Consider the following 46,020-nt stretch of genomic DNA (forward strand, 5'->3'; position numbering starts at 1 on the left):
CACTTGGCGATTTTTTTCAGAGCTTTTTGTTTATCCATCGACAACCAGTAACGAAAGCAGAAAATTTATGAAGTCAGACATATTACCTTTTTTGACATAAAAACGAAATACAAGGTGGGACTGAAGATAATTTCAGCACATAAAAAGAAGCCTCGCATTAAGCGAGGCTGGCGTTTTAGTTCGTTGTAATCAGTATGAAGTCGTACTTGTGTCTAAGAAGCCATTCTTCATTAAGATTCGTTAGAATTACAACCCGAGCTGGTTGAGCAAGTCATCGGCATCATCGTTTGATCCCGACGATTTAGATTCTTTCTCAGCCAACTGTTTACGTGTTGCCTCTAAAATGTCGTCTGGGTTTTCGTCTTCAGCAACTTCAAACTCTTCCAGTTGGATGAACTCAGTTTTATCCATTGCTAGTTCGAGATAGAAAATATTGTTGTTTTCGGTGGAGAACGTCACTCTGCGCGCTTGAGGGCGGTCAAGGTTGGTATCAACTTGTAAGATAACTTGCTTATTCAGCGCCAGCATTTTTGGTTGGTTTTGTGTGATGTTCGTTTGCAGGTCTTTACGAATTTTATTAGTGAAGTCTCCGACCAGTTGATTCATGAGTTCACCCAGAACATCGCCTACCTCGTCAGAAGTATGAGATATTGCCAGTTCTTCTTCTGGCATGCCCATATTACGCATGTAGTTGGTGTAGATCTCCAGTGCGGCTTTTGCCGTAAAATTAATCACAACTAGCCCGGTAAATCCGCCATCAAACAGAACAAAACAGCCAAAATCTGGTTTGAGGCTAGTCTTGTGGATTTTTTGCACCATTGCTGAATAATTTACTTGAGAAGATGTCGCCGAAGTAAGTACGCCAGAAACAGACTGGCAAAGTTTGAGAAGGATATCTTCAGTGGTCACAATTTTATTTTTTTTCATTCTGAAAACTCATCTAGAAACGCGATTCGTTCCCCAATGTAAGGCATCAAGCGTGAAAAAATAAAGCATAAGTTTAATTATTGTATCGAGATTCTGATTTGCTCGTCTTTTTAAATGTTGTAAAGTGACGAAATTCAAAGAATATTACTTCACTAACTCTTTTGTGGTGTTTTTTTTCGCTTAGCGCCAATTTGTATGAGAAGTGAGCAAATAATTACACAACCCGCAGCTGATCGGATCAGCGTCGTAGGGGCAGGAAGCAAATGTTACCAAGATTACACTCGCAAACTGATGTCGATCCTCTTGTTCTTAGTTTTCTGAAAGAGCTTGAGCACGCCGGATTCACTGGTGATATCGAAAGCCAATATTCAAGTCGACTAGCGGTTGCCACTGACAACAGTGTTTACCAGCAACTTCCTCAGTCTGTCGTTCATCCCAAAACGACAGAAGATGTTTCTCTCCTCGGGAAACTGAGCAATAAAGAAAAGTACGAACGAATTACCTTTTCACCTCGTGGTGGCGGCACGGGGACCAATGGTCAGTCGCTAACCAAAGGTATTGTGGTGGATATGTCTCGCCACATGAACAAAGTGCTTGAGATTAATGAGAAAGAAGGCTGGGTTCGTGTACAAACTGGTGTAGTGAAAGACCAGTTAAATGACGCAGTTCGCCCTTATGGCTACTTCTTCTCTCCAGACTTATCTACCAGTAACCGTGCAACGATTGGCGGCATGGTCAACACCGATGCTTCTGGTCAAGGTTCTCTGAAATACGGAAAAACATCCGATCATGTTTTGTCGCTACAAGCGGTGTTTGCTGATGGCTCAGTTTTAGAATCAGACCTGTCCAACGGCTACCCAAAAGAAGACGAGTTTGCTGCCAAGGCGCTACGTGTAACGGAATTCGTATGTCGTGAAAAACGCCAGCAGATCGTAGATAAGTTTCCTCCTCTTAACCGCTTTTTAACGGGCTACGATTTAAAAAATGCCTTGAATGAAGACGGTGACCGTTTCGATATCACACGAGTACTTTGCGGCGCGGAAGGTTCATTGGCATTTATTACCGAAGCAAAGCTGAACCTGACGCCAATTCCGAAAGCGCGTACGTTGGTTAACGTTAAATACAACAGCTTTGATTCTGCACTGCGTAATGCACCGTTTATGGTAGAAGCGAAAGCGCTGTCTGTAGAAACCGTTGACTCAAAAGTGCTTAATCTCGCGAAGCAAGATATCGTTTGGCACACCGTGAGCGATTTACTTACCGATGTTCCAAATAAAGAGATGCTTGGCATCAATATGGTGGAATACGCAGGTCAGGACGAAGAGGAAGTTGCTGCTCAGGTTGCAGCGTTGACCGCCAAGCTCGATACCATGTTGGAAACAGAAGAAGCGGGCATTATCGGCTACCAAGTTTGTAACGATGTAGCGAGCATTGGGCGTATTTACAACATGCGTAAAAAAGCGGTGGGTTTGTTAGGCGCAGCAAAAGGTCGTGCTAAACCGGTCGCATTCGCTGAAGATACCTGTGTGCCACCAGAAAACCTGGCGGACTTTATTGTAGAGTTTCGAGAACTGTTAGACAGCAAGTCTCTGAATTACGGCATGTTTGGTCACGTCGATGCTGGGGTGCTTCACGTACGTCCTGCGTTGGATTTGTGTGACCCGCACCAAGAAGCATTGATGCACGAAGTGTCTGATGAAGTGGTCAAGCTGGTGGCGAAATACGGTGGTTTGATGTGGGGTGAACACGGCAAAGGTTTCCGTTCAGAATATGGCCCTGAGTTTTTCGGCGACGAGTTGTTTACTGAACTGAGACGTGTGAAAGCGGCATTCGATCCACACAACAAAATGAACCCGGGCAAAATCTGTACACCGCTGGATAGTGATGCAGAGCTTGTCAAAGTTACCGATACCAAACGTGGTTACTATGACCGTCAGATTGACGTTCAAGTACGTGACAGCTTTAAACAAGCGATGGAATGTAACGGTAACGGTTTGTGTTTTAACTATGATACCAGCTCGCCAATGTGTCCATCGATGAAAGTAACAGCCGATCGTCGTCATTCACCAAAAGGTCGTGCAGGTTTGGTTCGTGAGTGGTTGCGTCAGCTTACTGAGCAAGGCATTGATATTCTTGACTTAGAAAAACAAACACTAGAAAACAAAACATCAATCAAAACCATGATTGACCGCGTACGTCATTCTATCAATCGTCGTCACGAGTATGACTTCTCTCACGAAGTGTATGAAGCGATGAATGGTTGTTTGGCGTGTAAAGCGTGTGCGAGTCAGTGTCCGATTAAAGTCGATGTTCCGAGCTTTCGCTCGCGCTTTTTAAACATCTATCACTCTCGTTACCAACGTCCTGCAAAAGACTATCTGGTTGCGAACATTGAGACTATGCTGCCGATGATGGCGAAAGCGCCAGGTGTCGTAAATGGTGTTTTGAAGCAGTCGTGGGTGAAAAGTTTAACGGCATCTACGGTCGGGTATGTCGATGCGCCGTTGTTATCAGTACCCACCTTGAAACAACGAGTAGAGTCGCTGACAACGCCTTATGATCTGCAAGCGCTCAGTGGTTTGTCTTCGTCTGAAAAGAGCAAGCATGTTTTAATTGTTCAAGACCCATTCACTAGTTACTACGACGCTGATGTCGTTGAAGACTTCGTTAAGTTATTGAAAAAGCTGGGTATGAATCCGGTGCTTCTGCCGTTTAAGCCGAATGGTAAAGCACAACACATTAAAGGGTTTTTACGTCAGTTTAAGGACACAGCAGCCGACACAGCGAAGTTCTTGGCGATGGTAGCGGATCTGGATATTCCATTAGTTGGCGTCGATCCTGCTTTGGTGCTGTGTTATCGAGATGAATACGCTGAAGTGCTTGGCAGTAAGCGAGGTAATTTCGATGTACTAACAGCCCACGAATGGCTTTACCCAAGACTAGAAGCGTTTGAAAGCGGAGAGCATAAGGCGCAGGAACCTTGGTATCTGTTTGCGCACTGTACTGAAAAAACCAAAATGCCAAATGCGGAAAAAGAGTGGGGCGCTATTTTTGCTCACTTTGGTGCAGTTTTGAATACGGTACCTGTTGGTTGTTGTGGTATGGCGGGTACGTTTGGTCATGAGGTTGATAAGTTGTCGATGTCGAAAGACATTTACAATTTAAGCTGGAAGCCAAGCTTAGATAAGTTGGATAGCGAGAGATGTTTGATTACAGGCTATTCTTGCCGCAGCCAAGTGAAACGCTTTGAAGGAACGAAGCCCAAGCATCCCGTTCAGGCATTGTTAACTTTGTTGTAATCGGACTAAATCAAGCCCAGTTTTACTGGGCTTTTTAGAAACCGTACTTAGACCCTTTCAAAGGATATGAATCTTGAGAAAACTTGAACTCAAAGTCCCACCTGTTGCGGTGTTTTTGCTAGTCATACTTTTGATGTACGGACTTAAAGTTTTGACGCCGAGCATGAACATTCGAGTCCCCTTTGTTGAATTTGTAGTAGGTGTATTAACTTTGTTGTCTGGCTACATGGGCATTGCTGGCGTGTATGAATTTCGCAAAGTAAAAACCACAGTGAACCCAGTAAAACCTGAAGCGGCATCTTCTGTTGTAAGAACTGGTGTGTTTGCCTTTTCACGCAACCCTATGTACACGGCATTATTGCTTCTAATCATAGCAACTGGTTTGTGGTGGCAGCACTTGAGTGTGGTGCTTTGTGGCGTGATATTTGTCAGTTATATGAATCGGTTTCAAATCAAGCCTGAGGAACGCGTTTTAGAGCGATTGTTTGGTGAAGAGTATGTGGATTATAAAAACCATGTTCGTCGTTGGCTCTAAGCATTGCGTTTAGTTTTGTTTGGATGAGACATAAAAAGAAAGCCCAACGGTCGACGTTGGGCTTTCTTTTAGTAAACACGTTTTTTGTGCGCTTCTGATAGGGCAGTCGACTAGGCTGCCTTAACGAACTTTGCTAGGAATGCATCCTTACGTTCATTAAAGCGGCGTACAAGGTCGTCAACCGCTTCTTGGTCATATGGCTTCAAGCCACTTGCAACCATGCGCTTAATACCTTTACCAACGACTTCACCGTCTTCTTTGAACGCAAAGTTTAAGGTGACTACACCTCGTTTTCCTTCTACGTCGAATGTTGCGCCAGTGAAATCCACCTCTGGATGCGTAAGGTCTAAGCGTGAAAATTCGACTTCCATGCTTTCATAAATAACTAATGGACGCTGGCAGTTAATCATCATTTGCTTCTCTTCCATAAGAGGAACCATGATGTGGGGGAAGTTCATACCAGAAAATTGCACGTAATTTGTCACTACATGCTCAATAAATGCCGGATCGTGGTTAGTTTCACCTTCACGGGACATGTGTAAGTATTCTTTACCTGCCTCGTCAACAACAGCGCTTTCTTTGTCACACTTATTTTCAATATGAAGTGCTACACCATCGTTTACCATGCCAGAGAAGTTAAAACGCATCTTTTGGCTAACGCCTTCTTTACTAAGAAGCACAGCGAAAAGTAAATCCCCAGGGACACAAAAGCGTTTGTTGTCTTCATCATGAATTGGGTTGTAGTCACCTGCGACACGTTTTGCAAAGTGGCTTGCTTGTTCGCGAGTGAACTGAAACTGGTGATTAGTGTTTGAAAAATAAGGTGTTAGAAACATAATTTTTACGTAGTAACCAAAACTGTGTGGGATTATATGCGAATATCTGCGTAGCAATGGTCCATCCAGTGAAAACTTCACCGTATCCTAACAATAAGACACTATTTCGGCGGATAAACCGTTAAAAACGCATACTTTAGCAACGCTTTTATTTGTTAAAACAATAAACAACGACCTTTTCGCTCGCCTATCTTGTAAAGTATAGCCATCAAAGTAGACAGGTGTTCATAAATAGTGCCATCAATATGTTTAATCGTATATAAAAAGGCTCCACGCAGAACGTAGAGCCTTCAATTCATCATCTTTTTATTCGGTGAAATGCCAGTTATGCTTAATTATTGAACACTGGGTAACAAGCTCTCTGGCATGAGCGTGTTGTGGATAGCCAGCTTAAGCAGAGTGTTTGCCTGTTCAATGTCTGGAGCAAAGTAGCGATCTTTATCGTAGAACGATACTTTTTCACGCAACATTTGTTTCGCAATCTCAATACGCTCAGAGGACTTGTTTGGCGCTCTAAAGTCTAGGCCTTGTGCTGCTGAGAGGTACTCGACAGCCAGAATACCGCGAGTGTTTTCGCCCATTTCTTTCAATCTGCGAGCCGCGAATGTTGCCATTGACACGTGATCTTCTTGGTTTGCAGATGTTGGCAAGCTGTCTACTGACGCTGGGTGAGCGAGCGTTTTGTTTTCACTTGCTAACGCAGCAGAGGTCACCTGAGCGATCATGAAACCAGAGTTCACACCACCATTGTCGACTAAGAACGGTGGCAGTTTTGATAGCGCGCTATCGATAAGTAATGCCATACGACGTTCAGACAAGCTGCCGATCTCGGCAATCGCAAGTGCTAGGTTGTCGGCTGCCATTGCAACAGGCTCCGCGTGGAAGTTACCGCCAGAGATGATGTCACCATCTTCAGCAAACACCAACGGATTATCTGATACGGAGTTCGCTTCTACTTGTAGTACTTCCGCCGCATTGCGGATTTGCTGTAAACACGCACCCATCACTTGAGGCTGACAGCGCAAAGAATACGGGTCTTGTACTTTTTCACAGTTAGTGTGCGAATCACCTATTTCACTCGATGTGTCTAACAAATGACGGTATGCGAGTGCTGCGTCCATTTGGCTGCGATGACCACGTACACGGTGAATGCGCGGATCGAATGGACGTCGGCTGCCGAGAGCGGCTTCAACAGACATTGCACCACAAACGGTTGCTGACGCGAAAAGGTCTTCCGCGATAAACAGGCCTTCCAATGCGAACGCTGTGGATGCCTGAGTCCCATTTAGTAGCGCTAAGCCTTCTTTTGGCGCCAGAGTGATAGGCTCTAGACCTGCGATTTTTAAAGCTTCTTGCCCGGAAATGATATTACCGTTGTGGCGAGCTTGTCCTTCTCCCAGTAATACTGTGCTCATATGGGCTAGAGGAGCTAAGTCACCTGATGCGCCAACAGAGCCCTTTTTAGGTACGCAAGGGTAAACTTGTGCGTTGACTAGGTCGGTCAGCATATTAATGACTTTTAGGCGAATCCCAGAAAAGCCACGAGACAGACTATTGATTTTTAATACCATCATCAGACGAACCGTTTCATCTGACATAAACTCACCGATACCTGCCGCATGAGAGAGAACGATACTGCGTTGCAGTGTTTCTAAATCTTCTGGTGCTATTCGTGTGTTAGCCAATAGCCCAAAACCAGTGTTAATTCCGTAAACCGTTCGATCTTCCGCGATGACTCGGTCTACGACCTGTGTGCTTTCTTCAATGGCCGGAATGGCTTCAGGATCCAAAGTAAGGTTGACTGGTGAACGGCTCACTTGGCGTAGTTCGTTTAAGCTAATATGACCTGGCTTTAGCGTTAAATTTAACATCTCTTTCATCCTTACTTGAGCTTCTTCAGTTCTTCGTTGAGCATTGGCAAATCTAGCCCTTGCTCTGCTGCACATTGTTTAGCGATATCGTATCCCGCATCAGCATGACGCATCACGCCTGTTGCTGGGTCGTTATGCAGCACGCGGGCAATACGTTCTGAGGCATCTTCACTGCCGTCACAGCAGATAACCATACCTGAGTGTTGCGAGAAGCCCATACCTACGCCACCACCGTGGTGTAGTGAAACCCAAGTTGCGCCGCCCGCCGTGTTGAGTAGCGCGTTTAATAATGGCCAGTCTGATACGGCGTCAGAACCGTCCATCATACCTTCGGTTTCACGGTTCGGGCTTGCTACAGAGCCAGAGTCTAAGTGGTCTCGACCAATGACAACGGGCGCCTTAAGTTCGCCATTTTTCACCATTTCGTTGAATGCTTGACCAAGACGCTCACGATCTTTAAGACCAACCCAGCAAATACGCGCAGGTAAACCTTGGAACTGGATGCGTTCGCGAGCCATATCTAGCCAGTTATGTAAGTGCGGATTATCTGGAATTAGCTCTTTTACTTTTTGGTCGGTTTTATAAATGTCCTCAGGATCGCCAGAGAGAGCAGCCCAACGGAAAGGACCGATACCTTCACAGAATAGAGGACGAATGTAGGCTGGAACGAAGCCAGGGAAATCAAATGCGTTTTCTATGCCTTCTTCCAAGGCCATCTGGCGGATGTTGTTGCCATAGTCGAGTGTTGCGGCGCCGCGATTTTGCAGCTCTAACATCGCTTGAACTTGCACAGCCATGGATTTTTTCGCGGCTTTTACGACCATTGCTTCATCTTGCAAACGCATTTCTGCTGCGTGAGACATGCTCCAGCCTTGTGGTAAATAGCCATTGAGCGGGTCGTGTGCAGACGTTTGGTCTGTTACGACATCAGGCGTGATATTACGTTCTACCAGCTCAGAGAAAACGTCTGCTGCATTACCTAGTAGGCCAACCGATATTGGTGTGTCTGACTCTTTAATGATAGCTAGCGCTTCATCTAAAGAAGTCGCTTTCTTATCGACATAGCCTGTACGTAGGCGGTAATCGATACGTGATTCATCACACTCTACTGCAATCATGGAGAAGCCCGCCATTGTACCAGCGAGAGGTTGAGCACCACCCATGCCACCGAGACCACCTGTTAGAATCCAACGGCCCTTTGCTTCACCGTCAAAGTGTTTTTTTGCAACAGATACGAACGTTTCGTATGTGCCTTGTACGATACCTTGCGATCCAATGTATATCCAGCTGCCAGCGGTCATTTGGCCGTACATCATCAAGCCTTGTTTATCTAGCTCGTTGAAGTGTTCCCAGTTTGCCCAATGCGGAACAAGGTTTGAGTTTGCGATAAGCACGCGTGGGGCATTTTTATGAGTAGGGAAAACACCAACAGGCTTGCCTGATTGAACTAAAAGCGTTTGGTCATCTTCGAGTCTTTCAAGTACTTCAACAATCTTGTCGTAACATTCCCAGTTTCGCGCTGCTCGGCCAATGCCGCCATATACAACCAGTGAATGTGGATGTTCTGCAACATCAGGATCAAGGTTGTTCATCAGCATACGAAGAGGGGCTTCGGTTAGCCAAGATTTTGCGCGCAGTTTATCTCCGTGAGGTGCACGAATTGTTCTGCTTGTATCAAGTCGTGGATCTTGTCCCTGGCGCTGTGTCATTTCAGACTCCTTTAGTTTCTCGTGATGACCAAGTACTTGCTTGGTCGTAATAATCAGTGGCATCTGGGATGCATTATGGTTTGTGCTGTTTTTCCGCCATCGCGTTGGCGATATCCCAACACAAACGGGCAGCTAATCGTGCAGTTTGACTATCGACGTCATAATTTGGGTTGTATTCGGCGATATCAGCCAGCATTAGCTTATTTTTGTAATGAAGAATTCGCTCTAAAAAGGGTGCAATAGTGTCGTAACTCACTCCCCGAGCTGCTGGTGCGCTGACTCCAGGTGCGGTTGCGGCAGGAAATACATCTAGATCAATGGTCAAATAGAGGTAGTCACAGTCGTCAATAAAATGCTGAAGCTGAGTTAAGTGATAACTGTGGTTTAAGTAGCAGAGCTGATTGTCCTCTACATACCAAACATTTAACGCATCTGCTTTTTCAAATAGCGCTTTAGTGTTGCTACTACGGCTTACACCAATACAAGCGTAATGAAAGTCCCAATCGTTACGTTGACAAAAATGATGAATTTGGTTGAAGGGTGTACCAGAGCTTGGTCTTATGTCGGCGAGGTTACTCTCAAATGCGCGCAAATCGAAATGCGCATCGAAATTGATAATGCCGATTTTAGGTTTCTTCTCTGGATAGTGCTCTTTAAAATACCCCGCTAAGCCGGAAAAGGAGGCCCACGCAATCTCATGCCCACCACCCAGCACGATGACTGGCGTATGGGGCAGTGCGCTTGAAATGGTTGCTGCACATAGAGCTTGGCTCTCTTCCAGTAAGTCGTCTTCACACACCACAGTACCTAAGTCATATAGTGGGGCGTCTTGGTGCCATGCTAAATTAGCGAGTGCTCGTCGGATTAAGTCTGGCGCTTTTTTCGCGCCAATGCGTCCTTTGTTTCGCGCAACGCCAGCGTCGGTAGCAAAACCGAGTAATGAGACGCCATGCGCAACGGCACTCAACTCATCTGCTTTTTGGCGTTGAACAACGTGATGAATTCGCTGACCAAGCTTGCCGTCCTCGGCATCATGACGGCCTTGCCAATGAAATAGGGGAGAGTGTAGGTCGAATTGAGACATATTATTGGCCTCCGTGTGAAATGTATTCACCATTTACTATACGACCTACCAGACGTTTTGCTCCGACTTGATAGCTTAAATCCGCAGGGCTTTCGATATCCCATATAGAGAAGTCCGCATCAAACCCTACTTTGATTTCGCCACGTGAGTTTTGATAACCCAGAGCTTTGGCTGCATGTTGCGTTACACCACGCAGTGCTTCTTGCGGTGTAAGGCGAAATAGCGTGCACGCCATATTCAGCATGAGTGTGAGATCAGAAAATGGTGATGTACCTGGGTTGACGTCCGTAGCAATTGCCATCGGCACGTTATGCTCTCTCAACAACTCAATCGGTGGTAACTGAGTTTCTCTTAGAAAATAAAAAGCGCCAGGCAATAGAGTGGCGACGGTGTTTGATCGAGCAAGTGCTTTAACACCTTGCTCATCTAAAAACTCGATGTGATCCGCTGACAGACCGTTGTATTGCGCAGTGAGGGCTGTACCACCGAGATTAGAAAGTTGCTCAGTATGCCCTTTAACCTTTAAGCCGTGGCGTTTTGCAGCTACAAACACTTTTTCTGTTTGTTCAAGATTGAAACCAATCGATTCACAAAAAATATCGACACTCGTAGCTAATTCTTCCTTTGCGACAACAGGGATTATGTCCTGACAAATGTGCTCAATATAATCATCTGCACGACCTTGAAACTCTGGCGGAATAGCGTGAGCGGCGAGAAGTGTAGTCGTGATTTTAACTTTGCGCTCTTGCTCTAGCATTTTGGCGGCACGGAGCATTTTTATTTCATCATTCAGTGTCAATCCATAGCCAGATTTCACCTCGACAGAAGTGACGCCACTCGCGAGTAACCCATCTAAACGTGGTAACGCTAACTCAACTAGTTGTGCTTCGGTTGCAGAGCGTGTCGCATGTACCGTTGAGAGAATCCCGCCGCCTTGTTTGGAAATTTCTTGATATGGCACGCCGTTTAAGCGCATTTCAAATTCGTTGGCACGATTGCCCGCGTAAATAAGATGAGTGTGGCAGTCGATCAAACCTGGCAGAACTAACTGGCCTTGAAGATCGATACTCTGAGGGTAATGTTGGGCAGACAACAGAGACTCGGTTTGCGGTGCGTCTTCACCAATGGCACAGGTACTGATCGCAACGATTTTTCCAGATTGAATACCAATGCGCGCTGGAGGCGTTGGAAGGTATCCGCATTCTCCCGATTGCATGGTAACTAGACGTGCGTTTTCAATCAGCAAATCCATGTTTGTGTCCCTGTGTTTATTTGTATCATTAAATGTATATACAAATAAATAGAGCAAAATAAGAACACTGACAAGATTGATGTTGCTAAAATGTGATCAAAACGTAGATCTAGAGGATAAATCTTGTCCTTAAATGAGCACTTTTGAGCTCAGCTTATATTTGTTACCAGGGTGATAAAGTAGGGCGGTACTGACTAACTTATCTTGGCTCCACGTTCTGCGATTCAAGAGAAGGCAAGGTTCATTGGCTTGCATTTTTAAGTCTTGCTTAATACGGCTTTCAGGCACAATTGCCTCTACAGTATGTTCTATCGCGCTGAGTGGGCAATTATCTGACAGGTATTGATTTGGAGTGATTTGTGTGAAGTCTTGATTTAAATAACTCGGCGCATATTGGCTATTCACCCAGCGGAGCTCCAATTGAATCGGCGTTTGGTCTTCATAGTGAATAATTTCACTGTAAAACACTGTCGTGCCTAACATAACGCCGAGTTTTGTCGCAATGTTGTCATCTGCTTTTATAGCAATCTGTTTGAGCACTTTACTGCCATACTTTCGCCCTCTATCGCTGACTTCTTCGGCAATGTTTCGAATGTCTAGCAGGGGAGATTCTGACTTTTCACCAGGATCACACACGAACGTGCCTAAGCGTGGGCGACGTTGTAATCGGCCCTCATTTACTAAATCCCGAATTGCTTTGTTCACTGTCATTCTACTGACACCAAATTGCTCGGTAAGCTCAATCTCGGTGGCGATGCGATGACCAACTACCCACTCTCCGGCATCAATTTTATCCAGGATAAATTGTTTAATTTGAATGTAGAGTGGTGCAGACATAATCATTTTCCTTTATTTGACTATACAAATACTGCTTAATTTAGGTACAAATTGCAAACATTTCTCGACGAATGTACCGCTTAGTGACCGAGCAATCCTATTGCAGAGCTGAATGACTCTTGCTGCTGAGCATTATTTGGATTGATGATTGAATTCAAACATTTTCTTGTGGTCTATTGCTTGCACAGCAGAAAACAATTGTGTAAACAAACGATTATTAGAAGAAAAATCGCTAAAAAAGGAAAAGTATGTTTAAAAAATTGAAAGCATCACTGGGGATCGGCTCTGCAAAAGTAGATACCACTTTGGACGAAATGAGCGTGTTTCAAGGAGCGACGCTGAAAGGGCATGTTCATATCAAAGGCGGAGACGTCGAACAACAAATTGATGCTATTACGATTAAATTGAACACGGAAATGAAAGTCGAAGTGGATGATAGCGTAAGTTACCAAACCTTCACTATTGATCAATTGAAAGCAGTTGACCCTTTTGTGATTCAACCTAATGAAGAAAAGCAGGTTCCGTTTGAGCTAAAACTGCATGATGAAACGCCAATTACTGCGGTTAGCGCACTTAAGAATCAATGTCATGTTTGGGTCGAGACGACGTTAGATATTGATTTTGCGATTGACCCGCGTGACCGTGACTATATTGAAGTGAAACCACTACCAGTAGCATCTCGGGTTATTCAAGCGATCGAGCAAGCTGGCTTCACTATGGTTAAAGCCGATGTTGAAAAAGGCTTTTTGCGCGGTGGCTCGTTTGCCTCTCGCTCTGGTATTTATCAAGAGCTAGAGTTCCGTAACAGCGGCTTTATCTCATCAAAAGAAATTGAGCTCTCTTTTATTCTGGAAGGGCAGGTCATGCATTGTTTGGCAGAGATTGACCGTTCGCTCAGCTTGGCTGGTGACCAATATCGCTCGTTTACGTTGCCGATCAATGCAACCGATGCTCAAGTCGCTGCCGCAGTTACACCAACGCTAAATCTATAGCTCTCATCAACTTGATGAAAATATGTACCGATATCCTATTGTGAAAGCGATATCGGTACTGTTATCCATGTTTCTTGCGTTCTCTACGGCTAAAAACTCAAGCGCTGAATTTTCCATTAGATATCGATAGCCCAATACCAGTTCATTAGAGGCATCAGCAAACTCTGTGGGCCCTTCTGTTGAGCCTTGATACCAATGATATTCCAACATCAGGTGATGGTTATCTTCTAAGGCATAACGGTACCCACCCGCAATGGCAATCGTATTATGTCGATAGGGCAGATCGAGCAAGGCACGGTCATCCGAGCGAAAAGTCATGCCAATCATCGAATAAAATGCATGAGCATCACTTAAGTAGCTGTAGTTTAATTGGAAGCCTTGCTCGAAACTGCTACCTTGAAAAGTGCCGTGAGCCACATCGTTAAAATACAAACTGCCGCCAATCGATAGGCCGTGATGTTCATTTTGGAACACTTGATACTGTAAGTAAGTAGATAGGTTATTGGCCAGTGTTTGTCCTTCGAAATCATCTTCAAGCACATCATATTGCGGCATTGAAATGTAAAAACGATCTCTGTCTACTTTATCCCGCCCATTTTGTCCGATACCGAAAAGTTTATGGAAGCTTTTCGTCAGTCCATCTAAATGGTTGTCAGCGGCAAAGACCCATCGATAGTTGAGCTCCCACTGCCAACGGTTGCTGACTTGCCATTTGCTGCCTAATTCGATTTGATTGTGGTAATAATCCAGTGCGTATTCATCAGTATGAGCCCAAACACTTGCCACGGTTCCCGAACCATAGGCTTCGACAAAACCAGAGGGCAGACTGTGCCCTGAACGTAGTATGTTGGTGTGACTAACCACTTGCATTGGGGATTGTGCGTAAGAACGCAGCGGGCCATACAAGTCATTTGATGCGAAGGCTTGCAAAGAACATATCGAGGTGCTTAGAAGCACCATAAAGCGCGATTTGAAATAGACCATGATGAATACCTACATGCAAACTACTCTATAAAACAACTATATACCTAAATCGCACGTTGAGCTCTCGCCCAGCGTGTTAGGCTTTGTATCGGTTCACACGTAATAGGCGATATTGTAATTTGTTGTGTAAGTTCATTGAGGGGCAATTCCGTTGGTCCCTTAAAAGCATGATCAGATTGTCGTGACGGGTCTGCGGTTAAGTTCTTATGACAAAACAAAATCGCGCTTTGCATTCTAAATGTGAGCTAGGTACAATCCCATTTTCGATAACGGTCCGGTATTCGTGTTACCGAGAGGCCTTTATTGACTCTCAACTATTTTCAACAAATAGCTTCTAATTTGAATAACATGTGTTGCTTGGTGTGCAACACCACTGTAAAGGACATAGCATGCCTATTATTACTCTTCCTGACGGCAGTCAGCGTCAATTTGACAACCCAGTTTCTACTATGGAAGTTGCGCAATCGATCGGTCCTGGTCTTGCAAAAGCAACTATCGCTGGTCGTGTAAACGGTAACCGCGTTGATGCGTGTGATCTAATTGAAGAAGACGCAAGCCTTGAAATCATCACAGTTAAAGATGAAGTAGACGGTCTAGAAATCGTTCGTCACTCTTGTGCTCACCTTCTTGGTCACGCTCTTAAGCAGCTTTACCCTCAAGCTAAAATGGCGATCGGTCCAACCATCGACAATGGCTTCTACTACGATATCGACCTAGACGAATCTCTAACGCAAGAAGATCTTGAAAAGATTGAAAAGCGTATGAAAGAGCTAGCGAAAACCAAGTACGAAGTGGTTAAGAAAAAAGTAAGCTGGCAGGAAGCGCGTGATACGTTTGAATCACGTGGCGAACCATACAAAGTGGAAATCCTAGACGAAAACGTATCTCGTGATGATCGTCCAGGCCTTTACCACCATGAAGAATACATCGACATGTGTCGTGGTCCTCACGTTCCTAACATGAGCTTCTGTCAACACTTCACTTTGCTGAATGTTGCAGGTGCCTACTGGCGTGGTAACAGCGACAACAAAATGCTTCAACGTATCTACGGTACGGCTTTCCACGACAAGAAAGCACTGAAAGCGCACCTAACTCGCCTAGAAGAAGCGGCGAAGCGTGATCACCGTAAGATTGGTAAGCAACTAGACCTATTCCACATGCAGCAAGAAGCACCGGGTATGGTGTTCTGGCATCACAATGGTTGGTCTATCTTCCGTGATCTAGAAGTATTCATCCGCGCTAAGCTAGATGAGTACGGTTACCAAGAAGTGAAAGGTCCACTTATGATGGACCGTGTTCTTTGGGAACGCTCTGGGCACTGGGACAAATACGCTGATGCAATGTTCACAACTTCTTCTGAGAACCGTGAATACGCGATTAAGCCAATGAACTGTCCAGGTCACGTACAGATCTTCAACCAAGGTCTAAAATCGTACCGCGACCTACCGCTACGTATGGCTGAGTTTGGCTCATGTCACCGTAACGAACCATCTGGTGCACTACACGGTATTATGCGTGTACGTGGCTTTACTCAGGATGACGCTCACATTTTCTGTACTGAGAGCCAAATTCAAGAAGAAGTAACAAACTGTATCAAGATGGTGTACGATACGTACCAAACATTTGGTTTCGACAACATCGTAGTGAAACTGTCTACTCGTCCAGAGAAACGTGTAGGTTCAGATGAAATCTGGGATCAATCTGAAGAAGCATTGAAGCAGTCTCTTGAATCGATGGATATCCCATACGAAATTCAAGAAGGCGAGGGTGCGTTCTACGGTCCTAAGATTGAATTCACACTATACGATTGTCTAGACCGTGCGTGGCAGTGTGGTACTGTCCAGCTAGACTTCAACCTACCAGGTCGCTTAGGTGCAACTTATGTAGGTGAAAACAATGAACGTCTTGTACCGGTAATGATTCACCGTGCGATTCTAGGTTCACTAGAGCGCTTCATCGGTATCCTTATCGAAGAATATGCTGGTTTCTTCCCAACTTGGTTGGCGCCAGAACAAGCAGTTCTTATGAACATTACTGATAAACAGTCAGGTTATGTTCAAGAAATAGTACAAAAACTACAAAAAAGTGGAATTAGAGCTAAAGCGGACTTGAGAAATGAGAAGATTGGCTTTAAAATCCGCGAACATACTTTGAAGCGTGTACCGTATATGCTTGTTGTTGGTGACCAAGAAATGGAAGCTGGCGAAATTGCAGTGCGTACTCGTAAAGGTAAAGATCTTGGTAAATTTAAAGTGGATGATTTTATTGCATACATCCAAGACGAGATCTCTAGCCGTAAGCTCAATCTGGAGGAATAAGCTATTAAAGGCGGAAGACGTGGCCAACAGCCGGTAAAACAAAACCCGCACCGTATCAACGGTGAAATTCGTGGTATTCGTGAAGTTCGACTAACAGGCGCTGACGGTGAATCAGTTGGTGTTGTATCGATTCAAGAAGCCATTGCAGCTGCTGAAGAAGCTGGTATGGATCTCGTTGAGATCAGTCCTAACGCCGAGCCACCTGTTTGTCGTGTGATGGACTATGGTAAGTTCCTCTTCGAGAAGAGCAAAACTGCTAAAGAGCAGAAGAAGAAGCAAAAGCAGGTCCAGATCAAGGAAGTAAAATTCCGTCCTGGAACTGATATTGGAGACTATCAGGTAAAACTACGCAACCTGACGCGTTTCCTTGAAGAAGGCAACAAAGTGAAAGTAACAATTCGCTTCCGTGGCCGAGAGATGGCACACCAAGACATCGGTGTTGACGTTCTAAATCGTCTTAAGGAAGATACTGCAGAAATTGCTGTAGTTGAATCTTTCCCTAAGAAGATTGAAGGTCGCCAGATGATCATGGTGCTAGCCCCTAAAAAGAAGTAATTAACGGCTCATCAAGTAATTAAAACCTAGCCGCTTTCCTTTATATAAAGGCATATGGCTGGGTTTTGTTCGCCCTAATTACGTTGTTTATTAAACCTACTCAATGCGGAGTTATTCATCATGCCTAAGATGAAAACCAACAAAGGTGCTGCTAAGCGTTTTAAGAAAACTGCTGGTGGTATTAAGTACAAGCACGCTACAAAACGTCACATCCTGACTAAGCGTACTACTAAGAACAAGCGTCAACTACGTCCGAATGCAATCCTTCCAAAATGTGAAGTGGCTGCAGTAATCCGTATGTTGCCATACGCTTAATTCTTTTTAGTTATCAATCGTTTAGTTTAGGAGAAGCATAATGCCTCGCGTAAAACGTGGTGTACAAGCTCGTGCACGTCATAAGAAAGTTCTAAAACAAGCTAAAGGTTACTACGGTGCGCGTTCACGCGTTTACCGCGTAGCTTTCCAAGCAGTTACTAAAGCTGGTCAATACGCTTACCGTGACCGTCGCGCTAAGAAACGTCAATTCCGTCAACTATGGATTGCACGTATCAATGCGGCATCTCGTCAAAATGGTCTATCTTACAGCCGTTTCATCAACGGTCTTAAGAAAGCATCTATCGAGATCGACCGTAAGATCCTTGCGGACATCGCAGTATTCGACAAAGCTGCATTTGCAGTTCTAGTTGAAAAAGCGAAAGCTGCTCTTTAATTAGCAGTTTAGGATTAAGAGAAGGAGAGCATTAGCTCTCCTTTTTTATTGCTAAAATTTATACCCAAATGACTTTTAGCTTGGCTATTTAGAGTATTGTTTATCAGTCTTCTCAATTTATTGGTTAGCATCTTATGTTAGTTATAAGGTAGCTTGGGTATAAATTTTTACGTTTATAAGGGATTAAAAATGATCTACACAACGACCGAAAGCATTCCTGGCAAGCAGATCTCTGAAATCAGAGGGGTTGTAACTGGTAATGTTGTTCAATCAAAGCATATTGGCCGTGACCTCATGGCGGGTATTAAGAGCATTGTTGGCGGCGAAATTCGTGGTTACACGGAAATGATGACCGACGCGCGTGATATTGCTATACAGCGCATGGTGGCGGACGCTGAATCTAAAGGTGCCGATGCAATTGTAGGGATTCGATTTACCACAAGCTCAATCGTAGATGGTTCTTCGGAAATTTTGGCATTTGGTACTGCAGTGAAACTAGCGGACTAGTCTACTTGAATAGCATTGCAAAAATGCTAATAGAGAGCGGTGAATTATTATGCATTTACCGTTCTGTTCCTTTTAGGTTAATTATTCTAGATTTTTGCAGAGCGAATAGGTTTATATTCTCAACTTTACGTTACTATTAAAATTAATCACGACAATTTAGAGTGATTGCTTTACTTTTATTTTGCATATTATTTTATATCTATAATGAAATTGAATTCATATTGAATTTTTCATTTGTTGTGTGAATTCTCCTTTCAGTATATTAATTCATGTTTTTCTTATAAAAATATGAACTTATACCTTGCCAAGCGGTTCTAAATTGTTACAAATACTATACAGCTGTAACATTGCCAAAAGGAATTGTAGATGAGAGATCTGACTCCCGAATACTTGCTAGCCGCATTACGCCAAGCGATTAAAACAAAAGGGCTAACATATCGAGAGCTATCTGAGAAAATGGGTATGCCACTATCTACCTTTAAGAGACATCTTACAAGCACGAATCTCGCTTTAGATAAGTTGCTGGAATATTGTAGAGCGGTTGATTGCACGTTAGATGAACTACAAAAGCTCGCAAATCAATTGCAAGGTGAAGACGAGGATTACTTTAGTCGTACGCAGGATGAGGTATTCTTTCAATTCCCTCACCTTTACGACTTTTATCGTGAATTGAGAATGCTACGAGGTAAAGATGGTTATTCTATTTTAAAGAAAAAGTATGACTTGTCTGAGCAGAGCATGTCTGATTACTTAAAAGCATTAGAGTTGTTGGATCTCGTTTACGTTGATGAAGATAAAAATATAACGCTGCACGGACCTTTATATTATAGCTATGCAGAGAACTCCAAGCTCAACGACAAATATACCGAAATCATAAAAGAGCAGACGACTACCCACGATAAGTGTGTTCGCGTTGCTTTGGCGCGTATGAAAATTACCGAAGAACAGCTTTTGTTACTGGAAGATCAAGTCGCAAAGACCGTCATCGATTTTCATTCCAAAAATGTTGTAGCAGAGAACTTTAATGTCTCTGATTTTACTAATATTGTTCTACTTGCTGGGCCACATCAGCCAGTCACATTCTCTGACGGCATTATTGAGACAGAGGGGCGATTTATTGATGATATTCGTTATGCCATCGCATCTGCAGGTGATAAGCCAAGCCTATCTATATAGATTTTGAGCCTTTTTTGAAGAGAGTTTCTGAAAGGGCGTTGCAAAAGAAAAAGCCTAAGACAGCAAATACTTTGTAAGTAGGGCATTCAGCGGTGTTTGCTCTTAATTCAGATTTAAAGTGTTTTGGGCTTATTTCGAATAATACCTGTTCAGCATCTACTTTCGTTATTTTTAACATGCTGATTTCCTTCGTTGTTCCTCCCAAAGCCTCTCTCGCTTCCTATACAAAGAAACCATTCTCGTTGAACCAAGCATCCTGTAGCTACTTGGGTATGCATAATTGGTAGCTATTTATCTTCTAATTATAAATTCATACTTGAAATGTTTGTTTTTTGATCTATTATGACGAAGTGTCATTTATGACGGTTCGTCAACTTTAGTTGCGTTCCCGTATTAAAGAATCGTGTTACAATTATTGGGAGTGTGTTGGTATACGGATCAGAGGATTATGTTTAACTTTCGCTGTAAAAAATATAGCAAGCAAGACGGATGTCGTGTGTCTTCAGGGCTAACAAAAAAGCAACAGGCGATTGCTGATCGTGAGATAGAGCTTATTCAATTGGCTAAGTCTTTAGTTCAAGAGCAAGGCTTTGCCAACTTAACGATGGACAAGCTTACAGCGTCAAGCCCTTATTCTAAAGGGACGATCTACAATCATTTTTGCAGCAAAGAAGATGTGATTCTTGCGCTTTGTATTCATTCGCTGAAAAGCGAAGCAATATTTTTCGAACGTACCGCCAAATTTAATGGTAATACCAGAGAAAAAATCATTGCGATGCATGTAGGTTATCGTATTTACGCTCGTATGGAGCCAGTACTATCAACCTGTGCGATTGTTGCAAAGACGCCTTGGGTTCTAGAGAAGGCTTCGCCTAAACGTGTAAATGAACTGAATAACTTGGAAGAACAAGTAATAGATGGTGCTGATGCGCTGGTGAACAATGCGGTAGAATGTGGTGATCTTAAGTTTTCTCCCGCAATTGGTTCTGATGCTATTGTATTCGCCAACTGGTCTATTGCATTCGGTTCAAACGCTTTGGCGCAAAATGCATCGAACAGTCGATGTATTCAGCGAATTCAGGACCCATTCTCAGTACTGCACAACGCGAATATGTTACTTGATGGTTTAGGTTGGTCGCCTTTATCTACAGAATGGGACTACCGTAAAACCTGGCGTCGAGTGGAGCAGGAATTATTTAGTGAAGAGCTTGCTTATTTAGAGTCAGTGAATCGCTAATAAACTGGAAAGGCCAATCTGACGTTATGGTTGGCTTTTTTATCGCACTATTGTGACGAGTCGTCATTAAATCTCGAAGGTTGGCGTTCAGCCAATGATCACGAGAAGCATAGGAAGTTACAAAAACCTAACTTATGTAGCCAAATTCATTCGATCTAAAGTTTGCATGTCGAGTTTGTCTGGTTATTTACAGCATTTGCTGTTTTTTTAGTTTTTAAATTTGACGAAACGTCACAAAAGGAGAGTGTGATGCCACATCACAACGTTCAACAATACGCCCGTTCAGGGTGGGGTAAGCTACCAACGAATTACAGTGTATTGGTGATGCTTGCTACCGTTTTATTGATTGTCATAGCAACTATTGGAGGAAAAAATCTTTACTTTAGAGGAGATTACGACATCTTCTTTGATGGAACAAATGAGCAGTTACTTGCGTTTGATGAAATTCAAACCACCTTTGCAAAATCTGACAGTCTTGCTTTGGTTATAGCGCCAAAGAGCGGCACTGTTTTTACTCCTAGCACATTATCTCTTATTCAGCAGATCACTGACGAGGCGTGGCAAGTTCCATACTCGACCCGCGTTGATTCCCTCGCCAACTACCAGCATACCGAAGCGTTTGAAGATGATCTTCTTGTCGAAGATTTACTGTATAGCGAATATGAATTGACACCTCAACGAATAGAGAAAGTCAAAAGTATTGCGTTGAGTGAGCCGGTTTTGAAAAGTTCACTGATTTCTGAAAAAGGAGATGTCACGGTCGTAAACATTACGGTCCAACTTCCTGAAATAGATAAAACTGCTGAAGTACAAGAGGTGGTTGCTTACATAAACGGAATGATTGAGCGTTATCAGCAAGTGTACCCAGACACGGAATTCCACAAGGCTGGTATTATTGCAATGAACTACGCGTTTATGACCGCAGCCCAAGATGATAGCGCAACATTAGTGCCTACTATGTTACTAGTGATATTGGTGTTTCTGACCATCATGTTGCGCTCATTGCTTAGCGTCATCGCGACGCTCATCGTTATTATCGGCTCGGTTATGGTTACAATGGGCTTGTCAGGATGGGCTGGTATGTTCTTAAGCACGGCGACCGTTAATGTGCCTACCTTGGTGATGACGCTTGCCGTCGCAGACTGTGTACACATCATCGCGACAATGCGTCAGTCTATGCAAAACGGCTTTAGTAAAGCCCACTCTATTGAGCGAAGTATTGCGCTCAATTTCATGCCTATCTTGATTACCTCCATTACCACCGCGATCGGCTTTTTAATGATGAATATGTCGGATTCTCCAATCCTGAGAGATTTCGGCAACCTATCAGCCCTTGGCGTCATGGTTGCTTGTTTCCTTTCCATCACGTTACTTCCCGCCTTGCTTAATATCCTTCCGGTTACGGTGAAGTCGGATACTTCTGATGAAAGAAAGCACTTTATGGATCATTTAGGAGATTTCGTGGTGTCAAAGCGACATGCGTTATTGCCGTTGTCGGTGCTTGTTATTGTCGCGAGTGCGAGCTTGATTCCGCTGAACAAAGTCAATGATGAATCCGTCGAGTACTTTGGCCATAGCAATGAATTTCGCCGAGCGGCTGATTTTATGGAAGAGCGAATCAGTGGCATGGCGAACATCAGTATCGCGATAAAAACTAACGAATCGCAGGGCATTGCCGATCCTAATTTTCTCAATTCCGTGGGTAAATTTACTGACTGGCTAAGGTTGCAGCCAGAAACGGACCATGTTGCGACCTTGAGCGATGTTTATAAGCGCTTAAACAAGAACATGCATGGAGATGAGCAGGCTTATTACTCGCTCCCTCAAGACAGAGAATTAGCGGCTCAATATCTGCTGCTTTATGAAATGTCACTACCGTATGGTTTAGATTTGAACAACCAAATCAATGTAGATAAGTCGTCGATCAAGATGGTTCTCACCGTGGAGAACTTGGGCAGCGTCGAGCTTGTTGATTTGGAAAATCGCATTTACCAATGGTTTAACGAAAACGCGCCTCAATATGATGTTGTTGCGTCTAGTCCTTCATTGATGTTTGCGCATATTGGTGAAACGAATATGGCCAGCATGCTGTCAACCTTGCCCATTACTCTTGTCTTAATCTCTGCATTACTGATCTTTGCCTTGCGTTCGTTCAAGCTTGGCTTAATTAGTCTTGTCCCGAATATTGCTCCTGCGCTTATTGGTTTTGGTATTTGGGCGCTGGTTTCTGGCGAGATTAACTTGGGATTGTCTGTCGTTGTGACATTAACGCTTGGTGTTGTTGTCGATGACGCCGTTCACTTTCTTTCTAAATATCAACACGCTCGTAAAGATGGCCACAGTGCGGAGCAAGCGGTTCGCTACGCCTTTCGCACCGTGGGGCGCGCGCTTTGGATTACGACGGTCGTGCTTGTTGCTGGTTTCTCTGTTCTGGCGATGTCGAGCTTCCGCTTAAATGCCGATATGGGACAGTTGAGTGCCATTGTTATCTTCATTGCTCTTGTTGTGGATTTCATCTTTCTACCGACTCTACTGATGTTGTTTGACAAAGGCGTTTACGACGAGGTAGAGCGCCGAAATAAGCTTAAATCAACTGACTCTCAAACCAAGACTGTTACTCAGTCATAACGAATTAAAGGATTGAACATGAATTTAGTAAAAAATGCCTTAAAAGTATCAGTACTTTCTGTCTCGCTTATTATGAGTCATGCGGTGTTGGCGGATGAAGCCAAAGGACTAGAAATTGCCCAAGAGCGCAAAGCCCGTGATGAAGGGTGGGGGGATTCTGTTGCTACGATGCAAATGATTCTGCGAAACGCGCAAGGAGAAAGCAGCACACGTTTAATGCGCTTACAATCACTTGAAGTTGATGGCGATGGTGACAAAGGGCTCACGATATTTGATGAACCGAGAGATGTAAAAGGCACGGCGTTTCTCAACCATTCTCATACGGTGGGTGCCGATGACCAATGGCTTTACCTTCCTGCACTGAAACGTGTGAAACGTATTTCCTCGCGTAACAAATCAGGTCCTTTTATGGGCAGTGAATTCGCGTATGAGGATCTCAGTTCCTTTGAGATTGAAAAATACCGTTTCAACTACCTAAAAGATGACAGCATAAACGGGCAAGATGTTTTCGTCGTAGAGCAAATTCCGACCGATAAGAACTCAGGTTATACCAAGCAAACGGTGTGGTTAGATAAAGCGCATTATCGTCCACTTAAAGTTGAGTTTTACGACCGCAAAGGCTCTTTGTTAAAAACGCTTTCTTTTTCCGATTACAAGCAATATCTCAACCAATATTGGCGAGCGCACACTATGGCGATGACAAACCATCAAACAGGAAAAAGTACTGAGCTAACGACTAGCGAAATGCGTTTTAACACTGGATTACAAGAAAATGACTTTCATAAGAATGTGTTGAAGCGAGTGAGGTAGTGGAGGAAAAATGAAGCGATTAAATGTTGGGTTGTTGCTTAGTGCAGCAGCCTTTTTTTACTCGATGCCTCTGACTGCCGTCGAGCTCGCAGGACAAGTCAATATTGAGCATCGTCAGTTTTTTAAAACGGGCTCTCAGGGTCAGAGCAAAGCGCAAACGTCATTGGTTTTGCAGCCAGAATTTTACTGGGAGATGCAAAATGGTGATGCAAACTTTACTTTCACACCTTTCTATCGTCTGGATGGTCTAGACGATGAGCGAAGTCATGGTGACATACGAGAGGCACTTTATCTGACTTATTGGGATGATTATGAGCTTCGAGTTGGGATTAGTAAGGTCTTTTGGGGAGTGACTGAATCAGCCCATTTAGTTGATGTAGTAAACCAAACAGATGCCATTGAAGCCGTCGATGGTGAAGATAAACTCGGTCAGCCGATGTTACATTTTACCTCTTTCAAAGACTGGGGCACCGTCCACGCAATGTTGTTACCTTACTTTAGGGAACGAACGTTTGCGGGTACAGATGGCCGCTTGCGAACCGACCCCGTTGTCTCTGATGATGCTATCTATGAATCAAGCAGAGAAGAGAAGCACGTAGATGTGGCTTTTCGATATTCGAAAATGCTTGGCGATTGGGACGTAGGCCTGAGCTATTTATATGGAACAAACCGGGATCCTTACTTTCGTTTTGAGTACGGAGAATTAAAGCCTTACTACGCTCTGATGAGTCATGTCGGTCTGGATGTGCAAGGAATCGTTGGCGATTGGTTATGGAAACTGGAAAGTATTTATCGAGATAGTGCTGATAATCATGTCGGTCTTGTGACGGGCTTTGAGTATACCTTCGTCGGTGCATTTGACACGGTTTGGGATGTGGGGGTTATTGGTGAGTACCTCTATGACAGTCGTGGGAACAACGCACAAACTATCGGTCAAAATGATGTGTTTGCAGGTATTCGTTGGGCGCTCAATGATGAGGACGGAACGGAAGTATTGACGGGAATTACGAAGGATTTAGATAACGATGATGTTTACAATGCTAAGTTAGAAGCATCGAGCCGAATATCGAATCACGTTAAGTGGCAAATTGATGCTTGGTTGTTTAAAAATGAAACACCAAATGATTTGCTCTACTTCGCTAGAGATGACGATTTTATCGAGCTATCTATTCAATACTATTTCTAAAACAAAAGGGCACAACTAAACGGCAGATTAACTAAAGATGACATTTTTGACGTTTTTGTGCTCTTTTTATTCAATAACCTCTTCTTTTCGTAATTCAATTTGGCATTGGTGCCCGGTTTGGCTACTATGTACAGCTATCAAAAAACCAATCACTCCCTTATGGACACTACCTACAGGTAGATGAGGAAACGATGCAACATCTAGAAGAGATCATTGCTAGCGCGAGCACTGCAATTGAAGCTGCCGAATCGCTAGTCGCACTTGATGAAGTGCGTGTTCAGTATCTGGGTAAAAAAGGTGAGCTAACTGCTCAACTTCAAAGCCTAGGCAAACTACCACCAGAAGAACGCCGTGAAGCTGGTCAAGAGATAAATAAAGCGAAAGGCGTAGTTCAGCAAGCTATCGCAGCTCGTAAAGATGCACTACAACGTGCTGAGCTTGAAGCGAAACTAGCAGCAGAAACAATCGACGTAACACTACCAGGTCGTCGTATTGAAAACGGTGGTTTACACCCAGTAACTCGTACTGTAGAGCGTATTGAGAAGTTCTTTGGCGAACTTGGTTTTAACACCGAGGCTGGCCCAGAGATCGAAGATGCATTCCACAACTTCGATGCGCTAAACATCGCAGCTGATCACCCAGCGCGTACTGACCACGATACTTTCTTCTTCAACCCAGACTTGATGCTTCGTACTCATACGTCAGGCGTACAGATCCGTACGATGGAAAATGGTAAACCACCATTCCGTTTCATCGCACCAGGCCGTGTATACCGTAACGACTACGACCAAACGCACACGCCAATGTTCCACCAAGTGGAAGGCATGCTGGTTGATGAGGACGTAAACTTTGCTCAGCTGAAAGGCATCCTGCACGATTTCCTATGTAACTTCTTCGAAGAAGAAGTAGAAGTACGTTTCCGTCCATCTTACTTCCCATTCACTGAGCCTTCAGCTGAAGTAGACGTGAAAGGCAAAAACGGTAAATGGTTAGAAGTACTAGGCTGCGGTATGGTTCACCCGAACGTGCTACGTAGCGTAGGTATCGATCCTGAAAAATACTCTGGTTTCGCATTCGGTATGGGTGTTGAGCGTCTAACAATGCTTCGTTACGGCGTGAACGACCTACGTGCGTTCTTCGAGAACGATCTTCGTTTCCTAAAACAGTTCAAGTAATCCAGAGGGTTCATCAACATGAAATTCAGCGAATCATGGCTTCGTGAGTGGGTAAACCCTGCGGTTACTACTGACGAGCTAACTCACCAAATTACAATGGCCGGCCTAGAGGTAGACGAGGTTCTTCCTGTTGCTGGTTCTTTTACTGGCGTTAAAGTCGGTCACGTTGTTGAATGTGGCCAACACCCAGATGCAGACAAACTGCGCGTAACTAAAGTTGACGTGGGTGAAGAAGAGCTTCTAGACATTGTTTGTGGCGCACCTAACTGTCGCCAAGGTCTGAAAGTAGCAGTCGCAACAGTTGGTGCTGTTCTTCCAGGTGATTTCAAAATCAAAAAAGCGAAACTACGTGGCCAGCCATCTCACGGCATGCTTTGTTCGTTCACTGAACTAGGTATCGACGTTGAGTCAGACGGCATCATGGAACTAGCAGAAGACGCAGTAATCGGTACTGATTTCCGTGAATTCCTAGGTCTAGACGACGTAACAGTAGACGTAGATCTAACAGCAAACCGCGCTGACTGTTTCAGCATTCGTGGTCTAGCTCGTGAAGTTGGCGTACTAAACCGTGCTGACGTGACTGAGCCATCAGTAGAAGCAGTTGCCCCTTCAATCGACGATAAAGTGTCTATCGAAGTGAAAGCGCCAGCTGCGTGTCCTCGTTACCTAGGTCGTGTTATTAAGAACGTAAACGTTCAAGCTGAAACGCCACTATGGATGCAAGAGAAACTGCGTCGTTGTGGTATTCGCTCTATCGACCCTGTAGTAGACATCACTAACTACGTTCTTCTAGAGCAAGGCCAACCAATGCACGCATTCGATCTAGCGAAGATCGAAGGTGGCATCGTAGTTCGTATGGCAGAGCAAGGTGAGAAGCTAACGCTTCTTGACGGCAACGAAGCAGAACTAAACGCAGATACACTAGTAGTTGCTGACCACAACAAAGCACTTGCAATCGCAGGTATCTTTGGTGGTGAAGAGTCTGGTGTAACAACTGAGACTAACGACGTTCTACTAGAGTGTGCATTCTTTGCACCTGACCACATCCGTGGCCGCGCACGTAGCTACGGTCTTCACACTGATTCTTCAATGCGTTTCGAGCGTGGTGTGGATTACGCACTACAAGTGAGCGCAATGGAGCGTGCAACTCAGCTTCTTGTTGAGATCTGTGGCGGTGAAGTAGCACCTGTTGTTGCAGTAGAGTCTGAAGCAGACCTACCTAAGCCAAACAAAGTTGCTCTACGTCGTACTAAGCTAGACAACCTGCTAGGTCACCACATTGCAGATAGCGACGTAGTAGAAATCCTAGAGCGTCTAGGTTTGACTGTTGAAGCTTCAGAAGAAGGTTGGATGGCAGTAGCGCCAACATGGCGTTTCGATATCGCTATCGAGCAAGATCTGATTGAAGAAGTTGGCCGTATCTACGGTTATGACAACATTCCTAACCAACACCCAGCAGCAGCACTTAAGATGCACAACCACGTTGAAGCGGATCTTCCACTGAAACGCGTTCGTGATCTTCTTGTTGACCGTGGTTACCACGAAGCAATCACATACAGCTTCGTTGAGCCTGAGCAGCAAAAGCTAGTTGTACCTGGTGTTGAGCCTCTAGTACTTCCAAACCCAATTTCTGCAGACATGTCAGCAATGCGTCTTGGTCTTATCCAAGGTCTGCTGAACACGGTTGTTCACAACCAGAAGCGTCAACAGCCACGCGTTCGTCTATTCGAATACGGCCTACGTTTCATCCCATGTGAATCTGCAGAAAACGGCATGCGCCAAGAGCCTATGCTAGCGGGTGTTATCGCTGGTACTCGCGGTGAAGAACATTGGGATATCGAAACTAACACGGTTGATTTCTTCGACCTTAAAGGCGATCTAGAAGCGATTCTAGAGCTATCTGCGAACGAAAAAGCGTACTCTTTCGCTGCACTGTCACCTGAAAGCAAAAAAGCTAACCCAGCACTTCACCCAGGTCAATCTGCGGCAATCATCGTAGATGGCAAAGAAGTGGGCGTGATCGGTACCGTTCACCCTGAGCTTGAGCGTAAGTTCGGTCTAAATGGTCGTACTATCGTATTCGAAATCGAATGGTCTGCAATTAACAGCAAAGTGATCCCAGAAGCGGTAGCACTTTCTAAATTCCCTTCAAACCGTCGTGATATCGCGGTAGTAGTGGATGAAGCTGTTGCATCTGGTGACATTGTTAACGCTTGTCTAGAGCAAGGTGGCGAGTTCCTTAAAGATGCAAAACTGTTCGACGTTTACGTAGGTAAAGGCGTTGAAGAAGGTAAGAAGAGCCTAGCAATCGCTCTGACTCTACAGTCACTTGAGCGTACGCTTGAAGATGCAGATATCGCTGGTGCGGTTGACGCTATCGTTGCTCACGTTTCTGAGAAGTTTGGTGCGTCTCTACGTGACTAATCTCGCGTAACGTATCTTCTTAAGAAATGAAAACCCTGCCAGTTTGGCAGGGTTTTTTTATTTTTAGGATTACCTTATCGTTGTTCAAGTTCCTTACTGCTCGCACCATCCCTCATTACTTTAAAATACTAGACCAAACTAGGGATGGCCCTTACCCGAGATTAGGAACGTATTGTTTTTCAGCTAATACACGCTAACGATAGCTTGTTGGCGGTTAGGCAGCGAGTGAGAGGGTATAGCTAAGCAGAAGAGGCAGCGTAAGAATGCTGAAAAAGTTGCCAAATAGTACCATTGACGCCACTTTCATGGGTTCTATATTCAGCCTTTCCGCAAATAGGTAATTCATGACGGCTGGCGGCAGCATTGTGAAGAGCACCATCATTTGCAATTGCATCGTTGGAAGGGGAATTAACCAATAAATAAGTGCAAAAGCGACAGCACCAGTTGCCAGTGACTGCACGGTACACAACACACCAATCTTTAAACCGTCCAACCTTAAATGACACATTTGTGCCCCCAGAGATAAAAGCATCACGGGTACGGCCGCTTGCCCAAGTAGAGCCGTGGCTTCGCATAAAGGCGCCCATGCACCCACATTTGACACGTTGAGAAACAGAGCCAACGACGCTGCTAAAAAGATTGGCATCTTGACTATTTGCTTAAAAGGGTTGCCATGACTAAGCAGCATTACGCCTAAGCTGATATGCAAGCATGCTGACACGACAAATAAAAGCACTGCTGACGACAGCGCAATTTCTCCAAACGTATAGGTAAACAAAGGAATAGCTAGATTTCCGCTATTCCGAAACATATGTGGTGGCGCCCAGGTTTTAAACGAGAGTGACGTCCATCGACATACCGGGATCATGAGTAGTGCGGGAATTAAAACCGCAACAATTGCCGCCAAAAGAAGCGGCCCCTGATTTGAATCGAGCGGCATGCTAACGAGTGACGAAAATACCAGTGCTGGCGTAAACACCTCAATATTAATGCGGTTTATTGGGCGAAAGTCAGGCTTGATGTAACGACCGACCAAATAGCCAACTCCGACAAGAGCAAAAACAGGGAAAAGAATATTTATGATTTGATTAATCATGGTCGCCTAGAAGCAGTGTAAGAAGCTAATGAGGAAATACACGAACTTCCACATTATCAATCTTTATATATGGCGTCATCGTTAAACAGCGAGAAGCGTGGGTTTAATCAAGCTTTCAAAGCACAGTTGCAAAGTACAGGTGGTCATACCTTTTAATCTAATTGTTACGTATCGAGTTACATACAAATCACTGAATTTACGACAAGTTCTATGTCAAGTGTCTGTTAAATAACCAATATCTGATATTTTTATTAAATAGTGTTTAATGTTGATATTTAAACTACTTTTAGTTTTATAATCTGGATGTTTTTCCTGATAAAGATGAAACAAAAACAAAAATATCAAATTTCTGGCGTTTAACAATAATTTACGTAGTGCTATTCCTTTTGTTTGCCAAGAAAAAAGTTGGCGAAAATCATAAGCTTGTCATACACTTCCTGATGTAACCCCGATATGTTGTTGAATTGGTAGGGTAAAACTGCTCTGGCGCTACACTAACGTAGCATTGTTTAACATAGCTTTGAGGAAAGTTTTATGGCGCTCACAAAAGCCGAACTGGCAGAAAACCTGTTTGATAAATTAGGATTTAGTAAGCGGGACGCCAAGGAAACGGTGGAAGTGTTCTTTGAAGAGATTCGTAAGGCACTGGAAAGTGGCGAACAGGTAAAACTGTCAGGTTTTGGTAACTTTGATCTTCGTGACAAGAATGAACGACCTGGTCGTAACCCGAAAACTGGTGAAGATATTCCAATTACTGCTCGACGTGTAGTGACTTTTCGCCCGGGTCAGAAGTTAAAAGCTCGTGTAGAAAACCTGAAGAAAGTACAGTAAGCCTAATAAATGGATCACGCTAAGGCGTGGTCTTTTTTTGCGTAAAATTCGTGTGCATACAAATGAAAACCACCGCAATGCGGTGGTTTTTCTGTTTATGAGAGACGCTTAATGATATCGGTTACGCCGCTTCTAGATGCGTTGTTAAGTATGGTTGCCATGCTTGTTGGTACAAGTTCTTAGACTGTGTACGCATGTTGCGAATAGAGGCAAGCTCTATTTCGCTTAGCTCACGTTTTTCCAACATCGCTTGACGTTCTAGTTTCTGGATTTTTTCGTATAGGTCGTGTTCGGGACCGCTTTTTACATCTGCGATTGCTTTCAAGTGCAGTTGAACTTCGGCTACTAGGTTTGTTTTTGGTAAACGAACGAGCAAGTTCAAGTCTCTATATCCTGAAGGGCCAGGTTTTTTGAATCGATTTTTTACTTTCACAATCGTTGTTTCACGCTCTAACGTTTCATAAATGGAGACTAAGCTCGCGACGTCTTCAGCTACAATCGTTGCACGTGCTAGGTCAGTAATACGTTCAACTTTCCCATCTAACTCTAAAGCTATCTTTTCTTCTGCTCGTTGTTTGGATTTCACGCCTGCGAAGTATGGCTGAGCGTCATTAAGAAGTGCGGTACTCTTACAGATAGTTTCAAGTTCAAATTGTGCTTGGTGAGCTTTGCTGTAAAGGATGTCGAAGTCAGAATATGGCTGAGTTGGTGTGGTGTCGATTGACTGAATGCCATATAAACCGCTAAGGCTGTGTTTAAAAAGTTTCGAACAAACTTCGTTTTGGCTGGTTGAACGATTTTGTTCGCCATTAGGCGCAGGGGTAATTGGAAGTGCGGCAAATGCCGGTGCACGGCTAAGTACCAAAAGCATCAATGCTGTAGTACGAAGAAATAAGCTCATTCACTCTCCTTAACTTGCTTGTACTTAGAAAATAGGGAACATAAAGGTCGCTAAGTTCGGCAAATCAGGTACTAACTTATAAATGGGGCCATTACGAAAGATTCCAAGGTTTCAGTTTTATCTTGAAGTAGAATCGTGCGTTAGATCACCATTTATCTTTTCTTTATTCTGATTATCAGATAAAGGCGCGTCTCCTATGAGACCGATTACATCCTATCACCGCAGTATTAACCAAAGATGAACGGCATAGACAAATTGAAAAAAAACGTTAGTCTTACCTCTCAAAATGAAAACAGCCGACAAGTAGAAAGTAAAATGAGAGACCAAGAATTTTGGCATAACAAATGGGCCAGCAATCAGATCGGATTTCACTTGGAAGATGTAAACCCGCTATTACCAGTATATTGGAAACACACTAATCCAAAGCGTGAAGATAAAGTGTTAGTTCCTTTATGTGGAAAGTCAGAAGACTTGATTTGGCTAGCGATGAAGCATGATTCGGTTGAAGGTGTTGAGCTAAGCCATATTGCTGTGCGTGCCTTTTTTGCTGAACATTTTTACACGCCAACGGTAACGCCTCTTAATGGCATGCACGAGCTTTATCAATTTGATGAGCTCTCTATTTATACTGGGGACTTTTTCACTGCACCAGTATCTCAAGCCGATATCATTTATGATCGCGCCGCGTTGGTTGCTTTACCGCAAGATATGCGAGAGGAGTATGTAGAGCGTCTCAAGCAACTTTTGAACCCAGGCGGTCGTATTTTGCTTGTTACACTCAACTATCCTCAAGAAGAGATGGCGGGGCCTCCATTTAGCGTGCCGGTCGAAGAGATTGAGCAGTTATTTTCAGGTTACAAAGTTACTTGTTTGAACGTAGATGAAGCTGACGAGAATCATCCTAAAATTGCGAAAAAAGGCTTAAGTCGCTTCTCTGAAGAAGTGTACTTAATCGAGAGTGAATAGGCTCTCTTCGGTTTGGAACACGAAATAGCGCAGCAATTTGAGCTGCGCTATTTTTGTATGAGTGGTTCGTATTTAATAAATGATATTCACTTTTGAAGCACTTTCAACAGCATCTTGAACGGCTTCTTCGGTGGTTTTTCGTCGCGTAAGGACAACACCTAAACGGCGGCGACCATCGATTTCTGGCTTACCGAATAGACGAACTTGTGTTTGAGGTTGAGCTAAAGCTTTGCTTAGGTTTTCAAAGCGAATGTTTGTGGAAGTCCCTTGTCCAAGAATAACAGCAGACGCAGATGGGCCATATTGTACAATATTATTAATTGGCATTCCGGTAAACGCGCGCACGTGGAGAGCAAACTCAGACATTTCCTGCGAAATCATTGTAACCATACCCGTATCGTGAGGGCGAGGAGAGACCTCATTGAAAATGACTTTATCGCCTTTGACAAACAGCTCTACACCAAAGATGCCGTAGCCACCGAGCGCGTTTACCACTTTCTCAGCCGTGTATTCAGCTGCTTTTACTGCGTTTTCTGACATAGTTTGCGGTTGCCATGATTCGCGGTAGTCGCCATCTTCCTGACGATGACCAATTGGAGCACAGAAATGCACACCGTCAACGGCTCTGATGGTCAATAAAGTGATTTCGTAATCGAAGTCGATAAAACCTTCCACGATAACGCGACCTGCACCCGTACGCCCGCCTTCCTGAGCGTAATCCCATGCTTGTGTAACGTCGTCTTCGGTCTTGATAACACTTTGCCCTTTACCTGAAGAGCTCATCACAGGCTTCACCACGCACGGAATACCCACATGCTCAACCGCGGCTTTGAAGTCTTCAAAGTTATCTGCAAAACGATAAGGTGAAGTCGTCAATTCCAGTTCTTCTGCTGCCAAACGTCGGATACCTTCACGATTCATTGTTAGCCTGGTTGCCTTAGCGGTTGGAACAACATTCAGTCCTTTTTCTTCAAGCTCTACCAGTTTGCCGGTTGCGATGGCTTCAATTTCTGGTACGACGTAAGTAGGTTGTTCCTTCGTAATAACTTCTTCTAAGGCGTTCCCATCTAACATGTCGATAACATAACTACGGTGAGCGACTTGCATCGCTGGAGCATTGGCATAGCGATCACAAGCAATCACTTCTAAACCAAGTCTCTGGCATTCAATGGCGACTTCTTTACCGAGTTCGCCAGAGCCTAAAAGTAATACACGGGTAGCATTTGCGCTAGTTGCAGTGCCAAACATAGTGTTCCCTTACAAAATAGAGTGATGAGACAGAAATTGCAGGAGATCATACTGAAGTTTTATGACAAAGCAAACGTTTGCTTTTGGTTTTTAGGTAATAAAAAAGCTCTACATGTTGTAGAGCTTTTTGTTGAATTTGTCGTTTATACGTTGACAAAACTAAGCGGAATATCTGGATTCAACGCTTCCAACGTTGATTGCGTATCGGCTAAGTGACTGATCTTACCTTCAGAGTTTTCTACCAATGCAGCGGCTTTGATGCTGTCAAAGGTTTCACCCGCAAGTAAAACTTGGATTAGCGCAACTTGTAGCGGTGGCAAGCTAGGATTAAACGCTGCATTTTCTGCATAAGCGCCTTGGAATACACGGCCGCTAGTCATCTCTAATGCTAAACCACTCAAGTTGTTGGTGTATGGAGAGTGGCTCATGTTCATCGCTTCAACTGCACTTTGGATGAGTGCGTCTTCATCATCACATGAGAATTGGTGTTTAACTTCTGCCATTAAGCCGGACTCGATACCGAGATCGTTTGGTCCAAAGGCTTCAGGCAGGTATTCATGAAGTGACTTTTCTTCACGTTCTGGGAGCTGGATTTTAAGCTCGTTTGCGGTAGATAACTCATTCATGAACTGGCGGCAGTGACCACATGGGCTGAAGTTGATAGTGATATCCTTAACACCACGTTCGCCTTTCATCCAAGCATGGCTAATCGCAGACTGCTCTGCGTGAACCGTTTGACCCAACTGTACACCAAAGAATTCCATGTTGGCACCGAAGTAAAGGCGACCTGAAAGACCACGAACGATAGCGCCGACATAAAAGTCAGAAAGGGGAGCATAGGAGTACGCTGCGGCAAAAGGAAGTAGCGCAACACGAAGCTCTTTGTCTGATAGACCGGTAGCTGAAAGCAACTGCTCAAATTGTTGAACTGAAAGCGTAGCATCAAAATCATCAGCTTGGATGATAGGAGCAAGTTGTTTGGAAAGTGCTTCTGGAGCGCCTGCTAGCGCCTGTTCAATGCGACTTTTCATGTTGAATCCTTGTTATTGCATGGACAGTTATTCTATGTGAAAGATAGAAATGTTCCGTGCGTTAGATCACGATAAATAATGCAATTGATAATTCTGTTACATAATTAGAGTGAGCTCACACATGTATTCGATTGCACAGGTGTGAAGCGTTATCTCCGTCTCACAATTAACCATATCAGTATATATTCATATGACCAAGGAGCAGGAGTATGTTACTAACGCGACTTTTACCGCTATGCTACTTTATACCTACGTAATCTAGAGCGAGTGGTAGCACCTAGAATGCTAATGCTATGAATGTATATCTCGATCAAGTCCCTTCACGATATTACTGGGTGAGGTTGATAGATAAGATAGGGTTTTGAAAAGGGTAAGGAAGAAGCGGAAAGGCTACGGCCTGCCGGAAGGAGGGCAGACCGAGAGCGCTTAACTATTGATATAGCCAGACAGCCAAAGCAAAAAAGCTTGGAGCCAAAATAGAAGTTATGATCCCACATAAAACCAATGCGAGTGATGAGAACGCGGCATCTATGGGCTGTTTCTCTGCACAAGTAGCGGTGCCTAAGGCATGAGAGACTGTACCCATTGTCAGACCACGTGCAATCGGGTGTTTAATTCCAATCAAATTGTAAATTGGGTATGCCAAAATTGCGCCCAATAAACCGACAATCAGAACCAAGATCGCTGCAACGGCGGCTTCACCACCGAGGTGACTCGATATTTCCATCGCTATTGGTGTAGTGACGGATTTACCCACTAGACTCGCGATTAAACTGATATCCGCTTTGAAAGCGACTGCGATCAAGGTGGTTGTCATCATCGACATCACACTGCCTACTGTGCAAGCGAAAGTGATGATTCGCCAGTTTGCTTTAATTTGTGGTAGTTGTTCATATAGTGGATAAGCCAGAGCAACTACAGCAGGTTGAAGCAAAAAGCTAATTCCTTCGTTATCCGCATAATACGTTTCAAATGGCACATTTAAGTAAGTAAGCAAAGGAATGAGTACTGCGATACTGATCAGCAAAGGGTTTGCTAGAGGATTGTTCACTTTGATTGCGATTTGGCGAGCGATAAGAAAAACCGCAATGGTAACAACTAACCACATATCAGTGTTTCTCCTGTAGCAAGTAATCCAGCAGCCAAGCGAGGCTGACCAGTACAATGAGTGAACCGCCAACTGCGCTAGCAATGATAGGGAGGGCATTAGCGAGTAGCATATCGAAATGTTGCATTAATCCCACGCTAATAGGAACGAACAATAAGATCATATAGCGGATAAATAGCGTGGCGCCCGGTTTGACCCAGTCGACTTTTACAAGCCCAAGAGTCATGGAGAAAAACAGTACGAGCATACCGATGACACTTCCTGGAACGGAAACGCCAGTGAACTTTTGAATGGTAATTCCGATGCCAAGTGCTCCCATGATGAGGAAGATTGAAATGAGCAGTTGGATCAGTTGTAAGAATCGTTCTTTAATCATTTTGACAGTATATAAACAACAAGCACACCATAAGGTGCGCTTGTATTAGGAGGAGTTAGGAAGCTAAGCTCTCTACATAACGGTACACGGATTTTAATATCGCAATCTTCTTTTCGTCACTTTCATGTTCGTGAACTAAGTTTTCTAAATTCAGCATGTACTCTTCAATTTGGCTTTCAAACACTTCTCGACAGTGTAGTGCCCAGCGTCTTTGTTCTTGCTCGTCTAATGTGCCTGGGAAGTTACGCGCACGATAGCGGAACAATAGAGGTTTAATGCGCTTGTCATCAAATTCAATGTCTAATGCAGCAAGATTATTCGGGTCGGTTTCTCGAATGATATCCATAGCTGCGCGATCAGCCGGAGAAAAGAACCCGTCGTAAAGCTGTGTATCGACGTCATCACTTTTATCGAATTTACGCTCGACTGAAAAGAGGCTAATCAGCTTTTCTCTAATTTCAGGATGTTGGCGCAACAAAGCGAGATTAGCGAGACATTGCTGGCGATCAATGCCAATAGACTCCGCATTTTCAGCCGTTAACGTTTTTGCAGGGGCGAGAATAGGGCATTTGTTCAAATGAACTAGTTTAACTGGCACTGGTAGCAATTCACCAAGATCTTCGCGCTTAGTGTAGAGTCTTTCGTGCAGCTCTTCTGCGGATAGCTCAAGAATAGGTTGAGGGTCTTTCGCTAAATCGATGGTGATAACGGCGTTATTATTGGTTGGATGCCAAGCAACAGGCACAATCCAGCTAGTGTACTGGCATTCGCGCCCTAGCATGCCTGAAACGTGCATCAACGGTGTCATGTTGACGATGTCGACTAAATCATTGAGCTTGCGCTTTTGGCGCATAGAAAAAAAGTAATCAAACAATTTTGGTTGCGCTGCTTTTACTTTCTTTGCCATTTCGATAGTCGCAATCACATCTGCCATGGCATCGTGCGCGTTACTATGTTCTATGCCGTTAGCCACAGACAAGTGTTCTAATTTAAAGCTAGTGAAGCCATCTTCGTTTTCTGGCCATTCTACGCCTTCTGGGCGAAGGGCATGGCACGCGCGTAGTACATCGAGTAAATCCCAACGCGAGTTACCGTTTTGCCAACTCCATGCGTATGGATCGATAAAGTTGCGATAACAAGTATAACGGGTCACTTCGTCATCAAAGCGAATGCTGTTGTAGCCTAAACTGGTGGTATTTGGTCTCGCGAGTTCAGCGTGAATCTTAGCGATAAACTCTGGCTCAGAAAGGCCTTCTTGAACCGTTTTTTGCGGAGTAATACCAGTAATAAGCGCAGCTTCAGGAGACGGAAGATAATCAGCTGGTGGTTGACAGTACATGACTAAAGGCTCGCCGATGATATTAAAGTTTTCATCTGTACGAACACCAGCAAACTGGCTTGGGCGATCTTTCGCGGGGTTGGTTCCCCATGTCTCATAATCAAAGAAGAAAAAAGTGGGCTGATTATCTTGGTGCATTCTGCTTACCGTTTACAAAACCGATGACAGTATTAGACCATTCAACGCCTTGACTAGCAACGAAAGATGCAAGTTGAATTTTTGAAAATGAAAAAAGCCGATGGCGAACCATCGGCTTGATATTTTACGTTTATCGCTTTGGAAGGAATTTGAGTTCTATGCTCGTGTTTCTTCCAATGTTGCTTCACTTTCTGGTGACTTCAGCACTCGGCTAGCAATTGTACCCGCAGTCATTGAGCCTGAAACGTTTAGTGCGGTACGTGCCATGTCAATCAATGGTTCAATAGAGATAAGTAGCGCCGCGATGGTCACAGGTAAGCCCATTGCAGGAAGAACAATCAAGGCTGCAAACGTTGCACCGCCGCCAACACCTGCAATACCAAATGAACTGATGGTGATAATCGCAATCAATGACAGGATAAAGTGTAGATCAAGTGGGTTGATACCCATTGTTGGAGCTACCATCACTGCAAGCATTGCAGGATAGATACCCGCACAGCCGTTTTGGCCGATAGTGGCACCAAACGATGCTGATAGGTTTGCAATCGCTGGTGGTACGTTAAGCTTCGTGATTTGCGCTTCTACGTTTAGTGGAATTGTTGCTGCTGAGCTACGAGATGTAAACGCGAAGGTCAGTACAGGCCAGATTTTCTTAAAGTATTCCGCAGGGCTAACGCCGACAAAAGAGACTAATACGCCGTGAACAACAAACATCAGTGCGATAGCAACATAAGACGCCACAATAAAGCCAAGTAGGTTTAGGATGTCGCCTGCGCTTGATGTCGCTACCACTTTTGCCATCAGTGCTGCGATGCCGTATGGCGTTAGGGCCATGATCATCTTCACTAATCGCATAACGATAGATTGAGCAGCTTCTACGAAAGTACGAATCGGTGATTCCAACTCTGCTTTTTCCATCATCACTTTACGAGCGGCGATACCAGTTAACACGCCGAAAATCACTACAGCGATAATCGATGTCGAGCGAGCACCTGTTAGATCAGCAAATGGGTTGGTTGGAATGAAACTAACTAGCATTTGAGGAATAGTTAGGTCACTTACTGTACCGGCACGGCTTTCTAGAACGGCGATACGAGCGGTTTCACGCGCACCTTCAGTTAACCCTTCTGCTGAAAGGCCAAATGTTGTTGTCACCAAGATACCGATAAGTGCAGCAATTGCAGTCGTTACTAGAAGAACAGAGATGGTCAGGCCAGAAATTTTACCTAAAGATCCACCTTTCTCCAATTTAACAACTGCAGAGATCATCGATACCAATACTAGTGGCATGATGACCATTTTCAGTAGACCAACGTAGCCACTGCCTACAATGCCTACCCATTCAAGTGTTTGAGCAATTGCGCTGTTGCCTTCACCGTGAATGAGTTGCAAAGCAAGACCAAAAAGAGAACCGGTAACAAGACCGATCAAAACGAGACGTGAAAGAGTATGTTTCTTTTGTTGCTGACTAAATAGAAAGAACAATATGCCAACAAAGACGGCTAGAGAGGCTATCACTGCAAAATTCATAATTTGACCTTATCAACCAACCGAAGTGGCGGTTGTTTTTTATACGGGGTTTTATACGGATGTATTTATGGAGCGTAAGATAACGCTCGTGATATAACTTTAAAAATGACAAACGGGTATTAGCTAGATCTAAAATGAATATAAAAACGAGATCTAAGTCGCGTGAGAGCGTGAATTAGCACGTTAATTGTACAAAATGGTTATTCGTAGTGATGCAGTAAGTCACGCATTTCTTTCCTTTGTAAGTAAACCACCGAGTCTTCTTGATAACTGAAAAGTTGATAAATCATCGCTTTGGCGACATCTTCTGCTCGAATCGGTAAAAAGTTGGACAGTTTGCCAAGCATGAATGGGCGAATTACCTTAAACAGAGTTTGTACTAACTTCTCGTCCATTCTTGGGCTTTGACGTTGACCAACAAGCGGGCCTGGGCGAACAAATACGATTTCCTCAAAATCCATAGCTTCGATTCGTTGTTCCATTTGTCCTTTACAAGCTAAGTAATGGGATGGCGATTTACTATTTGCACCGAGGCTAGAAACAACCGCAAGGCGTTTAACTCCGATTGTTTTCATCTGCTGGGCGACTTTACACACCAGATCAACATCTACTCTACGCAAATTATCCTTACTGCCTGCTTGCTTAAGGGTCGTGCCTAAACAGATAAAGCCGATGGTTGGTGTTGGTTGGTTCTCATCCCATTGGTGGATAGAAAGGTCTGCATCAATGAGAGGAATAAGCTTGTTTTCCACATCTAGGACGCCATCGAGTGGGCGGCGAGAAAGATAATATAGGGTTCCAACACCTGATTGATTTATGAGGTTTGCAATGACTTTTGAGCCTACTAAGCCAGTTGCACCGGCGATGATTGCGCAGGTGTTGTTATCCATATCTTTTCTCCTATATGGGAACATAGTCTAAGCTATTGTAGCGGATTTCAACGAGTTACTTATAATCTCGTGCAAGAAAGGTGAGACGCTCTGCGAACTCGGCAGACTATCCTGAGATAAACTTGATTAGCGCTGCCCCAATTGGATGCAAGTGTATACAATAGTGGGCGCGCAAAAACTGTCGCTGAACAAGACCTCTTGAACAACAGAACACCTCTCACCCAGACAACATCAAAGGAACGTAAAAAATGGATGACTCTTTTGCTGCGGAGATACAAGCACGCATAGATAACAAAACCAAACCCGTCGGTTCTTTAGGCTTATTGGAAAAGGTGGCACTGCAGTTAGCTCTTATTCAAAGTCAGAATAAACCTCAGCCAGTTGATTCCATCGCTATCTGCAAACCAAGCATGCTGGTATTTGCTGGAGATCACGGCGTTGCAGAGGAGGGCGTGAGCATTGCGCCAAGCGAAGTCACTCAGCAAATGGTGGCTAACTTTCTCGCTGGCGGCGCAGCCATCAACTGTTTTTGCGACATTAATGGCATTCAACTCAAAGTAATAGATTGCGGCATGTTGGCTCCTATTGATGTGCTGGTTCCAGAATTTAAATCCCATCCCAACTTGGTTGAACAACGGTTGGGTAACGGTACGGCTAATTTTTCTAAACAATCAGCGATGTCCCCAGAACAAGTGGCGTTAGGTTTAGAATATGGTGCGAAGATTGCTGAGCATACCATTTTGCATGGTTCAAACCTCTTAATGTTCGGCGAGATGGGCATCGGTAATACCAGTTCGGCCTCAGCACTGTTATCGGCGCTGAGCTCATTAGATATTGATTATTGTGTTGGCGTTGGCACCGGAATCAATCAACAGCAGTTGAGCCGCAAATATAAACTGGTAGCACAGGGGGTAAACCGATGTCGAGGTCTTGATACCAAAGCGATTCTCGCACAGGTTGGGGGCTTTGAAATCGTACAAATGGTGGGCGCTTTTTTAGAAGCCAAGCGGCTTAAAACTCCAGTTTTAGTGGATGGGTTTATCGTATCGGTAGCGGCTTATATTGCGACGTTGTTAGACGAAGAAACGCGTGAATACATGTTGTTTGCCCATCGCTCTGAAGAAAATGGACATAAATTTGTATTGGAACATCTTAAAGCCGAACCTCTGCTCGACCTTGGTTTACGGCTAGGGGAGGGAACAGGAGCCGCTCTTGCCTTACTCTTGTTAAAAGCTGCCGCCCAGTTTTACAACAAAATGGCGAGCTTTGAGAGTGCAGGAGTTACAGTTTAGTGTCAGTCCCTGATAATTCTGAGAAAGTCACGCCGTCATCGTTAAGATACCAGTGGGAGTTATTTCTATTAGCTACCAGTTTTTTTAGCCGCTTACCCGTGCCCCAAGCGTTGCCTTACAGTGAAGAACGCATGAATCAGGCAGGCCGTTACTTTGCGTTAGTTGGTCTCGTGCTTGGAGCACTTTGCGCTTTGGTATTCTCGCTCACCTCAATTTTTTTTCCAGAGTCGGTTGCCATAGTATTAACGATGGTGTTTAGCTTATTGTTAACTGGGGCTTTTCACGAAGACGGCTTGACCGATATGGCGGATGGCATTGGCGGTGGCATGACCGTAGAGCGACGCCTCTCTATTATGAAAGACAGTCGTATTGGCACTTATGGTGCCGCCACTCTCATTATGGCGTTATTGGCTAAGTATGTTTTTTGGAGTGAACTGGCTAACTTGCCGCACTTTTGGTTGGTCATTGTCGTCGCTTACACCGCAAGCCGAGCACTAGCAGCGACGCTTATTTATGACATGCCTTATGTCAGTGACAGTGATACGTCGAAAAGTAAACCGCTAGCAAGTCGCCAGTCTTCTCTAGAAGTCTCCATTTTGTTGTTTACTGGTGGCGTAACATTGCTTGTGCTTGGTTTCGCGGATGCGATCTTGATATCGCTTGTTCTCGTGGTATTTCGTTTGATGTTCAAACGTTGGTTAACCAAGAGAATTGGCGGCTTTACGGGGGATTGCCTTGGCGCAGCGCAACAGTTGTCGGAACTGCTTATTTATCTCACTATGATTGGGTTGTATCACTCCTCATGAAGCAATTGATACTCGGTGGCGCGCGCTCTGGGAAGTCGCATTTGGCAGAAAAAACAGCTAAGCACTTATCGGTCGCTTCTCATCGATCATTACACTATGTTGCAACCGCGCTGCCATTTGACCAAGAAATGCGAGAGCGAATAGCGCATCATCAAAAGCAACGCGGGGGCGAGTGGCAAGAGCATGAATGCCCCCTTCATTTATCTGAGTTACTGACAAATTTCGCTACCACCGATGTTGTATTGGTCGACTGTTTAACCTTGTGGCTCAACAATTGGATATTTGAGTTAGGTGATGAATGTTCCAATGAGAAGCTAGAAGCAGAAATTGAAAAGCTTATAAAGATGGTACGTGGCTCAGATGCGACGTTAATATTCGTCTCTAACGAGGTTGGAATGGGCATTGTGCCTTTGGGGGCGGTTAGTCGTTATTTTGTGGATAATGCAGGACGGATGAATCAAAAACTAGCCAGTGTTTGCCATCGCGTTACCTTTGTTGCTGCTGGTTTGCCGTTGGTTCTTAAAGAGTAGGATGGAACAAAATGAAAACACTCAATATCTATCTTGTGCGTCATGGAAAAGTAGACGCTCCACCAGGACTCCATGGCCAAACAGATGTAAAAGTTACGCCTGCTGATCAAGAGAGTATTGCTCGGGCTTGGGCCGAGAGTGGACGAGGTGTGGGTGGAATAATTTCTTCTCCGCTTTCACGCTGTCAAGAACTGGCAAACATCATTGCTGAACAGCAATTATTACCAGTAATGACGGATGAGTCTTTACAAGAGATGGCATTTGGTGATTTTGATGGTATGCCTTTTGATATGCTCACTGAGCAGTGGAAAAAGCTAGATGCTTTTTGGCAATCGCCAGCACAACATACGTTGCCGAATGCTGAGAGCTTAAGCACATTTTCTGAGCGCATATGTCGCGTTTGGTCTCAAATCATCAACGATATCAATGACAATCTACTTATCGTCACGCATGGTGGCGTCATTCGTATGATTCTTGCTCATGTATTGGAGTTAGATTGGCGTAACCCAAAGTGGTATTCGACGTTGTCGATAGGAAACGCTTCTGTCACGCATGTAACAATTACCATAGATGAGCAAATTTACGCCTCGGTGCGTTCGATTGGCGTACCTCTTTTAACTCGTTAATTTATAAATATTAAAATGCCCAGAACGATATTGCTTACGGGCATAGTCACGGAAGATGTCAGTGGAAGCCCATCTGCTAGGTGCAGGAAGCGAAAATTGACTCAGTTACATAAAAAGGAAATATAGAAATGACAACGCCGAGTTGGGATTTGTCCATCGTTTATAACGACCTTTCTGACCCACGAATTCAAGACGATATTGCTCTTGTGGAACAATGTATTGATCTTTTGAATAAACAATCAGCAGATTGTGGCAACGTAGAGATCATGCAAAATGCGATTTTAACCAATGAAGCCGCGAGTCGTTTAGCGGGTACAGTTGCAAATTTTGCGAGTTGTTATGCTTCTGTTGATGCAACAAACGCCGAAGCGAAATCGTTACTTGGTAAAATGACCCGCATCTTTTCGGAGCTTTCCCAAGCGTTCAGTCCCTTTGATTTGACATTAACTCATGCCGACGAAGAGTTTATCTTGCGCGTGTTAGACCATGAGAATCCTGATATCAGTGGGCAAGCTTTTTCTATCTTGAATTCTAGAAAGTTGGCGGATACTCGTCTTAGCAACGCAGAAGAACAGTTACTGGCTGCGATGAGTGTGGATGGCAAATCGGCTTGGGGTAACCTATACGATAACCTGACTGGCTCATTGAAAGTGAAGCTTAAGTATGTAGATGGTAAGAGTGAAGAGCTTGGGTTTTCTCAAGCGGCAAGCATTCTTTATGGTTCTGAATTCGAGCGTCAAGAAGCCGCGTGGCGAGGCGTACAAGATGCAATGCAAACGCATCAAGAATCATTCGCTGCGATTTTGAATGCGTTAGCAGGATGGCGCTTAACTGAAAACAAAAAGCGTTCTACGAAGCGTGAAGTTCACTTCCTAGAGCCGAGTTTGCATGGTAGCCGAATCCAAGCTGAAACTTTAAATGCGATGATGACCGTAGCCAAAGACAGTCGAGCTATTGGTCAGAAAGCAGGTTTATTGATGGCGCAAGTACATGGTCTGGATGAGATGAAACCTTGGAATCATCTGGCGGCTATGCCTGCTTTGAGCGGTGAAGTGAAGGTTTACGACTTTGATGAAGCGATTGATGTTATTTGTGAAGCATTTGAAACAGTAAACCCTGAGATGTCGGAGTTTGTCCGTTTGATGGTACAAAATGGTTGGATTGATGCCGCGCCAAATGCTAACAAGCGTCTTGGCGCATACTGCACCAAACTGCCAGCAACGCGAACACCACTTGTGTTTATGACTTGGAGTGGCAGTCGGTCAGACCTTATGACTCTGGCACATGAACTTGGCCATGCGTTCCATAACTGGGTTATTCGTGATTTGCCACTTTGCCAAACTTACTACCCAATGACGTTAGCAGAAACCGCCTCTATCTTTGCAGAAAACATCGTTCGTGATCATTTGATTTCGAAAGCTGAGAGCGTTGATGAAAAGCTCGAGATGTTGTGGGAAGAGTTGTCATCTGCGCTAGCTTTAATGATCAACATTCCGGTTCGCTACGAGTTTGAAAAATCGTTTTATGAACGCCGCCAGGATGGAGAGTTAACCGCAGATGATTTCTGTGAGTTGATGTCAGAAACTTGGAAAGAATGGTATGGCGACGTAATGAGCGAACCGGATCCGTACTTCTGGGCAAGCAAGCTGCACTTTTCTATTGATAGCGTGAGCTTTTATAACTACCCATACCTATTTGGTTTCTTGTTTAGCAAGGGTATCTATGCACAGCGAGAAACCAAAGGCGAAGCGTTTTACACCGATTACATCAATTTGCTGCGCGATACAGGCTGCATGATGGCGGAAGATGTCGTCGAAAAGCATCTGTCGATGGATTTAACCCAGCCAACGTTTTGGCAGCAGAGTGTTGAGCTAGTGCGTGAAAAAGTCGATGAGTTTGAGCGTTTACTCGCACAGCGCGGCTAAGTTTTTCGCAGTGTTGATGCATAATCTGCTTTATAGCTACAAAAATTTGATCAAATCATAATGATCTTAATCATGGCTGTGGTAAAGTTCACAGCCCTAACACTTTGTAATTGTTTGAAAATTAAACGCCTCAATGCTTGATTTGAGTGCCTGGCGCGAAAAGGCATCGGATTTTCGAGGGAAATAGTGATTTCTACTCATAAGTGAGATCGCAGCAACAAAAATCCTTTGTACAATTTATTAACATATCCGCCGTGCTATTAAGGAGTAACGCATGACGAAGTCTCTCTTTCGCCAATCGTTTTTAACTGACACGTTAGATGTTCATATTGATGT

40 protein-coding genes are annotated in these 46,020 nt (G+C 44.2%); 22 read left to right on the forward strand and 18 right to left on the reverse strand.

The annotated features are described in order from the left end of the window. Positions 1–246: 246 nt before the first annotated feature. Entirely contained in the window at positions 247–927 is a 681-nt protein-coding gene (locus R7P72_RS21905; protein WP_005388843.1) for a DUF3334 family protein, read from the reverse strand. A gap of 263 nt (positions 928–1,190) precedes the next feature. On the opposite strand from R7P72_RS21905, the gene R7P72_RS21910 reads away from it, so the two are divergent. Then, positions 1,191–4,226, forward strand: a complete 3,036-nt coding sequence (locus R7P72_RS21910; RefSeq protein ID WP_213907085.1) for an FAD-binding and (Fe-S)-binding domain-containing protein — start codon at positions 1,191–1,193, stop codon at positions 4,224–4,226. A gap of 73 nt (positions 4,227–4,299) precedes the next feature. Then, complete coding sequence (locus R7P72_RS21915) at positions 4,300–4,761, forward strand: methyltransferase family protein (protein ID WP_033905135.1); 462 nt, start codon at positions 4,300–4,302, stop codon at positions 4,759–4,761. A gap of 110 nt (positions 4,762–4,871) precedes the next feature. On the opposite strand, the gene R7P72_RS21920 is transcribed toward R7P72_RS21915, so the two are convergent. The 6 genes from R7P72_RS21920 to hutC all read right to left on the reverse strand — a co-directional run bounded on the left by R7P72_RS21920 (position 4,872) and on the right by hutC (position 12,350). Beyond that, positions 4,872–5,597, reverse strand: coding sequence for a DUF3581 domain-containing protein (locus tag R7P72_RS21920; RefSeq protein WP_017821813.1), 726 nt, complete (start codon positions 5,595–5,597; stop codon positions 4,872–4,874). Between the two features lie 335 nt (positions 5,598–5,932). Further along, positions 5,933–7,468: a histidine ammonia-lyase gene (gene hutH, locus R7P72_RS21925; protein WP_017634855.1), complete on the reverse strand. Its 1,536-nt coding sequence runs from the start codon at positions 7,466–7,468 to the stop codon at positions 5,933–5,935. 11 nt (positions 7,469–7,479) lie between these two features. Next, the gene (gene hutU / locus R7P72_RS21930; RefSeq protein WP_176310896.1) at positions 7,480–9,177 is read right to left on the reverse strand and encodes a urocanate hydratase; all 1,698 of its coding nucleotides are present in this window, start codon (positions 9,175–9,177) and stop codon (positions 7,480–7,482) included. Positions 9,178–9,250: 73 nt separating this feature from the next. Next, complete coding sequence (gene hutG, locus R7P72_RS21935) at positions 9,251–10,261, reverse strand: formimidoylglutamase (protein ID WP_005377946.1); 1,011 nt, start codon at positions 10,259–10,261, stop codon at positions 9,251–9,253. A 1-nt stretch (position 10,262) separates the two neighbouring features. Continuing rightward, complete coding sequence (gene hutI / locus R7P72_RS21940; RefSeq protein WP_158159626.1) at positions 10,263–11,513, reverse strand: imidazolonepropionase; 1,251 nt, start codon at positions 11,511–11,513, stop codon at positions 10,263–10,265. A 129-nt stretch (positions 11,514–11,642) separates the two neighbouring features. Continuing rightward, positions 11,643–12,350 (reverse strand): histidine utilization repressor, encoded by a 708-nt coding sequence (gene hutC, locus R7P72_RS21945; RefSeq protein WP_005385493.1) that lies wholly within the window; start codon positions 12,348–12,350, stop codon positions 11,643–11,645. A gap of 248 nt (positions 12,351–12,598) precedes the next feature. Here hutC and R7P72_RS21950 point away from each other — a divergent pair, with 248 nt between their 5' ends. Beyond that, on the forward strand, positions 12,599–13,342 hold the full coding sequence (locus tag R7P72_RS21950; RefSeq protein WP_213896030.1) for a sporulation protein: 744 nt from the start codon (positions 12,599–12,601) through the stop codon (positions 13,340–13,342). Positions 13,343–13,348: 6 nt separating this feature from the next. Here the strand turns inward: R7P72_RS21950 and R7P72_RS21955 are convergent, their stop codons facing one another. Next, a complete protein-coding gene (locus R7P72_RS21955; protein WP_005377942.1) occupies positions 13,349–14,326 on the reverse strand; it encodes a DUF3187 family protein in 978 nt (325 codons plus the stop codon). A gap of 389 nt (positions 14,327–14,715) precedes the next feature. Between R7P72_RS21955 and thrS the strand changes: the two genes are divergently transcribed. From thrS to R7P72_RS21985, 6 genes are all read left to right on the forward strand, one after another. Then, a complete protein-coding gene (gene thrS, locus R7P72_RS21960) occupies positions 14,716–16,644 on the forward strand; it encodes a threonine--tRNA ligase (RefSeq protein WP_005395892.1) in 1,929 nt (642 codons plus the stop codon). A 3-nt stretch (positions 16,645–16,647) separates the two neighbouring features. After that, a complete protein-coding gene (gene infC / locus R7P72_RS21965; RefSeq protein ID WP_080276913.1) occupies positions 16,648–17,199 on the forward strand; it encodes a translation initiation factor IF-3 in 552 nt (183 codons plus the stop codon). 120 nt (positions 17,200–17,319) lie between these two features. After that, positions 17,320–17,514, forward strand: a complete 195-nt coding sequence (gene rpmI / locus R7P72_RS21970) for a 50S ribosomal protein L35 (RefSeq protein WP_005377932.1) — start codon at positions 17,320–17,322, stop codon at positions 17,512–17,514. A 40-nt stretch (positions 17,515–17,554) separates the two neighbouring features. Further along, complete coding sequence (gene rplT, locus R7P72_RS21975) at positions 17,555–17,908, forward strand: 50S ribosomal protein L20 (protein WP_004727974.1); 354 nt, start codon at positions 17,555–17,557, stop codon at positions 17,906–17,908. A gap of 189 nt (positions 17,909–18,097) precedes the next feature. Next, on the forward strand, positions 18,098–18,415 hold the full coding sequence (locus R7P72_RS21980; RefSeq protein WP_005377919.1) for a heavy metal-binding domain-containing protein: 318 nt from the start codon (positions 18,098–18,100) through the stop codon (positions 18,413–18,415). A 366-nt stretch (positions 18,416–18,781) separates the two neighbouring features. Then, positions 18,782–19,591 (forward strand): helix-turn-helix domain-containing protein, encoded by an 810-nt coding sequence (locus tag R7P72_RS21985; RefSeq protein ID WP_005377917.1) that lies wholly within the window; start codon positions 18,782–18,784, stop codon positions 19,589–19,591. Here R7P72_RS21985 and R7P72_RS21990 read toward each other — a convergent pair. Further along, positions 19,584–19,769: a hypothetical protein gene (locus tag R7P72_RS21990; RefSeq protein ID WP_005377915.1), complete on the reverse strand. Its 186-nt coding sequence runs from the start codon at positions 19,767–19,769 to the stop codon at positions 19,584–19,586. The two genes, R7P72_RS21985 and R7P72_RS21990, sit on opposite strands and share 8 nt — an antisense overlap. Before the next feature lie 270 nt (positions 19,770–20,039). Between R7P72_RS21990 and R7P72_RS21995 the strand changes: the two genes are divergently transcribed. The 6 genes from R7P72_RS21995 to pheT all read left to right on the forward strand — a co-directional run bounded on the left by R7P72_RS21995 (position 20,040) and on the right by pheT (position 29,051). Beyond that, positions 20,040–20,828, forward strand: coding sequence for a TetR/AcrR family transcriptional regulator (locus R7P72_RS21995; protein WP_005377913.1), 789 nt, complete (start codon positions 20,040–20,042; stop codon positions 20,826–20,828). 249 nt (positions 20,829–21,077) lie between these two features. Beyond that, positions 21,078–23,456: an efflux RND transporter permease subunit gene (locus tag R7P72_RS22000; RefSeq protein ID WP_005377910.1), complete on the forward strand. Its 2,379-nt coding sequence runs from the start codon at positions 21,078–21,080 to the stop codon at positions 23,454–23,456. An 18-nt stretch (positions 23,457–23,474) separates the two neighbouring features. Next, complete coding sequence (locus R7P72_RS22005) at positions 23,475–24,266, forward strand: outer membrane lipoprotein-sorting protein (protein WP_005377908.1); 792 nt, start codon at positions 23,475–23,477, stop codon at positions 24,264–24,266. A gap of 10 nt (positions 24,267–24,276) precedes the next feature. Further along, positions 24,277–25,452, forward strand: coding sequence for a hypothetical protein (locus R7P72_RS22010; protein WP_005377906.1), 1,176 nt, complete (start codon positions 24,277–24,279; stop codon positions 25,450–25,452). 191 nt (positions 25,453–25,643) lie between these two features. After that, entirely contained in the window at positions 25,644–26,627 is a 984-nt protein-coding gene (pheS, locus tag R7P72_RS22015) for a phenylalanine--tRNA ligase subunit alpha (RefSeq protein WP_005377904.1), read from the forward strand. A gap of 18 nt (positions 26,628–26,645) precedes the next feature. Next, entirely contained in the window at positions 26,646–29,051 is a 2,406-nt protein-coding gene (gene pheT, locus R7P72_RS22020; RefSeq protein WP_213907086.1) for a phenylalanine--tRNA ligase subunit beta, read from the forward strand. Between the two features lie 214 nt (positions 29,052–29,265). Here the strand turns inward: pheT and R7P72_RS22025 are convergent, their stop codons facing one another. Continuing rightward, a complete protein-coding gene (locus R7P72_RS22025) occupies positions 29,266–30,147 on the reverse strand; it encodes an AEC family transporter (RefSeq protein WP_033905148.1) in 882 nt (293 codons plus the stop codon). A 534-nt stretch (positions 30,148–30,681) separates the two neighbouring features. Here R7P72_RS22025 and ihfA point away from each other — a divergent pair. Beyond that, positions 30,682–30,978 carry an integration host factor subunit alpha gene (gene ihfA / locus R7P72_RS22030; RefSeq protein WP_005377899.1) on the forward strand — a complete coding sequence of 99 codons (297 nt, stop codon included), beginning with the start codon at positions 30,682–30,684 and terminating at the stop codon, positions 30,976–30,978. A 121-nt stretch (positions 30,979–31,099) separates the two neighbouring features. Here ihfA and R7P72_RS22035 read toward each other — a convergent pair whose 3' ends face one another. Continuing rightward, a complete protein-coding gene (locus R7P72_RS22035) occupies positions 31,100–31,879 on the reverse strand; it encodes a phosphoribosylglycinamide formyltransferase (RefSeq protein WP_005377897.1) in 780 nt (259 codons plus the stop codon). A 315-nt stretch (positions 31,880–32,194) separates the two neighbouring features. On the opposite strand from R7P72_RS22035, the gene R7P72_RS22040 reads away from it, so the two are divergent. Continuing rightward, complete coding sequence (locus R7P72_RS22040; protein ID WP_021707633.1) at positions 32,195–32,845, forward strand: thiopurine S-methyltransferase; 651 nt, start codon at positions 32,195–32,197, stop codon at positions 32,843–32,845. A 72-nt stretch (positions 32,846–32,917) separates the two neighbouring features. Here R7P72_RS22040 and purT read toward each other — a convergent pair whose 3' ends face one another. The 7 genes from purT to R7P72_RS22075 all read right to left on the reverse strand — a co-directional run bounded on the left by purT (position 32,918) and on the right by R7P72_RS22075 (position 40,505). After that, entirely contained in the window at positions 32,918–34,093 is a 1,176-nt protein-coding gene (gene purT / locus R7P72_RS22045; RefSeq protein WP_033905149.1) for a formate-dependent phosphoribosylglycinamide formyltransferase, read from the reverse strand. A 143-nt stretch (positions 34,094–34,236) separates the two neighbouring features. Beyond that, on the reverse strand, positions 34,237–35,124 hold the full coding sequence (cdd, locus tag R7P72_RS22050; protein WP_005377892.1) for a cytidine deaminase: 888 nt from the start codon (positions 35,122–35,124) through the stop codon (positions 34,237–34,239). A gap of 430 nt (positions 35,125–35,554) precedes the next feature. After that, positions 35,555–36,232 carry an LrgB family protein gene (locus R7P72_RS22055; RefSeq protein WP_005385454.1) on the reverse strand — a complete coding sequence of 226 codons (678 nt, stop codon included), beginning with the start codon at positions 36,230–36,232 and terminating at the stop codon, positions 35,555–35,557. Position 36,233: 1 nt separating this feature from the next. Next, entirely contained in the window at positions 36,234–36,608 is a 375-nt protein-coding gene (locus tag R7P72_RS22060) for a CidA/LrgA family protein (protein ID WP_005385452.1), read from the reverse strand. Between the two features lie 55 nt (positions 36,609–36,663). Continuing rightward, entirely contained in the window at positions 36,664–38,085 is a 1,422-nt protein-coding gene (gene sbcB / locus R7P72_RS22065) for an exodeoxyribonuclease I (RefSeq protein WP_132936599.1), read from the reverse strand. A gap of 156 nt (positions 38,086–38,241) precedes the next feature. Beyond that, positions 38,242–39,615, reverse strand: coding sequence for an L-cystine transporter (locus tag R7P72_RS22070; protein WP_047100707.1), 1,374 nt, complete (start codon positions 39,613–39,615; stop codon positions 38,242–38,244). A gap of 200 nt (positions 39,616–39,815) precedes the next feature. Further along, positions 39,816–40,505, reverse strand: coding sequence for an NAD(P)H-binding protein (locus R7P72_RS22075; protein ID WP_047100706.1), 690 nt, complete (start codon positions 40,503–40,505; stop codon positions 39,816–39,818). A 248-nt stretch (positions 40,506–40,753) separates the two neighbouring features. Here R7P72_RS22075 and cobT point away from each other — a divergent pair, with 248 nt between their 5' ends. The 5 genes from cobT (at position 40,754) to R7P72_RS22100 (ending at position 45,684) form a co-directional block, all read left to right on the forward strand. Beyond that, positions 40,754–41,797 carry a nicotinate-nucleotide--dimethylbenzimidazole phosphoribosyltransferase gene (gene cobT / locus R7P72_RS22080; protein ID WP_047100705.1) on the forward strand — a complete coding sequence of 348 codons (1,044 nt, stop codon included), beginning with the start codon at positions 40,754–40,756 and terminating at the stop codon, positions 41,795–41,797. Next, positions 41,797–42,603: an adenosylcobinamide-GDP ribazoletransferase gene (locus R7P72_RS22085; RefSeq protein ID WP_115385892.1), complete on the forward strand. Its 807-nt coding sequence runs from the start codon at positions 41,797–41,799 to the stop codon at positions 42,601–42,603. The genes cobT and R7P72_RS22085 overlap by 1 nt, the downstream gene beginning before the upstream one ends. Continuing rightward, positions 42,600–43,133 (forward strand): bifunctional adenosylcobinamide kinase/adenosylcobinamide-phosphate guanylyltransferase, encoded by a 534-nt coding sequence (cobU, locus tag R7P72_RS22090; RefSeq protein WP_047100703.1) that lies wholly within the window; start codon positions 42,600–42,602, stop codon positions 43,131–43,133. Before R7P72_RS22085 ends, cobU begins: the two co-directional genes overlap by 4 nt. An 11-nt stretch (positions 43,134–43,144) precedes the next feature. Next, a complete protein-coding gene (gene cobC / locus R7P72_RS22095; protein ID WP_017820880.1) occupies positions 43,145–43,759 on the forward strand; it encodes an alpha-ribazole phosphatase in 615 nt (204 codons plus the stop codon). Positions 43,760–43,887: 128 nt separating this feature from the next. Further along, the gene (locus tag R7P72_RS22100; RefSeq protein WP_213907217.1) at positions 43,888–45,684 is read left to right on the forward strand and encodes a M3 family oligoendopeptidase; all 1,797 of its coding nucleotides are present in this window, start codon (positions 43,888–43,890) and stop codon (positions 45,682–45,684) included. The last annotated feature ends 336 nt before the right edge of the window (positions 45,685–46,020 follow it).

It is taken from the genome of Vibrio sp. Vb0888 (assembly GCF_033338835.1).
Lineage (GTDB): Bacteria > Pseudomonadota > Gammaproteobacteria > Enterobacterales > Vibrionaceae > Vibrio > Vibrio alginolyticus.

What these genes read in the sequence shown, in the direction of transcription:
- R7P72_RS21905 (WP_005388843.1), bottom strand. Translation starts at nt 927, where the DNA reads ATGAAAAAAAATAAAATTGTGACCACTGAAGATATCCTTCTCAAACTT.
- R7P72_RS21910 (WP_213907085.1), top strand. Translation starts at nt 1,191, where the DNA reads ATGTTACCAAGATTACACTCGCAAACTGATGTCGATCCTCTTGTTCTT.
- R7P72_RS21920 (WP_017821813.1), bottom strand. Translation starts at nt 5,597, where the DNA reads ATGTTTCTAACACCTTATTTTTCAAACACTAATCACCAGTTTCAGTTC.
- hutH (WP_017634855.1), bottom strand. Translation starts at nt 7,468, where the DNA reads ATGTTAAATTTAACGCTAAAGCCAGGTCATATTAGCTTAAACGAACTA.
- hutU (WP_176310896.1), bottom strand. Translation starts at nt 9,177, where the DNA reads ATGACACAGCGCCAGGGACAAGATCCACGACTTGATACAAGCAGAACA.
- hutG (WP_005377946.1), bottom strand. Translation starts at nt 10,261, where the DNA reads ATGTCTCAATTCGACCTACACTCTCCCCTATTTCATTGGCAAGGCCGT.
- hutI (WP_158159626.1), bottom strand. Translation starts at nt 11,513, where the DNA reads ATGGATTTGCTGATTGAAAACGCACGTCTAGTTACCATGCAATCGGGA.
- hutC (WP_005385493.1), bottom strand. Translation starts at nt 12,350, where the DNA reads ATGTCTGCACCACTCTACATTCAAATTAAACAATTTATCCTGGATAAA.
- R7P72_RS21950 (WP_213896030.1), top strand. Translation starts at nt 12,599, where the DNA reads ATGTTTAAAAAATTGAAAGCATCACTGGGGATCGGCTCTGCAAAAGTA.
- R7P72_RS21955 (WP_005377942.1), bottom strand. Translation starts at nt 14,326, where the DNA reads ATGGTCTATTTCAAATCGCGCTTTATGGTGCTTCTAAGCACCTCGATA.
- thrS (WP_005395892.1), top strand. Translation starts at nt 14,716, where the DNA reads ATGCCTATTATTACTCTTCCTGACGGCAGTCAGCGTCAATTTGACAAC.
- rpmI (WP_005377932.1), top strand. Translation starts at nt 17,320, where the DNA reads ATGCCTAAGATGAAAACCAACAAAGGTGCTGCTAAGCGTTTTAAGAAA.
- rplT (WP_004727974.1), top strand. Translation starts at nt 17,555, where the DNA reads ATGCCTCGCGTAAAACGTGGTGTACAAGCTCGTGCACGTCATAAGAAA.
- R7P72_RS21980 (WP_005377919.1), top strand. Translation starts at nt 18,098, where the DNA reads ATGATCTACACAACGACCGAAAGCATTCCTGGCAAGCAGATCTCTGAA.
- R7P72_RS21985 (WP_005377917.1), top strand. Translation starts at nt 18,782, where the DNA reads ATGAGAGATCTGACTCCCGAATACTTGCTAGCCGCATTACGCCAAGCG.
- R7P72_RS21990 (WP_005377915.1), bottom strand. Translation starts at nt 19,769, where the DNA reads ATGTTAAAAATAACGAAAGTAGATGCTGAACAGGTATTATTCGAAATA.
- R7P72_RS21995 (WP_005377913.1), top strand. Translation starts at nt 20,040, where the DNA reads ATGTTTAACTTTCGCTGTAAAAAATATAGCAAGCAAGACGGATGTCGT.
- R7P72_RS22000 (WP_005377910.1), top strand. Translation starts at nt 21,078, where the DNA reads ATGCCACATCACAACGTTCAACAATACGCCCGTTCAGGGTGGGGTAAG.
- R7P72_RS22005 (WP_005377908.1), top strand. Translation starts at nt 23,475, where the DNA reads ATGAATTTAGTAAAAAATGCCTTAAAAGTATCAGTACTTTCTGTCTCG.
- R7P72_RS22010 (WP_005377906.1), top strand. Translation starts at nt 24,277, where the DNA reads ATGAAGCGATTAAATGTTGGGTTGTTGCTTAGTGCAGCAGCCTTTTTT.
- pheS (WP_005377904.1), top strand. Translation starts at nt 25,644, where the DNA reads ATGCAACATCTAGAAGAGATCATTGCTAGCGCGAGCACTGCAATTGAA.
- pheT (WP_213907086.1), top strand. Translation starts at nt 26,646, where the DNA reads ATGAAATTCAGCGAATCATGGCTTCGTGAGTGGGTAAACCCTGCGGTT.
- R7P72_RS22025 (WP_033905148.1), bottom strand. Translation starts at nt 30,147, where the DNA reads ATGATTAATCAAATCATAAATATTCTTTTCCCTGTTTTTGCTCTTGTC.
- ihfA (WP_005377899.1), top strand. Translation starts at nt 30,682, where the DNA reads ATGGCGCTCACAAAAGCCGAACTGGCAGAAAACCTGTTTGATAAATTA.
- R7P72_RS22035 (WP_005377897.1), bottom strand. Translation starts at nt 31,879, where the DNA reads ATGAGCTTATTTCTTCGTACTACAGCATTGATGCTTTTGGTACTTAGC.
- R7P72_RS22040 (WP_021707633.1), top strand. Translation starts at nt 32,195, where the DNA reads ATGAGAGACCAAGAATTTTGGCATAACAAATGGGCCAGCAATCAGATC.
- purT (WP_033905149.1), bottom strand. Translation starts at nt 34,093, where the DNA reads ATGTTTGGCACTGCAACTAGCGCAAATGCTACCCGTGTATTACTTTTA.
- cdd (WP_005377892.1), bottom strand. Translation starts at nt 35,124, where the DNA reads ATGAAAAGTCGCATTGAACAGGCGCTAGCAGGCGCTCCAGAAGCACTT.
- R7P72_RS22055 (WP_005385454.1), bottom strand. Translation starts at nt 36,232, where the DNA reads ATGTGGTTAGTTGTTACCATTGCGGTTTTTCTTATCGCTCGCCAAATC.
- R7P72_RS22060 (WP_005385452.1), bottom strand. Translation starts at nt 36,608, where the DNA reads ATGATTAAAGAACGATTCTTACAACTGATCCAACTGCTCATTTCAATC.
- sbcB (WP_132936599.1), bottom strand. Translation starts at nt 38,085, where the DNA reads ATGCACCAAGATAATCAGCCCACTTTTTTCTTCTTTGATTATGAGACA.
- R7P72_RS22070 (WP_047100707.1), bottom strand. Translation starts at nt 39,615, where the DNA reads ATGAATTTTGCAGTGATAGCCTCTCTAGCCGTCTTTGTTGGCATATTG.
- R7P72_RS22075 (WP_047100706.1), bottom strand. Translation starts at nt 40,505, where the DNA reads ATGGATAACAACACCTGCGCAATCATCGCCGGTGCAACTGGCTTAGTA.
- cobT (WP_047100705.1), top strand. Translation starts at nt 40,754, where the DNA reads ATGGATGACTCTTTTGCTGCGGAGATACAAGCACGCATAGATAACAAA.
- cobU (WP_047100703.1), top strand. Translation starts at nt 42,600, where the DNA reads ATGAAGCAATTGATACTCGGTGGCGCGCGCTCTGGGAAGTCGCATTTG.
- cobC (WP_017820880.1), top strand. Translation starts at nt 43,145, where the DNA reads ATGAAAACACTCAATATCTATCTTGTGCGTCATGGAAAAGTAGACGCT.
- R7P72_RS22100 (WP_213907217.1), top strand. Translation starts at nt 43,888, where the DNA reads ATGACAACGCCGAGTTGGGATTTGTCCATCGTTTATAACGACCTTTCT.